This window comes from Gelidibacter pelagius (genome assembly GCF_017581925.1).
GTDB lineage: Bacteria > Bacteroidota > Bacteroidia > Flavobacteriales > Flavobacteriaceae > Gelidibacter > Gelidibacter pelagius.
In genome coordinates, this window is sequence record NZ_JAGEVG010000007.1 from 115344 (window position 1) to 172750 (window position 57407).

Annotated in this window: 61 protein-coding genes and 1 pseudogene (2 of these 62 cut by a window edge); 36 read left to right on the forward strand and 26 right to left on the reverse strand. The window is 37.5% G+C overall.

Translation table 11 applies throughout. The annotated features are described in order from the left end of the window. The 4 genes from hisA to J4051_RS07560 all read left to right on the forward strand — a co-directional run. Positions 1-27, forward strand: the 3' end of a protein-coding gene (gene hisA / locus J4051_RS07545) for a 1-(5-phosphoribosyl)-5-[(5-phosphoribosylamino)methylideneamino]imidazole-4-carboxamide isomerase (protein ID WP_208233259.1). The gene continues 708 nt to the left of window position 1, outside the view; 27 of the gene's 735 nt are visible here — the last part of the coding sequence; its start codon lies off the left edge, out of view; its stop codon occupies positions 25-27. Between the two features lie 252 nt (positions 28-279). Continuing rightward, positions 280-1035 carry an imidazole glycerol phosphate synthase subunit HisF gene (gene hisF / locus J4051_RS07550; protein WP_208233260.1) on the forward strand — a complete coding sequence of 252 codons (756 nt, stop codon included), beginning with the start codon at positions 280-282 and terminating at the stop codon, positions 1033-1035. A 96-nt stretch (positions 1036-1131) separates the two neighbouring features. Further along, entirely contained in the window at positions 1132-1731 is a 600-nt protein-coding gene (gene hisIE / locus J4051_RS07555) for a bifunctional phosphoribosyl-AMP cyclohydrolase/phosphoribosyl-ATP diphosphatase HisIE (RefSeq protein WP_317192704.1), read from the forward strand. Between the two features lie 132 nt (positions 1732-1863). After that, positions 1864-2646 (forward strand): tRNA pseudouridine synthase A, encoded by a 783-nt coding sequence (locus tag J4051_RS07560; protein WP_208233262.1) that lies wholly within the window; start codon positions 1864-1866, stop codon positions 2644-2646. Positions 2647-2773: 127 nt separating this feature from the next. Here the strand turns inward: J4051_RS07560 and J4051_RS07565 are convergent, their stop codons facing one another. Together J4051_RS07565 and J4051_RS07570 are read right to left on the reverse strand one after the other, a co-directional pair. Beyond that, positions 2774-3193 (reverse strand): hypothetical protein, encoded by a 420-nt coding sequence (locus tag J4051_RS07565; RefSeq protein ID WP_208233263.1) that lies wholly within the window; start codon positions 3191-3193, stop codon positions 2774-2776. A gap of 88 nt (positions 3194-3281) precedes the next feature. After that, entirely contained in the window at positions 3282-3509 is a 228-nt protein-coding gene (locus J4051_RS07570) for a hypothetical protein (protein ID WP_208233264.1), read from the reverse strand. Between the two features lie 204 nt (positions 3510-3713). On the opposite strand from J4051_RS07570, the gene corA reads away from it, so the two are divergent. The 3 genes from corA to J4051_RS07585 all read left to right on the forward strand — a co-directional run bounded on the left by corA (position 3714) and on the right by J4051_RS07585 (position 6482). Continuing rightward, positions 3714-4784: a magnesium/cobalt transporter CorA gene (corA, locus tag J4051_RS07575; RefSeq protein ID WP_208233265.1), complete on the forward strand. Its 1071-nt coding sequence runs from the start codon at positions 3714-3716 to the stop codon at positions 4782-4784. 38 nt (positions 4785-4822) lie between these two features. Further along, a complete protein-coding gene (locus tag J4051_RS07580) occupies positions 4823-5716 on the forward strand; it encodes a mechanosensitive ion channel family protein (protein ID WP_208233266.1) in 894 nt (297 codons plus the stop codon). Positions 5717-5798: 82 nt separating this feature from the next. After that, positions 5799-6482, forward strand: coding sequence for a DUF2461 domain-containing protein (locus tag J4051_RS07585; protein ID WP_208233267.1), 684 nt, complete (start codon positions 5799-5801; stop codon positions 6480-6482). Here the strand turns inward: J4051_RS07585 and J4051_RS07590 are convergent. Both J4051_RS07590 and J4051_RS07595 read right to left on the reverse strand, forming a co-directional pair. After that, the gene (locus J4051_RS07590; RefSeq protein ID WP_208233268.1) at positions 6475-6918 is read right to left on the reverse strand and encodes a transcription elongation factor; all 444 of its coding nucleotides are present in this window, start codon (positions 6916-6918) and stop codon (positions 6475-6477) included. The two genes, J4051_RS07585 and J4051_RS07590, sit on opposite strands and share 8 nt — an antisense overlap. Beyond that, positions 6915-7328 (reverse strand): glyoxalase, encoded by a 414-nt coding sequence (locus J4051_RS07595; RefSeq protein WP_208233269.1) that lies wholly within the window; start codon positions 7326-7328, stop codon positions 6915-6917. Before J4051_RS07595 ends, J4051_RS07590 begins: the two co-directional genes overlap by 4 nt. A gap of 188 nt (positions 7329-7516) precedes the next feature. On the opposite strand from J4051_RS07595, the gene J4051_RS07600 reads away from it, so the two are divergent. The 4 genes from J4051_RS07600 (at position 7517) to J4051_RS07615 (ending at position 10145) form a co-directional block, all read left to right on the forward strand. Beyond that, a complete protein-coding gene (locus tag J4051_RS07600) occupies positions 7517-8404 on the forward strand; it encodes a DUF72 domain-containing protein (RefSeq protein WP_208233270.1) in 888 nt (295 codons plus the stop codon). Positions 8405-8469: 65 nt separating this feature from the next. Continuing rightward, a complete protein-coding gene (locus J4051_RS07605; RefSeq protein WP_208233271.1) occupies positions 8470-8856 on the forward strand; it encodes an acyl-CoA thioesterase in 387 nt (128 codons plus the stop codon). 103 nt (positions 8857-8959) lie between these two features. Beyond that, positions 8960-9442, forward strand: a complete 483-nt coding sequence (locus tag J4051_RS07610; protein ID WP_208233272.1) for a lipocalin family protein — start codon at positions 8960-8962, stop codon at positions 9440-9442. Between the two features lie 10 nt (positions 9443-9452). Continuing rightward, positions 9453-10145 (forward strand): OmpA family protein, encoded by a 693-nt coding sequence (locus J4051_RS07615; RefSeq protein ID WP_208233273.1) that lies wholly within the window; start codon positions 9453-9455, stop codon positions 10143-10145. Between the two features lie 65 nt (positions 10146-10210). Here J4051_RS07615 and J4051_RS07620 read toward each other — a convergent pair whose 3' ends face one another. From J4051_RS07620 to J4051_RS07650, 7 genes are all read right to left on the reverse strand, one after another. Further along, complete coding sequence (locus tag J4051_RS07620) at positions 10211-11461, reverse strand: mechanosensitive ion channel family protein (protein ID WP_208233274.1); 1251 nt, start codon at positions 11459-11461, stop codon at positions 10211-10213. Then, the gene (locus J4051_RS07625) at positions 11461-11748 is read right to left on the reverse strand and encodes a DUF3817 domain-containing protein (RefSeq protein WP_208233325.1); all 288 of its coding nucleotides are present in this window, start codon (positions 11746-11748) and stop codon (positions 11461-11463) included. Before J4051_RS07625 ends, J4051_RS07620 begins: the two co-directional genes overlap by 1 nt. Before the next feature lie 124 nt (positions 11749-11872). Continuing rightward, positions 11873-12322, reverse strand: a complete 450-nt coding sequence (locus tag J4051_RS07630; protein ID WP_208233275.1) for a GNAT family N-acetyltransferase — start codon at positions 12320-12322, stop codon at positions 11873-11875. A 6-nt stretch (positions 12323-12328) separates the two neighbouring features. Then, positions 12329-13624 (reverse strand): phosphoribosylamine--glycine ligase, encoded by a 1296-nt coding sequence (locus tag J4051_RS07635; RefSeq protein ID WP_208233276.1) that lies wholly within the window; start codon positions 13622-13624, stop codon positions 12329-12331. Positions 13625-13749: 125 nt separating this feature from the next. Beyond that, entirely contained in the window at positions 13750-14583 is an 834-nt protein-coding gene (locus tag J4051_RS07640) for an OmpA/MotB family protein (protein ID WP_208233277.1), read from the reverse strand. Positions 14584-14832: 249 nt separating this feature from the next. Next, complete coding sequence (locus J4051_RS07645) at positions 14833-15738, reverse strand: mechanosensitive ion channel family protein (protein ID WP_208233278.1); 906 nt, start codon at positions 15736-15738, stop codon at positions 14833-14835. A gap of 57 nt (positions 15739-15795) precedes the next feature. Beyond that, on the reverse strand, positions 15796-16098 hold the full coding sequence (locus J4051_RS07650; RefSeq protein ID WP_208233279.1) for a hypothetical protein: 303 nt from the start codon (positions 16096-16098) through the stop codon (positions 15796-15798). A 349-nt stretch (positions 16099-16447) separates the two neighbouring features. Between J4051_RS07650 and J4051_RS07655 the strand changes: the two genes are divergently transcribed. From J4051_RS07655 to J4051_RS07685, 7 genes are all read left to right on the forward strand, one after another. Beyond that, the gene (locus J4051_RS07655) at positions 16448-17566 is read left to right on the forward strand and encodes an alkene reductase (protein ID WP_208233280.1); all 1119 of its coding nucleotides are present in this window, start codon (positions 16448-16450) and stop codon (positions 17564-17566) included. A gap of 4 nt (positions 17567-17570) precedes the next feature. Further along, positions 17571-18971, forward strand: coding sequence for an NAD-dependent succinate-semialdehyde dehydrogenase (locus J4051_RS07660; protein WP_208233281.1), 1401 nt, complete (start codon positions 17571-17573; stop codon positions 18969-18971). A 91-nt stretch (positions 18972-19062) separates the two neighbouring features. Beyond that, positions 19063-19482 carry an OsmC family protein gene (locus tag J4051_RS07665; protein WP_208233282.1) on the forward strand — a complete coding sequence of 140 codons (420 nt, stop codon included), beginning with the start codon at positions 19063-19065 and terminating at the stop codon, positions 19480-19482. Between the two features lie 198 nt (positions 19483-19680). Continuing rightward, positions 19681-20733, forward strand: coding sequence for an NAD(P)-dependent alcohol dehydrogenase (locus J4051_RS07670; protein WP_208233283.1), 1053 nt, complete (start codon positions 19681-19683; stop codon positions 20731-20733). Positions 20734-20833: 100 nt separating this feature from the next. After that, positions 20834-21751 (forward strand): EamA family transporter, encoded by a 918-nt coding sequence (locus J4051_RS07675; protein ID WP_208233284.1) that lies wholly within the window; start codon positions 20834-20836, stop codon positions 21749-21751. A gap of 30 nt (positions 21752-21781) precedes the next feature. Next, entirely contained in the window at positions 21782-22720 is a 939-nt protein-coding gene (locus J4051_RS07680; protein WP_208233285.1) for a pyridoxal-phosphate dependent enzyme, read from the forward strand. A 141-nt stretch (positions 22721-22861) separates the two neighbouring features. Then, positions 22862-23485 (forward strand): peptidase associated/transthyretin-like domain-containing protein, encoded by a 624-nt coding sequence (locus J4051_RS07685; protein WP_208233286.1) that lies wholly within the window; start codon positions 22862-22864, stop codon positions 23483-23485. A 73-nt stretch (positions 23486-23558) separates the two neighbouring features. Here the strand turns inward: J4051_RS07685 and J4051_RS07690 are convergent, their stop codons facing one another. Continuing rightward, positions 23559-23816, reverse strand: a complete 258-nt coding sequence (locus J4051_RS07690) for a YtxH domain-containing protein (protein WP_208233287.1) — start codon at positions 23814-23816, stop codon at positions 23559-23561. A 315-nt stretch (positions 23817-24131) separates the two neighbouring features. Here J4051_RS07690 and J4051_RS07695 point away from each other — a divergent pair, with 315 nt between their 5' ends. Then, positions 24132-24491, forward strand: a complete 360-nt coding sequence (locus tag J4051_RS07695; protein ID WP_208233288.1) for a hypothetical protein — start codon at positions 24132-24134, stop codon at positions 24489-24491. A gap of 47 nt (positions 24492-24538) precedes the next feature. Here J4051_RS07695 and J4051_RS07700 read toward each other — a convergent pair whose 3' ends face one another. From J4051_RS07700 to J4051_RS07710, 3 genes are all read right to left on the reverse strand, one after another. Then, a complete protein-coding gene (locus J4051_RS07700; RefSeq protein WP_208233289.1) occupies positions 24539-25405 on the reverse strand; it encodes an SdiA-regulated domain-containing protein in 867 nt (288 codons plus the stop codon). A gap of 92 nt (positions 25406-25497) precedes the next feature. Then, complete coding sequence (gene porY, locus J4051_RS07705; protein ID WP_208233290.1) at positions 25498-26766, reverse strand: PorY family sensor histidine kinase; 1269 nt, start codon at positions 26764-26766, stop codon at positions 25498-25500. Beyond that, positions 26766-27437, reverse strand: a complete 672-nt coding sequence (locus J4051_RS07710; protein WP_208233291.1) for a response regulator transcription factor — start codon at positions 27435-27437, stop codon at positions 26766-26768. The genes porY and J4051_RS07710 overlap by 1 nt, the downstream gene beginning before the upstream one ends. 191 nt (positions 27438-27628) lie before the next feature. On the opposite strand from J4051_RS07710, the gene J4051_RS07715 reads away from it, so the two are divergent. Together J4051_RS07715 and J4051_RS07720 are read left to right on the forward strand one after the other, a co-directional pair. Next, on the forward strand, positions 27629-28072 hold the full coding sequence (locus J4051_RS07715; protein ID WP_208233292.1) for a PepSY-like domain-containing protein: 444 nt from the start codon (positions 27629-27631) through the stop codon (positions 28070-28072). 124 nt (positions 28073-28196) lie between these two features. Beyond that, entirely contained in the window at positions 28197-28844 is a 648-nt protein-coding gene (locus J4051_RS07720; protein ID WP_208233293.1) for a DUF2490 domain-containing protein, read from the forward strand. 136 nt (positions 28845-28980) lie between these two features. Here J4051_RS07720 and J4051_RS07725 read toward each other — a convergent pair whose 3' ends face one another. After that, the gene (locus tag J4051_RS07725; protein ID WP_208233294.1) at positions 28981-29130 is read right to left on the reverse strand and encodes a hypothetical protein; all 150 of its coding nucleotides are present in this window, start codon (positions 29128-29130) and stop codon (positions 28981-28983) included. Positions 29131-29330: 200 nt separating this feature from the next. Here J4051_RS07725 and J4051_RS07730 point away from each other — a divergent pair, with 200 nt between their 5' ends. Beyond that, positions 29331-29714, forward strand: coding sequence for a hypothetical protein (locus J4051_RS07730; protein ID WP_208233295.1), 384 nt, complete (start codon positions 29331-29333; stop codon positions 29712-29714). Between the two features lie 12 nt (positions 29715-29726). Here the strand turns inward: J4051_RS07730 and J4051_RS07735 are convergent, their stop codons facing one another. The 3 genes from J4051_RS07735 to J4051_RS07745 are packed head-to-tail and all read right to left on the reverse strand — an operon-like array spanning position 29727 to position 33010. Beyond that, complete coding sequence (locus tag J4051_RS07735; RefSeq protein WP_208233296.1) at positions 29727-31370, reverse strand: alpha-amylase family glycosyl hydrolase; 1644 nt, start codon at positions 31368-31370, stop codon at positions 29727-29729. Further along, the gene (locus tag J4051_RS07740; protein ID WP_208233297.1) at positions 31367-32203 is read right to left on the reverse strand and encodes a sugar phosphate isomerase/epimerase; all 837 of its coding nucleotides are present in this window, start codon (positions 32201-32203) and stop codon (positions 31367-31369) included. Before J4051_RS07740 ends, J4051_RS07735 begins: the two co-directional genes overlap by 4 nt. Continuing rightward, positions 32204-33010, reverse strand: coding sequence for a phytanoyl-CoA dioxygenase family protein (locus tag J4051_RS07745; RefSeq protein WP_208233298.1), 807 nt, complete (start codon positions 33008-33010; stop codon positions 32204-32206). Positions 33011-33140: 130 nt separating this feature from the next. Between J4051_RS07745 and J4051_RS07750 the strand changes: the two genes are divergently transcribed. Continuing rightward, positions 33141-34001 carry an AraC family transcriptional regulator gene (locus J4051_RS07750; RefSeq protein ID WP_208233299.1) on the forward strand — a complete coding sequence of 287 codons (861 nt, stop codon included), beginning with the start codon at positions 33141-33143 and terminating at the stop codon, positions 33999-34001. A gap of 125 nt (positions 34002-34126) precedes the next feature. Here J4051_RS07750 and J4051_RS07755 read toward each other — a convergent pair whose 3' ends face one another. Beyond that, a complete protein-coding gene (locus J4051_RS07755; protein ID WP_129016243.1) occupies positions 34127-34354 on the reverse strand; it encodes a CDGSH iron-sulfur domain-containing protein in 228 nt (75 codons plus the stop codon). A 303-nt stretch (positions 34355-34657) separates the two neighbouring features. On the opposite strand from J4051_RS07755, the gene J4051_RS07760 reads away from it, so the two are divergent. From J4051_RS07760 to J4051_RS07775, 4 genes and pseudogenes are all read left to right on the forward strand, one after another. Then, positions 34658-35677, forward strand: a complete 1020-nt coding sequence (locus J4051_RS07760; RefSeq protein WP_208233300.1) for an LLM class flavin-dependent oxidoreductase — start codon at positions 34658-34660, stop codon at positions 35675-35677. A gap of 39 nt (positions 35678-35716) precedes the next feature. Next, positions 35717-36217: pseudogene (locus J4051_RS07765) on the forward strand (CIA30 family protein). A gap of 216 nt (positions 36218-36433) precedes the next feature. Then, positions 36434-37777: a DEAD/DEAH box helicase gene (locus tag J4051_RS07770; RefSeq protein WP_208233301.1), complete on the forward strand. Its 1344-nt coding sequence runs from the start codon at positions 36434-36436 to the stop codon at positions 37775-37777. A 2-nt stretch (positions 37778-37779) separates the two neighbouring features. Then, complete coding sequence (locus tag J4051_RS07775) at positions 37780-39093, forward strand: DEAD/DEAH box helicase (protein WP_208233302.1); 1314 nt, start codon at positions 37780-37782, stop codon at positions 39091-39093. Between the two features lie 217 nt (positions 39094-39310). Here J4051_RS07775 and J4051_RS07780 read toward each other — a convergent pair whose 3' ends face one another. Beyond that, a complete protein-coding gene (locus J4051_RS07780; protein ID WP_208233303.1) occupies positions 39311-40051 on the reverse strand; it encodes an acyl-CoA desaturase in 741 nt (246 codons plus the stop codon). 66 nt (positions 40052-40117) lie between these two features. Then, positions 40118-40687, reverse strand: a complete 570-nt coding sequence (locus tag J4051_RS07785) for a Crp/Fnr family transcriptional regulator (RefSeq protein ID WP_182206759.1) — start codon at positions 40685-40687, stop codon at positions 40118-40120. A gap of 591 nt (positions 40688-41278) precedes the next feature. Between J4051_RS07785 and J4051_RS07790 the strand changes: the two genes are divergently transcribed. From J4051_RS07790 to J4051_RS07810, 5 genes are all read left to right on the forward strand, one after another. Continuing rightward, on the forward strand, positions 41279-43729 hold the full coding sequence (locus J4051_RS07790; RefSeq protein WP_208233304.1) for a DUF2339 domain-containing protein: 2451 nt from the start codon (positions 41279-41281) through the stop codon (positions 43727-43729). Beyond that, positions 43713-44957, forward strand: coding sequence for a DUF3999 family protein (locus J4051_RS07795; RefSeq protein WP_208233305.1), 1245 nt, complete (start codon positions 43713-43715; stop codon positions 44955-44957). Before J4051_RS07790 ends, J4051_RS07795 begins: the two co-directional genes overlap by 17 nt. A 338-nt stretch (positions 44958-45295) precedes the next feature. Beyond that, on the forward strand, positions 45296-46198 hold the full coding sequence (locus J4051_RS07800; RefSeq protein ID WP_208233306.1) for a hypothetical protein: 903 nt from the start codon (positions 45296-45298) through the stop codon (positions 46196-46198). 58 nt (positions 46199-46256) lie between these two features. Beyond that, positions 46257-47363, forward strand: coding sequence for a hypothetical protein (locus tag J4051_RS07805; protein ID WP_208233307.1), 1107 nt, complete (start codon positions 46257-46259; stop codon positions 47361-47363). Between the two features lie 399 nt (positions 47364-47762). Next, complete coding sequence (locus J4051_RS07810) at positions 47763-47930, forward strand: hypothetical protein (protein WP_208233308.1); 168 nt, start codon at positions 47763-47765, stop codon at positions 47928-47930. Positions 47931-48104: 174 nt separating this feature from the next. Here the strand turns inward: J4051_RS07810 and J4051_RS07815 are convergent, their stop codons facing one another. The 4 genes from J4051_RS07815 to J4051_RS07830 all read right to left on the reverse strand — a co-directional run bounded on the left by J4051_RS07815 (position 48105) and on the right by J4051_RS07830 (position 51975). After that, entirely contained in the window at positions 48105-48911 is an 807-nt protein-coding gene (locus J4051_RS07815; RefSeq protein WP_208233309.1) for a type 1 glutamine amidotransferase domain-containing protein, read from the reverse strand. Positions 48912-48918: 7 nt separating this feature from the next. Beyond that, positions 48919-50079: an iron-containing alcohol dehydrogenase gene (locus J4051_RS07820; protein WP_208233310.1), complete on the reverse strand. Its 1161-nt coding sequence runs from the start codon at positions 50077-50079 to the stop codon at positions 48919-48921. Positions 50080-50100: 21 nt separating this feature from the next. Further along, positions 50101-51099 carry an NADP-dependent oxidoreductase gene (locus tag J4051_RS07825; protein WP_208233311.1) on the reverse strand — a complete coding sequence of 333 codons (999 nt, stop codon included), beginning with the start codon at positions 51097-51099 and terminating at the stop codon, positions 50101-50103. 297 nt (positions 51100-51396) lie between these two features. Then, complete coding sequence (locus J4051_RS07830) at positions 51397-51975, reverse strand: TetR/AcrR family transcriptional regulator (protein ID WP_208233312.1); 579 nt, start codon at positions 51973-51975, stop codon at positions 51397-51399. A 1066-nt stretch (positions 51976-53041) separates the two neighbouring features. On the opposite strand from J4051_RS07830, the gene J4051_RS07835 reads away from it, so the two are divergent. The 4 genes from J4051_RS07835 to J4051_RS07850 form a co-directional block, all read left to right on the forward strand. Continuing rightward, positions 53042-54550, forward strand: coding sequence for a sodium/pantothenate symporter (locus tag J4051_RS07835; protein ID WP_208233313.1), 1509 nt, complete (start codon positions 53042-53044; stop codon positions 54548-54550). Further along, positions 54525-56030, forward strand: coding sequence for a class I adenylate-forming enzyme family protein (locus J4051_RS07840; protein WP_208233314.1), 1506 nt, complete (start codon positions 54525-54527; stop codon positions 56028-56030). The genes J4051_RS07835 and J4051_RS07840 overlap by 26 nt, the downstream gene beginning before the upstream one ends. Next, on the forward strand, positions 56027-56971 hold the full coding sequence (locus J4051_RS07845) for an alpha/beta fold hydrolase (protein ID WP_208233315.1): 945 nt from the start codon (positions 56027-56029) through the stop codon (positions 56969-56971). The genes J4051_RS07840 and J4051_RS07845 overlap by 4 nt, the downstream gene beginning before the upstream one ends. A gap of 215 nt (positions 56972-57186) precedes the next feature. Further along, positions 57187-57407 carry the start of a hypothetical protein gene (locus J4051_RS07850; protein WP_208233316.1) on the forward strand. It continues 1195 nt past the right edge of the window, so only the first 221 of its 1416 coding nucleotides appear in the window; its start codon is at positions 57187-57189; the stop codon falls past the right edge of the window.

The following is a 57407-nucleotide window of genomic DNA, read 5'->3' on the forward strand; positions in this document are numbered from 1 at the left end:
TTACAGGAATTGGAGCAATTCTATTAGTGAAACCCTATTTTGAAGAAATTGCGAAGCAGTTTTTTCAAAACAGATGGTTGAACTAATCCCGCTCCCGATAATTATCGGTATGGCGGGAACTCAAGAAGATACATATTTGTCATTTAGCTACAACCAAGTCTTTGTTCTTTCCCGATATCTATCGGGACTATAAGCGCAGCGGTCTTGATTTTATATCAGACAACTATGATTCAGTATATTAATTAAACCCATTTAAATCCTGCTTCCGCAGAAAATATTATGCTTGCAAAACGAATAATTCCTTGTTTGGATATTAAAAATGGACGTACCGTCAAAGGTGTAAATTTCATCAACCTCATTGATGCAGGAGATCCCGTTGTATTGGCAAAGCAATATGCCGAAAAAGGAGCGGATGAGCTGGTGTTTCTTGATATTTCAGCAACCTTGGAGGGACGGAAAACCACATTGGAAATGGTTCTAAAAGTAGCTGAACAAGTCAATATTCCGTTTACTGTAGGTGGCGGAATTTCATCTGTTGAAGACGTCGATTTACTGTTAAAATCGGGAGCTGATAAAGTCTCGATCAATTCATCCGCAATAAAACGTCCAGAACTGATTAATGAACTCTCTGATAAGTTTGGGAGTCAGTGCGTGGTTGTCGCCATTGACGCCAAGCAAATTGATGGTCAATGGAAAGTACATCTGGCAGGAGGAAGCATCCCTACAGAATTGGATCTTTTTGAATGGGCAAAAGAAGTTGAGACACGTGGAGCCGGTGAGATATTATTCACCTCTATGGATCATGATGGTACAAAAGATGGGTTTGCCAACGAGGCTCTGTTGCAGTTATCAACAACATTAAACATTCCAATTATTGCCTCTGGAGGTGCTGGAACGATTCAACATTTTGTGGACACCTTTCAAAAAGGAAAATCGGATGCCGCGCTTGCAGCCAGCGTATTTCATTTTGGTAAAATCGAGATTAAAGATTTGAAAGAAGCACTAAAGAAAAATAACATAGAAGTAAGAATTTAAAAAATGACCACAAATCGTGCTTCCGACAGAAAGATGGGGTAATGTGTTTCTTAGCAAGATCCACTCAAAAGTTATAATTGTGGCAAAAACAATACAATAATGAACTTGAAATTTAATTCAGAAGGCTTAATTCCTGCCGTTATACAAGATGCTATCACCAAAAACGTCTTGATGTTAGGGTATATGAATGAAGAAGCCTTTAAGGAAACCCAAGAGACCAAAAAAGTAACGTTTTATAGCAGAAGCAAACAACGCTTATGGACCAAAGGTGAAGAAAGCGGTAATTTCCTGAATTTAGTAGATATTAAAGTAGACTGTGACAATGATACGCTATTGATTCAGGCGCATCCAGTAGGTCCAACATGCCATAAAGGATCGGATACCTGTTGGGGCGAGGAAAATTCATCCAACTTCGGCTTTATTTCTAAATTGGAACAGACGATTCTGGAGCGTCGTACCAACTCCAAACCAGAGGACTCCTATGTAGCCTCGCTTTTCGCAAAAGGCATCAACAAGCTGGCTCAAAAAGTAGGCGAGGAGGCGGTTGAAGTGGTCATTGAAGCCAAAGATGATAACGATGAGCTGTTTTTAAATGAAAGTGCCGATTTATTGTTTCATTATTTGATGTTGCTCCAGGCCAAAGGATTTAAGTTGGAGGATATTGAAATGATTCTTAAAAATCGGGAGAAAAAATAATCTTCTACCTTGAATCGCATCTTATTTTTCCGTGAAAGTTGAGTGATATAAAAGAACCAATTGGCATAAAGAAAATAAGAGATGTTTTCCAACTAATTCTTAAAATGGACTAATTGTCAATAACTTTGAGACATGGATCAAAACTATTTTTATCTAATAACTATTCAATATTTAGGCTTTCGTTATCATGGATGGCAAAAACAGCCCAATCTAAAAACGGTGCATCTCGTAATAGATAAAACTTTGAATTATGTTTTTGACGGCAATAGAAAATTTAAAAGCTTAGCCGTAGGTAGAACAGATGCTATGGTCTCTGCCAATGAGACGGCGTTTGAATTGTTTATGGAAGATCCTATTTCAGATTTTGATGCGTTTCTTGAACAATTCAATTATTATTTGCCACAAGATGTCAGGGCTTTATCGATGAAAGAAGTCGACAGAAACTTTAATGTCATTCAAAACGCAAAACTTAAAGAATATGTTTATCTGTTTGCACACGGACAAAAATCACATCCGTTTTGTGCCTCAATAATGACCACTTTTAGAGATGTCTTGGATATTGAACTGATGAAGAAAGGTGCCAAGCTCTATGAAGGCACACATAATTTCAGGGCATTCTGCTCACGGGTCTCAGAAAACGGGCTCTATAACAGAACAGTGATGTCATGTGGTTTAATTGAGAATAATATGTTTGCGGCCAGTTTTTTCCCTGAAGAATCCTATCTCTTCAAAGTTAAGGGCGAAGGTTTTGGGTATAATCAAATTAGAGGCATGATGGGCACCCTTGTCAAACTTGGCAAAAACGAATTAACATTAGACGATATTGCAAAAAGCCTACTGCCAGATAGTACAGAGGTTATGGAGTATATTGCGCCAGCTTCCGGATTGATCCTGAATTCTGTTGAATTTGATTAATGCAATTGCAATAGCAGTTCTTTGCAGCCTATATCATATACCGACGTATCCGATTTGGTGATTAATCATAGAATTCAAGTTAGCATCTCCTAAAATTCTTTGAAATAAAAATTGGCACGGCAATATTTTATTTTAACCATGTTCTTACAATCGCACGTTTTGAAAACCAAACGAGAAAAACAGCGATGACTATACTTGTTAAGGGCAGAAATATATCTCTTGGATTAATTTCTGTTAACACATAAAACTGTCGGATCCCAACGGCGACAAAAGAAATTATAAATAGGGTATAGGCCCATCGTTTACGGAGGAGCCAGAAAATTGCAGCAAACAATCCAGCAAAAACAGCAATTGCAAATACGGAAACATACCATATTGGAAGATCGTCGTACAAATTGTGTTGTGCTTGTGAAAGTTGTGTGCGTTGTTCTGTGGTCAAAAATGCCTGCATAATATAGCTATAAACGCCAAAGGCATTCCAAAGCAAGGCAATAATACCCACAACCCAAAAGTAAACAGGTGGATTTTTTGAAGAAGTAAAATTCATAAATTGTTGGTTTTGATATTTAAAGACACAACAATTTATGAATTTTTTATTTATAAACAGTAATGTAAAGTGACTTTGGCAGAAAGATTTAGTTGTCCTCTACCACATGAAGTACAGGCGTCTTATTGACCCATTTCCCATTCTTTGATTCGCCCAAGATGTATACTTCTTTTGATTGTTCATATTCTTTAATCGTACGAAGCATGTGTTCTTTAGTATCTCTATGGATCTTGATTCCCGTAGCTTTACCTTTATTTCTTATTTCTATATAGAAGCCGTCTCTAAATTTGATCGGTCTTGTAGGTGGTCTTCCCATTTATTTAAAATATTTGAAGGATTTAACTCGCATATTAAACAAAATAATGCCAAAAAGCAAACCCTTAATTAAACTTTTCAAAAATAGATTGCTTTTACTTGATATACCCCATTACTTGATAGTAATTTTATATTCTTTAATTGAGCCATACTATACGAAAAAGTTTTTTACTTTTAAAGCATTGAAGTTGACAAGAAGCCCAGAATGAAACCTAAAAAGAAAAGAAAATCCTATAAAACAGTCAACCGTTCTCCTGGTACGGTTTATTATAAAGGTAAAAAGCAATCTACAGTTACTGATGTTGAAATTATCAATTACACCAAGGAGGACTATCATAAAATTGAAACCCAAAACGTAGAAGAGGCATTTCATTTTAAAGGTAATAACCAAGTCACTTGGATTAATGTCAATGGATTGAACAATACCATAGAAATTGAAAAATTGGGCATTCATTATGGCTTGCATCCTTTGACTTTAGAGGATATTGTGAATACTACCCACAGACCAAAACTGGATGAATTTGATAATTATTTATTCGTTATTTTAAAAATGCTTTACTTTAAGAATGAAACTGAACTGGTCTATGAACAGGTCAGTATGGTTGTAGGGGAGGATTATGTGTTGACTTTTCAAGAAGCAGATGGTGATGTTTTTGATGATTTAAGAGAACGAATTTCTTCTGGAAAAGGTCGTGTGCGCAGTTTGGGTTCTGATTATTTAATGTACGCCATTATTGATGCCGTAGTTGATCATTATTTAACTGTAATTGAGGTTTTTGGAGATAAAATAGAAGATATTGAAGACCGAGTTTTTGAAGCTGATTCTGATAGTAATGAAACCGCTACCACCATTCAAGGTCTAAAGCGTGAGATCCTGAAAATCAGAAGATCAGTGCTTCCAGTGCGAGAGGTCATAAATCGACTCGATAAAATTGAGAACCCCATAATTGAAGAAAAAACCCATAACTATTTAAGAGATTTATATGATCATATCGTTCAGGTCAATGAAAGTATTGAGGTCTATCGGGAAATGGTCTGGAGTTTATTGGATATGTATATGACCATCATCAGCAATAAGATGAATGAAGTCATGAAAGTACTGACCATTATTGCGACTATTTTCATTCCGTTGACTTTTATTGCAGGAATTTATGGGATGAATTTTGATAACATGCCAGAACTGCATTATAAATACAGTTATTTCATACTTATAGGCGTCATGATTTTTATATTTTTGATGATGTTAATTTATTTTAGAAAAAAGAAATGGCTTTAGAGTATTGTAATTAACAAATCTTAAATCACGATGACTATATGAAAGACGAACTGAACAAATCATTTGACCTCCTTATTAACAAATTATTGGGCTGGATGAACTCCATAATCGAGAACCTCCCTAATTTGATCTTGGCGCTTCTCGTGTTATTGATTGCTTATTTCTTGGCTAAATATCTCAGCAAGCTTACTCTAAGACTTATTGGTAATCGCGTCAAACAGAAGTCAGTGAGCAGTATTATAGCACGATTGACCACTGTTGTCATTGTTATGGGTGGTTTGTTTTTAGCTTTGGGAATTTTAAATCTTTCGCAGACACTCACCTCATTGATTACAGGTGCTGGAGTTCTTGGGTTGGTAATTGGTTTGGCTTTACAAGGGACTTTGTCAAATATCATTTCAGGTATCGTCATTTCGTTTAGGGAGAAAATTCAAATAGGCAATTGGATAGAAACTAACGGGTTTACCGGTGAAATCATAGATATCAATCTAAAAAACCTGACCTTGAAAGAATCGGATAATAATGTGGTTATGATTCCCAATAAACTCATCTTGGACAACCCAATGAAAAACTATTCCCTGACCTCATATATCCGTGTAGATTTATCCTGTGGTGTTGGTTATGAGTCGGATTTAGAATTTGTCGAAAAATTGACTAAGGAAACTTTAGAGAAAACATTTGAAAAAATAGATGACAGCAAACCTGTAGAGTTTTTTTTCACGGAATTTGGAGACAGCTCTATAAATTTTAGATGTCGTTTCTGGATTGCAGGCACAAAAAGTGTCCACACACTTAATGCCACTAATAAAGCGATTATTGCCATTAAAAAAGCGTTTGACGCAGAAGGTATCAATATCCCATTTCCAATCAGGACCTTGCAGTTTGACAATAAATTGGGCTTGGAAAATAATACTTTCGAAAAAGGAGCGTAAAAATTGAGTTTTAGAGTGTGTTATGAAACTGGATTTCTCACGACTTTTACGTATTTTTAAAAAAATAAAACGAACATCATAAATGGCTTCACCTATTGCATTCTCTAACGATTTGTTGGAGTTTCTCAAACTTTTAAAAGAAAACAACGATAGAGATTGGTTCAATGAACACAAAAAAGAATTCAAAAAACTCGAGGTTGATGCCAAAGGCAACTTCAATGTTTTATTTGAAGCTTTGAAAGTACATGATGATTTAGACCGGCTCAAGAACTTTCGAATTTATAGAGATGTCCGTTTTTCAAAAAACAAAGCGCCCTACAAAACCCATTTTAGTGGCTCTTTTTACAGAAGAAAACCCGCGCTAAGAGGAAGTTATTATCTCCATATTCAACCTAATAATGAATCGTTTATTGCGGTTGGCTTTTGGGATCCTTCGAAGGAAGATTTAATGCGGATAAGAAAAGAATTTGAAATCGATGATGAAGACATCCGAGCCATCATTAATAATAAAAAATTCAAGGAAATTTGGGGTGATCTCTTGGGTGAAGAACTAAAAACTGCGCCGAGAGGTTTTGATAAGGAACATAGTGCCATAGACCTCATCCGTAAAAAACAATTTCTTTTTACGAAAAAATATACCGATGTGCAAGTTGTCTCTCCAGGTTTTATAGAGGATGTCAATACATCATTTAAAGCGGTCAGGCCTTATCTCGACTATATGAGCAGCGTATTGACAACCAATATTAACGGAGAACCACTTATATAACTTCAATAATAGTGAAGGTGTTTCCATTAAACTCTACTTGGTCTCCCTTAACTTTGTTTATTAAAAGCATACCAATTGGCGAGCCTGATGAAATGGCAAAGACACTCATAGTCTCGGTATCAATTTTCCCAGCACTAATGGAGATAAAAAAGTTGTTAGTGGTTGTTTTGACCAAACTTCCCAGAATCACTTTATCAGAAACCATTTTCGGACTGATGGCTTTTAAGCTATCAAGCATTTTTTGGGCATCTGTAAGATATTGAGAGTTTTTTTCAAGATCATTAAAGAGTTTGCCGTTTCCCGAATCATCTTCATCACCACTTTTATCATTGCTGTCAATGGACTCTTTGATGGTTTCAATTTCATTTTTGTAATTGGCAATTCGCTTGTTGGCATAATCAAAACAAGCTTGCAAAACATCACTTTTTATTTTCATATAACTTTCGCCATCTGAGGCTCAAATAGTTGGATATGACTAATAAAACGCTCTTTTACAAGATTCATCATGCGCTTGTTTAATGCTGATGAATTTTGGATATAAATAGCATACTCTTCAACTGTGAATTGACCTATGATCATTCCTTTAATTGAGTTTCTGAATTTCATATCCTTGTGGATGGCGTTTTCGATATAGTCTAATTGTTTCGGCAAAGATAGCTCATAAAATACATTTTTGTGCTTGGCTATATAATTTTTAAAAACTTCAATTAAAAGCTCATTCTGAAGCATGAGCAAAGGTCTCAAAGTAGCGTTCTGAAAGCGCTCTTCACTGCTCATGGAATCATATATTAAAGCAGTGGGAATGTTGGGTCTCATCTGGATTAATTCGTCGGATCTATTTGTCATAACTTTAAGTTTCCTTAAACTTATGCATAATGATTAGCATAAAAAACCTGCCCGTGAGATGTTGTTAACTGGGTTATCAACAAATACACTCCTTGAAGTGATTTTTTAAACGGTTTTTATTCTTTTACGAACGATTTTAGTAATGATTGAAGTATCTTTGAGTATACAAATGCCCAAAACTGAATCCCATGCAATTTGGTAGCGTTGACCATCCTCAACATATAGATTTTTCATTGCCCGCCGATCATTTGGACACTTCAGCAGTGCTTTTTAAACAAACCAATAAAGAGGATCCCAAAATCTTTGTAGGATGTTCGCAGTGGAGCCAAGCCAAATTAAAGGGATTTTATCCTACTGGAACCAAGGATGCACTTACATATTACGCTACGCAATTCAATTCGGTCGAGCTCAATGCAACATTCTATCGGATTTTTTCTCCAGAAACCTTTACTGCTTGGTATCAAAAAACACCTGAAGGATTTAAATTTTTTCCAAAGCTATATCAGGATATCAGCCATTGGAAACGCTTGAATGGTGTAGATAAAGTAGTGGACGATTATTTGTACAGTGCTACAAATCTCAAGGAAAAATTGGGAGCTATTTTTTTACAAATGCACACAAATTTTACGCCTAAGGATTTTGATAGAGTGGAAGCCTTTGTCAAATCATGGCCGATAGAAATTCCCCTTGCTATCGAATTTAGACATACAGATTGGTATAATGATGTTTCGATTGCTAGTCGTTTATATAATTTATTGGAAACTTATAACATTTCAAATATCATTGTGGACACTCCTGGAAGACGTGATTTGATGCACATGCGATTGACAAATGGCACTGCTTTTATCAGATTTGTAGGTGCGAACCACGACAGTGACTATTTGAGGTTGGATGGCTGGGTGAAACGTCTTAAGGATTGGAAACTACAAGGCATAAATGAGATTGATTTTTTTGTGCATCAAAATATTGAAATAGAATCGCCATTACTTGCGGCATATTTTATTAAAAAGTTAAATGCCGAGTTGGGAATGGATTTACAAATTCCAAACAAAAACCAGAATCTGGAATTATTTTAAAATCAATAACTCATTAGCAAGCCTCGGGGTATTAAAATCCACTGGTGGGAATAAAACATATAGACATGAGATTTCAAACACAAAAATGGGTAAAGCCCCAAGATCTGAATCCCAACGGCACCTTATTTGGAGGTCTTCTTTTAGCGTGGATAGATGAAGAAGCGGCCTTATATACTGCCATCCAATTGGACAACACAAAGGTTGTTACAAAATTTATCTCTGAGATTAACTTTATGAGTTCTGCCAAGCAAGGCGACATTATTGAGATAGGGATGCAAATTGTTAGATTAGGAAATTCTTCCTTGACTTTAAAATGTGAAGCGCGGAACATGATGACCAAGACTAAGATCCTGACTGTTGATAATATTGTTATGATCAATTTGAACGAATCCGGCAAGCCTGTACCCCATGGTAAAACAAAGCTTGAGTTTGTAGATGATCGACTAATTTAGAAATCCGACTTTGTGTTTAATTAACAAATAATGGGAAATCGTTAACAACCTATGTGTAGTAATAATCGTATATTTATTAGAAACCAATTTAACACTTATCACCATGAAAAAAATAGGAATTACACTGTTTATGGCGACGCTCCTAGTGTCCTGTTCACTATCAAAGGTCGAGAAATCGGCCAGAAAAACTATTGATGGCAATTGGGTTCTCAATTCTGTCACTTATGATGAACAGGGAGTCTTCAATACGACTTTGTTTGATGATACCACAACTTCTTGTTTTAAGGATAGCCAGTGGTTCTTCAGATCCAATAACAGTACCGGAACTTATAATATTATCAATGCCGATTGTTCAACTGGAGTCAGGTACTTTAGATGGGCAGCCAATGAAATAGGTAAGGATACCGGCGATTTTGATTTCACTTTAAAATTTACTGATGAAAAGAAAAAAGATCTTCAGGGTAAAACAGGATATAGAATGAAGATGAAATACTTGGACGATAACTCCATGCAAATCACTCAAACTATTCAATTTGAGGGAAAACCATTTAATATTAATTTAAACTATACACGAACAACTTTATAAAATTTAAAATATGAAAAATACGATAAAAACACTTGCATTATTATTTATGATCACAGCCTTAGTAAGTTGTGATGCAACCAGAAATGCAAACAACAAACAAAAAGGAACTGTCATTGGTGCCGGTAGTGGTGCTGTAATTGGTGGTGTAATTGGCAATAATGTTGGTAGCAAAAACAATTCTGCCTTAGGAGCTATTATAGGTGCCGTTGTAGGTGGTGTTGCGGGTAATTATATTGGCGACCGCATGGATAGACAAGCTGAACGGATTGAGGAAGAAATCCCAGGAGCTCAAGTGGAGCGTGTTGGGGAAGGAATTAATGTTGTTTTTGATGAAAGCAGTGGGGTTTATTTTGATACTAACAAGCACAATATTAATGCTGCGTCCTCAGCAACACTTAGTAAATTGGCAGGTATCTTTAAAGAATACCCAGATACCAATATTCTAGTTGAAGGCCATACGGACAGTACTGGCCCGGATGCTTTTAATATGACACTTTCTAAGCAACGTGCACAATCAGTAACGTCTTACTTATCAAGTCAAGGCATTTCATCTGGTCGTTTTACAACCAATTGGTACGGTCCTAATCAACCTAAGTATGATAATTCAACCGTTGAGGGGAGAGCTAAAAATAGACGTGTGGAGTTAGCAATTATTGCTAATGAGCAAATGAAAAAAGAAGCACGGGAAAATGCGGGAAATTAATAATCTCACTTTTTCAATGTAAATTCAGCAGTCTTATTTAATTTAATAAGACTGCTTTTTTTTGTCTAATTTTTAGGAGCCTCAAAAATTGTTGGCGTCAGTTCAAATAATTCCAAATCAAAGTAATTTATGGAAGAAAATATATGATCGAAGATATCAGACATAATAGATTCATAATTCACCCAACGTATGTCATTGCTGAATGCATATATTTCTAATGGGATCCCTTGAGAAGTTGGCTGTAGTTGTCTCACCATTAAGCTCATGTCTTTATGGATGCCTGGGTGACGCTCTATATAAGTTTGTAGATATATCCTAAAAACACCCAAGTTGGTCAGGTTACGACCGTTTACCAAATTCGATTGATCTATATTATTTACGCGATTGTATTCTGCGAGTTCTTCTTGTTTATCCTCCAGATATTGGGTAATAAGCTGGATTTTTTTTAGGTTTTCAATCTCTTCATCTGTTATAAAATGTATGCTTTTTGATTTGATCAAAATAGACCTTTTAATACGTCGTCCTCCAGATGACTGCATTCCCCTCCAATTTTTAAAGGACTCAGAAATAATGGCATAGGTTGGAATAGTGGTAATGGTCTTGTCAAAATTTTGGACCTGTACCGTGGAAAGGTTGATTTCAATGACATCGCCATCGGCTCCATATTTATCCATGGTAATCCAATCTCCAATTCTCAAAGTATCATTGATGGCTACTTGAATACTTGCCACAAAACCCAAAATGGTATCTTTAAAAATCAATAGAAGGATTGCTGATGCCGCACCTATTGTAGTAAAGAATTTTAAAAATGACAAATCGATAAGCACGGCAAGAATTGACGCCACTCCAATAACCCATACAAATAGCATCACTACTTGTATATAACTATCAATAGGTTTGTCCCTTAAACGTGGTAAAGTCTTGAAGTAGGATTCTAAGGTTCGCAATACACTTCTCAAAATCCAAATGGTCAGCAAAATACCGTAGACTTTCAGTAAAACAACCAAGAACGCCTCTATTCTGGGGTAATCTGTAAACACCAAAGGAAACACCTTGATAGTAATGAATAACGGCACCAAATGTGCGATATTCCGCGGTGCTTTATGGCTTACCAATAAATCGTCAAACTCAGTTTCTGTCTTTGACGCAAATTTTGTAAAGCTTTTCACCAAGACTATTCTTGCTACAACATCTGTAATATAGATGACGAAAATCAGAATAGCCAATAATGTGAGCATGTTAAGGAACTTTGCCCAGTCATCGGTAAAACCAAATCTATCGAAAAAATCGTAAAAATAATGGTGGTTTAAAAACATTACACTGCAGTTTTTAAATATCTTTTCTCAATATAAAAGGTTGCAAAAGGAAGTAATGATGCCAACAGGACAATGCCCAATGTTTTAAAGGACCACTTTAATTTTGAACCCACCAATAGGGCCAAGAGCACATAGGCTATAAATAATAGACCATGGGTCATTCCAATGGGGTAGAGCAGCGTTTGATAGATTTCAGAATAAAAAGGTTTAACAAGTAACATGTTGGCAAACAAGACCAAATATGAGATGCCTTCTAAAATGGCAACAAGTTTGAAGCTTTTAATCAGTGTAAACATGGATTCTTAAATTTTATGCAAAAATACCCATGATATCCTGTATAAGCTACTTTTTAACCAGATTTTTTATGAGAACAACCGCATTGAAATCATTGAGTCATTAATTGAACTCATTTTATGTGTGATAAAGCCATTCCAAATGGTCTTCATTATGGAGGGATCGACTGCAGACAAATCCGTTCTTCAAATAAAAATGATGAAGATGCTCTTCTTCCGTAAGCAAGAAGTAGCGTTGCTGGGGATTTTCCGATTTTAATTGGTTTAGCCAAAAACTACCTAAGCTTTTATTGCGATATGGCTCCGAAATCCAAATAAATCCAAGATACCCATAGCCCTTATCAAACCAGGCTTTGGCATCGGTTTCAAAATATTCAAAATTTGGCGGCGATTTATAAAAAACAATACCTCCTCCGACAATGCCGGTGTCATCTTCAATGATATAAATTTTGGAATCGGTTTTATAAGTGTCCCAAAATGGAACAATCTCATCCTGCCAATCCTCGGGAAGAATCTGGAAGAATTGCTGCGGATCGTTTTTTAATTCCCTAAACTTAAAACCTTCCATTGCTACTTATAATAATCCCCAAGACCATAATCTGTCTGAATCTTCAAACCATCTATCGCCAATATCTGTTCTATAGTAGCCATTGTTGACAATTACGGAATGAATTCTGTTGTTCATCATTTTTTGGGCATCGCGCATCGTAATTCCAGTGCCTGTTACCAAAAGCGCAATTCCGGTATTGCCGGTAATCAACCATTCTTCATTGACCTTTTTAAGGTGCATGGGATGGATACCGTCTTTCATATCCTTTCTAAACACGACAACGGCATCTTTTGAAAACAATTCAAAGGTCTTTTTATCGTCATAAGGGAAAGGAGGTACAACAATGAATGCACCAACCTGGAACCCTTTTTTTGTGGCTATTTTAAAATTCTGCCCAGAGGCTACTTTATATAGCATTTCGCCAATAGGTTCCGTGATCCCTGCACGTTGGATGAATATTTGAGGATAGCCAAAACGGGAGGTAAATTCTAACGGATAAATCCCATTGCCATTAACGATGCAATTGATATCAATATGACCTATAAACTTATGCTTCAATAAAGTAGGTTCAAATTTTTTCAAGGTGGCATCAAAAATAGGGGACTGGTTGACCCAAAACATACTTGAGCCCATTTCACCCGTTGATACCCCCAATTCTTTAGGGAAAAGCTTCTTATGCTCAAAAGTAATATTGAACGGTCTTAAAAACTCTTTCCCATTAAAAAATGCAGAAACGGAAATCTCTACACCTTTTACTTTTTTCTGCAATTGAAAATTCCCGAAGTCGTCTCCCCACGATTTATCATAGGCCTTTAATACCCGAATTACATCTAATCCTTCATCATCACTACCAACAAACAACAACTGTTTTAGCTCTTGGGTTTCGCCGGAAGGTTTAATAACATAGGCATCAGGATGTCTTTCAACATAAGCAATAGCATCCTGAAAGCTTAGAAACTCTTCAAAAGGCAAGGTTTTTATTTTGTGCTTTTGCAGTTCCTTTTGACCGAAACTCCGATCTAATTCGAGAAGGTCAGTATATTCGCTTCCACCAAAAACAATTTTTCCTGCGGCTCGTAATTCGGCACATTCCTTTCCAAAACCGGTATAGTCAAATATGAGAATATCAGCCCAGTCAATATGCTTTTTCCAATCCTTAACTTTTTTTACAAATCCGGTTCCAATCTCTCGGGATGGCTTGTCTTCAATATATAATTTAACGGTATTACCTTCATTTTGGGTAGCGTAGGCTATATCTAAAATCTCTCCCCAGCGGGAAATAAATAGAAAGTTTTTTGGTAAGCTATTCTGCTTTTTCAAGATGTTCTTTTGAGAAGTTTGATGATGCGAAATTAGTTGTTTTTTTGATTCAAAATTAAATTGGAATAAAAAAAGACCGTTATTTCTAACAGTCTTTTTTCGGATTAATTAATCAACTTGAAATGTTATTCATTCGAGCCCATTAATGCAAAGAATTTATCTAAGTTTGGAAGGATCACAATACGTGTTCTTCTGTTTTTTGCTCTATTATCATTAGTGTCATTTTCTGCAAGAGGTTTGAAAGAACTTCTTCCTGAAGCAATCAATTTCTCAGGAGCAACACCATAATCATCTACTAGTTTTCTAACTACTGAAGTGGCACGTAAAACACTTAAATCCCAGTTGTCGGCAATTTTACTTGTTCTAATACTTCTAGAATCAGTATGACCTTCAACCATGACTTCAACACTTGGTTCAGAGTTAATGACATTTGCTAATTTTTGCAAAATATCATTTGCCTTGTTGCTCACTCTATAGCTTGCAGTGTTGAATAACATCTTGTCTGAAATTGAGATCATGACTACTGTTTCATTAATATCAATAGAAATATCTTCATCTTCATCAAGATTACTGCTATCCATAGACTTATTTAGGTTATAAGACAATGCAAGATTCATGGAATCTTTTAAAGTCTTAGCACCCGCAAGTTTGGAAGCATCTACGTTTTGCAATGTTTTGCGCATTGCCTTTTTTGTATCGTTGGAAATTACTGCAACATTGTCAACATTTACAAGCATGGCATCATTTTGTTCTGTAAGAGAATTGATTTTTTTATTGTAGTTATCAACTCTTGCTTGAATGGCTGCAAATTTGTTTTCAAGATCCTCTTTTTCTACTCGAGTTTTAGTGAGTTCGCTCTTAATTTGACCGTTTTCGACTTCTAAAGCGACGTATTTCTTTTTAGAAACACATGACGTGATCATGACAGCAAGGATTAATGCAATTGAAATTTTTTTCATAATATTAATTTAATGGTTTAGTATATGTACGAGTATTCATTGGTTATAGACGTTAGCTACTCGAACATTTTGGATTATTTTAACTTTAATTGATGTCTATAACCACATTAGGTGGGTGTTATATAATCTCCTATATAAAATTGAATATGGTTTTTGTGAAAAAATAGTACAGTGGCCACACCAATCTTATTTAGAAAAGTCCATAAAACACTATACGAAACAGAGACTGTTTTCATGAAAATATTAATTTTATTTCTTGTTCTCAGAAGGATCATCTTTTTCTAACCGGATCGGAAACCCCTTTTCTCCGCCATACAGTTTTATTTCCTGAATATCTGCCGGTAAGTAATAACCGTCTTTTTCTAAAGCTTCCTTTACGTTCCTTATGACATTACCTTTTGTAATCAAGGCCATTCTTCTGAAATCTGTGGTATCTACCCAAAAAAATACTTTTAAGTTCACGGTACTTGTAGCCAATTGGTCTTCAATTACAAAATTCTCATGTTCTTCATCTTCTATTACTTTGGGCTCTTTTCGCAAAGTGTCCAGTATTGTCTTCTTCGCACCTTGTATATCGTCTTCGTAAGCAATCCCGATAATAAAATTCCATCTAAAAAAACCGTCCTCGGTGTAGTTGGTTACCGGTTTTCTCAGCACATCACTATTGGGTATATAAACGTCCTTTCCATCAAAGGTCTTTAGCTTGGTGTATCTAAATTCCAAGTTTTTAACCTTACCAAAGTCTTGGCCAATTTCAACTGTGTCATTTACATCAAAAGGCCTGTTAAAAGCCAAAATAACTCCAGCTATGAAATTTTCGCCAATATCTTTAAAAGCAAATCCAAAAACTATGGCGCTTGCTCCTGCAGCGGTCAAGATAGCGGTTGCAATACCGCCCATTCCGGCAGCTCTTAAAGCAATCATTATCACAAAAATAACCAGGACATACCTTATGGATTGTCCCAAAAATTTACTCATGAGCGGGTCATGAGTTTTGGCATTTATCCGTGTTCTTGCAAACTGACCAACCCATTTGGCGATTAAAAAACCTAAGGCAACAATAAGAATTCCTATACCGATACCTGGTAATTGATCAATCAGACCATTATAAAAATTGGTGAAAGATTCAGTAATAGTTATTGTATTGTCTTGCATAGTGGGTTGGTCAAAAAAATATTTAATATGGTGACATAAACAAAAGGTGTCAATGTATTACTGTTCGCTTCCATTCTCCTCCAGGGCATCATTATCTGGACCGCCTTGACTGTAGAGTTGGTTCTCTTCATCTTTCAATTCCCTTTTTGAGCGGTCTTCTGGGAGGGTGCGTCCCGGAATGTCCAAATCCTCACCTTCAAAATCAACCGGATGTGTCCGATGATTTTCATCTAATTCTAAATCATCACCACCATCGGTTCTTAAGTTTTTCTGCTTTTCTCCCAACAAATCCTTATCGTGTTCTGAAACATTGGAGTCGTACTTCTGATCTTTTTTCTCTTCTTTTTTATTTGATGCCATTGTTCACTTTTTTTAAATTCAACTTGAACTTTAAATGTACATCGAATAAAATCCTGTGTTTAACGGATTCGAAACTAATATTGATGCAAATAGAAACAGTTTCATGCATATGAAGAACAGGCTTTGCAGATGGGTTCACATTAAATTGTGTAGGAGCAAAGATTACCTATAGATTGATGTACTTTTGAAAAAGTAGATGAACTAGAGTACAATAGTCCAGTCTAACCCAGATGCTGTGGTGCAGTCAAATAGTTGATTTCCACTGGTTCTTGATACCCCGAGGTTATTGATTTCATCTCTTCTATATAGTATGTTTTATACTTAAACTTTATTCAATTTATATCATACAATGTCAAAACAACCTTTACTGAGTACATATACAATGGGCGACTTAGAATTGCCCAATAGAATGGTCATGGCACCAATGACCCGCAGTCGTGCCGCAAACAAGGGCAACGTTGCAACAGAAGATCTGCACGTGATTTATTATACCCAAAGAGCCACGGCTGGATTGATTATCTCCGAAGGCTCACAAGTTTCAAAGGACGCTGTTGGCTATATCCATACCCCAGGAATCCATTCACAAGAGCAGGTCGAAGGCTGGAAAAACGTAACCAAATCTGTACATGATGCTGGTGGACGCATTTTTATCCAATTATGGCATGTTGGACGAATGTCGCATCCAGACTTCCATGATGGGAGTCTGCCGTTGGCTCCTTCAGCCATCAATCCTCATTCAAAGTCTTTTACACCGGAGGGTTTTAAAGATACGGTTACCCCAAAGGAAATGACCTTGGAAGATATCAAAATCACTATTGGTGATTTCCAGAACGCCGCCAAGAATGCTGTAGAGGCTGGATTTGATGGCGTTGAAATCCATTCGTCCAATGGCTATCTATTCCATCAGTTTTTTAATGGAACAAGTAATCACCGTAAAGACCAATATGGTGGAAGTATTGAAAATAAGGCACGTTTTTTCTTTGAAACATTAGATGCCATTCAGCAAGTCATTCCGCAAAACAGAATAGGTGTACGTTTTAATCCATCACTTCATAATATATTCGGAATGACGATGGATAAAGATACGATTCCGACTTTTGATTATATTATTGACAGATTGGATAAGGATTATGATTTGGCGTATATCCATTTATCAGAACCCTTCAATGACGTCTCTGAGGTTGCCTTTGCGGAACCCCATATTGCAAAGCGTTACCGTCCAAAATACAAAGGAACTTTAATGATCAGCACAGGGTTTGATCAAGAATCTGGCAATAAAGTCATTGAGGACGGTGATGCCGATTTAGTGTCTTTTGCTAAACTTTATATCTCCAATCCTGATTTGGTGGGACGATTCAGGGAGAACTTAGCAACGACACCATGGGATACAGCCACTTTTTATACTCGAGGAAAAGAGGGCTATACCACATACGAAACAAAATCTCGAGACTTAATTCCAAATTCATAAAATAATGAGCACTACAGATAAACAAAAAAACTTTACAACAATAAATCCAACTTCTGAGAAAGAAATAAAGACCTATACCTATATGACAGATGAGGAGGCCGAAAATGCCGTCAAAAAATGTCATGAGGCTTATTTAAAATGGCGACATACGCCAATTAAAGACCGGGCAAAAATCATTAAAGCCATTGGTCAGGAATTAATATCTCAAAAAGATAAATTCGCCACATTGATGACTGATGAAATGGGCAAGCTCCTTAGACAAAGTCATCAAGAAATTGAATTATGTGCAGGAATCTGTGATTTTACAGCCACTGAAGGCTTGAACGTATTGAAAGATGAAGAACGTGAATTGTCCGATGGAGGCAAAGGGATCATTACCTATTCCCCCATAGGCGTTATTTACGGCATTCAACCGTGGAATTTCCCCGCCTATCAAGTCATTCGCTATTCCATTGCCAATCTAATGGCAGGAAATGGGATTTTACTCAAACATGCGAAAAACGTTACGGGTTCAGCACTTTTATTAAAAGAAATTTACGAAACGGCTGGCCTTCCGAAAGATTTATTTACAGTGTTGATTATTGATCATGACCAATCTGATACAATCATCGAAAACGAATTGGTACGCGGCGTCACATTAACCGGAAGTTCTGAAGCTGGTAAAATTATCGCCAAGAAAGCGGGTGGCGTTTTAAAGAAAACCGTCTTGGAATTGGGAAGTAATGATGCGTATTTGGTTTTAGAAGACGCTGATATAGCTTTGGCAGCGAAAACCTGCGTTCAAGGACGTGTTTATAATAATGGTGAAACTTGTGTTTCAGCCAAACGTTTTATAGTGACGGAAAAAGTTTACGACGAATTCAAAGCCGCTTTTGTAGAAGGCATGAAAACCATTGTGACGGGAGATCCAAAAGAAAAATCGTCAAAAATGGGCCCTTTGGCGCGTAAAGATCTACGTGAAACGCTTCATGATCAAGTGGAGAAAAGCGTCCAGAAGGGCGCGAAAATTATTTTAGGAGGAAAAATACCGAATGAGAAAGGTTATTTCTATCCTGCCACAATCTTGGACAACGTACAACCTGGGCAACCGGCTTATGATGATGAACTCTTCGGTCCTGTAGCGTCTTTAATTAAAGCAAAAGACGATGAAGATGCTATGCGAATTGCAAATGACAGTAGATTTGGACTGGGTGGTGGTATTTTCTCCAAAGACCAGAAAAAAGCCATCGCATTGGCACAAAACCATTTTGACACCGGAATGGTCAATATTAATTCCTTCGGATTGGCGCGGCCAAATATGCCATTTGGAGGGATCAAGAATTCAGGATACGGAAGAGAACATGGCGGTTTTGGACTTTGCGAATTTGTAAATGCAAAATCAATTTTTATTCCAAAGAAAAAATAAATAAAACATATGGAATGCGCTAAGGTGAAGCTATTTCAAAACAGACACAAGCGCAGATCCACTTTAAGATTTAACTTTAAAAACAAAAATCATGAAATTTAACAGAACAGCAAAAGCCCACTGGGAAGGTGGCGGAAAAGATGGAAAAGGATCTTTAACTACGGAGAGTGGCGTTTTAAAAGCATCTCCTTATGCCTTCAAAACGCGTTTTGAAGATGCGGTTGGAACCAATCCTGAAGAGTTGATTGGCGCAGCGCATGCGGGATGCTTTACAATGCAATTGAGTTTCTTTTTGGTGGAAGAAGGGTTTACTGCAGAACGTTTGGATACCAATGCAAGAGTCTTTTTTGAAGATGGGAGCATCCCGAAAATAGAATTGGAACTCAATGGCAAAGTACCGGGCATGGAAGAAAGTAAATTTAAAGAAATTGCCAACAAAGCAAAAGAAAATTGTCCAGTATCAAAATTATTGAAGGCTGATATCACCTTAAAGACATCTTTTGAAAGTTAAGTAATTGTTTCTCCGTGTTGGAAATTAGAACTGGCAGGATTGATTGGATGCTTTTCTCTTTTAAAGCTCAGAATGATATGATCGTTTAAGGATTATGTTAGGATGGCTAACAATCTTGCCACTATGATACTATCAAGTGTTTGTTCATGGAGCATTCATCAAATCTTCAATATCTAATAACAATAAAAAATAATACTAATGAACACAACCATAAAAGCTTACGGTGCAGATGATGCCAAGGCAGATTTAAAACAAATGGACATACAACGCAGAGGCTGTGGCGATGATGATGTTAAAATAGACATTAACTTTTGTGGCGTTTGTCATAGTGACATCCACACCGTTAGAAATGATTGGAAAAATTCAAGGTATCCGGTAGTTCCAGGGCATGAAATCGTTGGTAGGGTAGTTGAAATCGGCAAAAATGTAAGCAAGTTTAAAAAGGGTGATCTGGTAGGGGTTGGCTGTATGGTCGATTCGTGTCAGGAGTGTTCAGCCTGCAAGGACGATTTGGAACAGTTTTGTGAAAAAGGCATGGTGGGTACTTACAATGGGAAAGACAAACACTTAGGCGGACATACCTTTGGAGGCTATTCTACATCGATAACGGTAGATAAGGAATTTGTATTAACCATTCCTGAGAATATCGACCCAAAGGGTGCAGCACCTTTATTATGTGCAGGAATTACTACTTGGTCGCCATTACGCACTTGGAATGTTAAAAAGGGTGATAAAGTAGGTGTAATTGGATTGGGTGGCCTTGGCCACATGGGTGTTAAATTTGCCAATGCTTTGGGGGCACATGTTGTGATGATTACAACCTCACCCGACAAAGCCAAAGACGCCAAGGTTCTTGGAGCTCATGAAGTCCTTATTTCAAAAGATCAGGACGACATGAAAAAGCACGCGAACAGTTTTGATTTTATACTGAATACTATTCCAGTAGGACATGAGATGGATCCTTACATCGCCCTCCTAAAACGCGATGCGACTATGGTTCTTGTGGGTGCCGTGGAGCCTTTAAAACCATTTCATGGCGGCGGACTTATTGGTGGACGAAAGCGCATTGCCGGCTCTTTAATCGGTGGTATCAAAGAAACTCAAGAAATGTTGGATTTCTGTGGAGAACATAATATTGTGTCAGATATAGAACTTATTGATATGAAAGATATTAACAAGGCTTATGAACGCGTGATTGATTCCGATGTGAAATACCGATTTGTTATTGATATGGCATCTTTAAAGGATTAAACTGATCAAAAGAAATATCAAGATTAAAAGAGACGTTCGAGCGTCTCTTTTCTTATTTTTGCAAATCCTTTTTCATTAAAAGTCCAACACAAAACAACCAATGAGCAGTTCAAGAAACACCCTCTTTATCATACTTGCATTTTTCTCAATCTATGTTATTTGGGGTTCTACCTATCTATTGAATAAAATTGCGGTAACTGAACTGCCACCTTTCATGTTGGCCTCTATCCGATTTATGACCGCAGGTCTCCTCATTTTTATCATCGCAAAATTGATGGGGAAATCTTTAGCCATCACTAAAAAACAGCTTATTAATGTATTTATCGCCGGGTTCTTGTTTCTGACCATCGGTAACGGGATAGTGGTGTGGGCTTTGAAATATGTAGATAGTGGATTTGCAGCTTTAGAAATATCAGCACAACCTTTAGTCGTTTTAATTTTAATGCGCATTTTTCAAGGAAAAAAAATTAAGGCCATGTCGGTTTTAGGGGTAGTCTTAGGAATTATAGGCATTTATTTATTGGTCAGTCAAAATGAAGTGGTCAGTAAAGAAGGGTCAATTACTGGAATGATCATGATTTTCTTTTGTATGGTGAGTTGGGCTGCGGGAAGTCTATTTGTTGGAAACGCCGATTTACCGAGCAACTATTTCGTGAATACTGGTTATCAAATGGTCGCAGGAGGTTTTATGCTGGTTATAGCAAGTTTAATCTTTGGGGAAACATGGAGTTTGCCAAATGCATGGAGTGAAGAGGTGCAGTGGTCTATGGTATTACTGATTGTTTTTGGCAGTATTGTAGCCTTTACTTCTTTTAATTTTCTTCTGAAAAAAGTCTCACCAGATAAAGTGGCAACTTCAACCTATGTCAATCCAATTATCGCTTTGTTGTTAGGTTGGTATTTTTTGAATGAAGTCATCACCACACAATCGATTGTGGCTGCAATAGTTTTATTAACAGGTGTATATTTCATCAATACCAAAAAGAAGTTGGTCATTTTTGCGAGGTTTCGTAAGTAGATTTTAAATATCTTTAGGTTTTAATTTGATATGAATAAACAAACGCTTTTAGAAACAAGACAGCGCATTTCGGCGTATGTTCACAACACTCCAATTTGCACTTCACACTTATTAGATGATATTTCAGGTGGAAAGTTATTTTTCAAATGTGAAAACTTTCAGAAAATGGGCGCATTTAAGATGCGCGGTGCCACCAATGCCATTATGCAACTCACCAAAGCACAGCAGGAGCGAGGCGTGGTGACCCATTCTTCAGGGAATTTTGCTCAGGCCTTATCTCTTGCCGCAAAAAATTTGGGCGTAACCGCATACATCGTCATGCCCAAAAACGCACCTAAAGTCAAAAGAGATGCTGTTTTGGGCTATGGCGGAATAATAACCGATTGCGAATCAAACATTAAGGCAAGAGAGGAAGCAGCAGCACAAATTGTTGCTGAAAAAGGTGCTACTTTTATCCATCCATCCAATGATTTGAACGTGATATTAGGAAATGCCACTGCAGCCATGGAACTACTTGAAGTGCATCCTGATTTGAACTGCATCATAAGTCCCGTTGGCGGTGGCGGATTGATTGCAGGTACAGCTTTAGCAGCACATTACTTCGGAACACAATGCAAAACCATCGGAGGAGAACCAATGGTTACGGACGATGCTTTCAGATCTTTGCAAACTGGCCAAATTGAAACGAATATTACAACCAATACCATTGCCGACGGATTGCGCACACAATTGGGCGATATCAATTTTCCAATCCTACAGCAGCACGTGGACCATATTATTAGAGTGGAAGAAGAAGAGATTGTGAAAGCCATGAGACTACTTTGGGAACGCTTAAAGATTGTGGTTGAGCCTTCAAGTGCTGTCGCATTTGCCGCAGTGTTAAAAAACAAGGCCTATTTTAAGGGTAAAAAGGTGGGAATTATACTTTCTGGTGGCAATGTGGACTTGGACACTTTGAGATTTTCCTGAATCAGCGTACCATTTAACGTCAAAATTTGACGTTCGTATAAGCGACTTACCTTTTATCGTTTATATTGAGCGTTTGCATATTTTTTTTCACTTCAGGGATACAATCGTTTAGTTTTGAATGAATTAATAATTGTTCGTCCCATGAGAAAATTAGTCTACCTACTGTCTGTTTCATTTTTTTTAGGCAGTTTTTGTGCCGTAAATGCTCAAGGATCTTTGGAAGAACTTCCTAATGATTACCAAACACGCCATGCTATTTTTGATTATTCAGAAAATGAATTGACCAATACTGATTCCATTCCTGATTTCGCATCAAAATCGGATCCTTTAAAAATTACAGGTACCGTCTTTTTAAGTGACGGCATTACTCCGGCCAAGGATGTTATTTTATATATCAATCAAGCCGATGAACAAGGTAATTATGAATTGAAAAAACAGAATGACAAGCGCTACGTATATCACAGGGGGTGGGTTAAAACCGACGCTGACGGAAAATACACTTTTTACACCTTCGTTCCTGGCAAAGAAAGGAGAAGCAATGACTTTAAGAAAATTCACTTGGTGATCAAAGAACCGAATAATGTTGAAATTAATGGATTTGATTTTATATTTGATAACGATCCACTCTTATCCAAATCTTGTCGTAGAAAAATCGCTAAAAATGGTATGGATAACATCCTCAAACCAGAAAAGAAAGAATCCATTTCAGTGGCTACAAAAAACATTGTTTTAAAGGAACAAAGAATTGAGTACGCAAAAAAATAATATATAAGACCAATAATAACCAACAAAAAAATCCCGCAATTTGCGGGATTTTTTGATATAGTTTTCTAATGTTCTAATTTTTCATCTCATTGACTTCCTTTTGGATGTCAGCGACTTCTTTTTTGGCACCAGTTTTCAATTCATCAAATTTATTCTTGACGGTTGATTCTACGTCGTTATATGTCTCTTTGACTCTTTGACCGACTTCATTAACCTTGCCATGTAATTCTTCCTTTTTTTCTGGAGATAAATTTTTATATTTCCACCAGGCGAATACACCTGCTCCTATTCCTAATAAGGCCAACAGGCCTTTTCCTTGTTGTTTTTTCATATTGTTTGATTTGTATTAAAGGTAAGAAATTTCAAAACCAATCAGGATGTTTTACCGCCTATTGTGATAACTTTAATACGGTATTATGATAATATTAATATTTCGAAAGGATCCAATAGGATGTTGGTTATTCCAATTTCAAAACTGATCAGAACCCAAATTTATTCAATGTCCCATTTATCTGACTTTTGAGATTAAAAACTACGACAATTTGAAACCATATCCTTTCGTTTATGACTCTATTAGGTAAGTTAAAGTATCATAAAATCCTTGACATCATATTCTAAAAATCTTAAATTAAGAGAAAACAATATTATGAAAACTCTCATAACATTTCTTTTTGTCTTGACCACTACCTCAATTTTTGCTCAGTTTCCTCAAGCTAGTGTCACCGATATTAATGTGAAATTACGTGCGGATAAAATAACAGCTGAATACAATAAGCATTTGGGGTTAAATGGAATTCAGATACCATTGTTTAAGAACAAGGTAGCTCATTACTTAGTCTTGGCCGATGAAATCAAAAGAAACAATGAAGGGAGGGCAGAGTTGGATGCCTTAGTTGAAATGCAGGCCAATGAATCCTTGGCAATGAACGATATTTTAACCTTGTATCAATACCGACTCTACAAGAAATTGAAACCTAAAATCCAGCCATTGAAAATGGTAGAGTAACGCAATATTAGGGCAGATGTTACTTTTTTACAATTGAGAATCCTTTATTATAGCATTTTAAAATCAACTAAATGAATTGTTGCCGCACCAATTACCGCCTCATTGGAGATATAAAGATCGCCATCGGCACTAAAGGTCATGCCTTCCGGTTGCGGGAAATTGATTTCATCCAACTTGTAAACGTTTTTTAAATTACCATGTTCGTCCAAAATCAATAACTTGGGGTTTTTGCCTTCCAAAACATAAATGTCGTTGGTTTTAGGGTGCACGGCAATTTCTGAAGGATTGAAAGTTTTGCGTAACTTCTTGTCTCTATAGTTCTTTAAGGCCTCTGCATTCATTTCAATTTTGTAGGTAGGGGAATTTACATCAACTCTTTTGGAAGTCATGGAAATCTTGTAAATACCTTTAAATTCATCGTTGGCATCTTTATCTTTTGGAGCTGTCAACAATGAACTATCTTTTGCGGAATAGGTCAAGGACTCCATATTATTGGCAGCTTTAAAACCGGTTTGATAGGAACTGATGGTTCTGTTAGTTTCTCTCCAATCTTTTATTTCATATAACAACCCATCACTTTGCATCACGTATAAATCGGTTTTGTGTAGTGCAATGCCTTCATAATCACCATTTCCGGAAAAGGGAATTTCCTCTCTAATGGATTTTTCATCAAGGTCATATAAATATATGATGCCATTTTCATCCTGAACACAGGCCAGGGTGTGGTCATCAATCCAAACAATGCCGCTGATCTCATCTAATTCATCGGGTAATTCCCAGGTTTCAGAAATGGTATAATTGTCACTTCCTTCCGTAATTTTAGCATTGGCTTGACTGACCTTAGAAAAACCTATGATCGCAATTCCAATTAAAACGGCAATAAAAAGACCTATAAAAAGACTGGATTTTTTCATAATAAATATTTTCTATACCAAAGTTCTGTCTTAATTCTGAAAACAATTGGGAATAGGAACGCTAAAACTTTTATTTAATACTGTTTTAACGTCTATTTATGAAAATGCAAGCTAAATACGTGCTGTTCTGTATAAGCATAGTCCAAGTGAATTCCATATTTTTCTGAAATAGCCTTGGCGATGGCCAAACCAAGTCCTGTCGATCTTTTATCATGACTTAGTTTTTTAAATCGTGAAAATATAGTATCGCTATCCAATGCTTCTGCAACACCAAAATTGCTTACGGAAATTAAATTTTCATGAATTATTATTGTTACGGTGTTGTTCTGTTGTCCGTGAACAATGGCATTTTTAATGAGATTGGTCAAAAGAATAACCGCAAGATCCCTGTTCATTTGAAATGTCAATTTTGAAACCGATTTCAAATACAAGACATTGTTTTTATGCGACGCCAGATCATCAAAATCGTCAATCACTTCAGCAGTCAGCTTATTAAAATCGATAATTTCCTCATCGACAAATTGCCTGTTTTCAATTTTAGACAGTAGAAGTAGGGACTTATTTAATCGTGTCAATCGGCCAAGATTGTCCAGAATTGAAGCCATGGTCTTAACATCAGCTTCAGGTAAATTGGTTTTTTCAAGGAACAATTCCAGTTTATTGATGCTTATGGCCAATGGTGTCTGTAATTCGTGCGCTGCATTTTCGATAAAATGCTGCTGTTCCAAGTACCGTGCTCTGCTTTGGTCAATCAGTGCTGTTATCGAGGTATTGAGAAGTTTGAACTCTTCAATGGTGGTATCCATAGTTTGTATTTGATGATTTTTTTCTATTCTGAAATCCCGCAATTGCCGCATCAAGCTGTGAAAGGGGCGCCAGATTTTTTTGAGCATCAAATTATTTAAAATGACAATTGTAATCATAAGTGACACGTAAAGGATGATCAAATACATGACCAAATCCTGTATCAGATCGTCCTCTTCAACCATTGAGGTAATGAACTTTACCTTATAATACTGGTCATTATAGGCCAGTTTGGTTTCATAGACACGAACGGGTTCAAAATCCTTTTCATTGAGCATGTACATTAAAGTATCTGAATACCGATCTTCAAACCTTTCGTAGTAATTTTTAGATATGGGTGTGATATCGTGATTCCAAAGATCAAGATCATTATGCTCAAGAATCTCTGGGTTTGTAGGCAATTTTCCCAATAGCAATATCTTTTGGTTTTCAAGACCATCGTCCAAGCTGTCATAAATTTCATCGAGCATGGCATAATAGAAAATAAACGCCCAAATGGTAATAAGCGGTACCAAAAGAATGGCCAGGTATTTTGAAGTATGGTTGAGTAGTTTCATTAGATGGACTCAAGTTTGTAGCCTACACCATAAACGGCTTCAATGCTGATTGTGGCGTGTTCCAATTTTTTGCGCAGGTTCTTGATTTGCGAATAAATGAAATCAAAACTGTCGGATTGGTCAATATGATCACCCCAGACGTGTTCTGCCAAAGCTGACTTAGTCACTAATCGCGTTTTATTTGTGATGAGATACATTAATATATCGTATTCCTTCCTGTTGAGGACAATCTCATTGTCATCAATGGTCACTTGCCTGCTTTCAGGTTGGATGGAGACATTGCCAATATGTATATGTTGATTCCCTTCAAAATGACGCCGTCTTAAAACAGCTTTGACACGGGCATGTAATTCTGCCATGTGGAAGGGTTTTGGTAAATAATCGTCGGCACCCAAATTGAGACCTTCCAATCGGTCGTCCAAAGAATCTTTGGCAGATACGATAATGATGCCTTCATTCTTTCCTCTTAATTTTAATTCTTTTAAAAGTTCAAGCCCATTGCCGTCCGGTAGTGAAATATCCAATAAAATACAATCGTAATCGTAAACCGCAATTTTATGGAGTGCCGATTTGTAATCAGAGGCCGTTTCTACGATATAATGTTCACGCTCCAAGGTTTGCGCCATATTTTCCAACATCTCAGGTTCATCTTCTATAATCAGCAGTTTCATCTTATGGTATTTTAAGCAATTGTAATACTGAAATCTATAATCATTTGGGAATCCTTCCAAAATAAAGAAAAAGAACACTAACCATTGAATCCATAAGCATTAATTTTTGCAAAACCTTAACAATTTAAATTTTGAAATTCCTAATTCATTACAGTTTTGAGGGCTTTCTTTGCTTCAAATAAAAAACTATAATGATGAAAAACTTAAAAATAGCCGCACTATTATTGTTTGCAACTGCAACGATAAGTGCACAGGATTTAAAAACAAATGAAGTGCCAACAAATTTACAAACCATTTTCAATACATCGTATTCTAATGTTACAGATGTGGAATGGGAAATGAAAGGTGACCATTATAAGGTTGAATTTGAAATCAACAAAATGGATCATGACATTTGGTACGATGCTCAAGGAAACGTGATCAAATCAAAAATTGAGATTACAGAAAGTGAATTGCCATCCGCTGTTGTTTCAGCAGTGAAGGCTAAATATGCTGATTATAAAATTGATTCTGTAGAAGTACATGAAGAAGGCGGTAAGAAAACCTATGAAGTAGAAATTGAAAAGGGCTGGACTAAAGAACGAAAGCTGATTATTGATGCTTCAGGTGCCATATTGAGTGATATAGAAGATTAATTTTTCTAATAGTGACGTTGATTAATGGTAAAAGGACTGGAACTTGTTTTCGGTCCTTTTTTTATAAATCTTAAAAAAAAGTATGGTAAGACCGCAAGCTTGTAGTTTCATTTTAACGCTATTAATGGCAGTTTTTCTTACAGTTCAATCTCAAGCCCAAGAGAGATTTGCCGCCTATTTCGAACCCTCGATTGATCTGTCCTATCACGTATCGCCAAAATACACCCATAGTTTTGGAGTTGAAAATAGAAATATCGTTTATAGACAGGGTGAGATGGACTATCATGTCAAACAAATTGATCTGTCGCATATGTCAGAATATCAGGTTAATTCCCAATACGCCTTCGGTATAGGTTTACAGTACCGTTTGGAGCAGGCGTTTGATGGCGATGAAGAAAATGAATTTAGGCTACAGGAAAAATTTATTTACATTTCACAAAACTCGAACTATAAGACCAAACATCGTTTTAAACTGGAGCAACGAATTTACGCCTCAGAAACCAAACACCGACTTAGATATGGATTTGGTGTTACTTTTCCAATATCTGATGAAAATGGAACTCAGCCTTATTTAAAAGTTGATACTGAAAGTCTTATGGAATTGGCAAAATCCCAAAAACCAGAATTTGAGCAAAGACTGGGATTAGGTATTGGGTGGTCGTTAAATTCCAAAACAAAAGTTGAATTTAGCGGGGAATTTCAATTGGAAGATTATACGCAAGACTTAATCCATGAGCTCTTTTTATTGGTAAATTTAGGGATCACGCTTTAGCACAAACCAATAAACACTTGGGTTCTTGTTTTAGAAATTTTAACGGAAAAGTTTAATGGCACCTTTATCTATCCAAGATAAAATGGAGGTCAAATGATGCCTTTAACAATGGCAATTCAAATACAGAAAAATGAGCTTATTCAGTAGTTTCTGAATCCTCTTTTTTCTTACCACTCATCATAAAGTTGATGAGAATGCCTACTAATACAACACAAACTATGGCGAAAATGACGATCATAAAGACACCATTGTTCCAGTTGGCATCTAAAAGTAAAGGTTGATACATGTTTATTACGTTTTGATTTTTGGTAAAACTATAGCATAAAGGTATCAAAAAACATGATTATTATCAGTAATACGTGGGGTTTTTAATTCTTGTTGGGATATTTGTCTTAAAACTTTGAGTATCACTTGAAAATAGATTGCAAATCACTTTATAAGAAATGTAAATTGTATAATTTTGCAGGTTGATAAATATCACCTAAAATGAAAGCATATATTGTATTGATCTTGTTGTTCTTTTCAATAAGTTCAGTCGCACAAATAGATTATAAAAGACAATTGGACAGTTTGACTATTGTTCACAAAGTATGCATTATAGAAAACAGCATCAGGAACCAACGAGTCAAGTTGGACCATCTGAGAAAGCAAAAGCAAAGTCTCAATTCGCAACTTGCAGAGATTCAAAGCTTCAAACTGGGTCGTACTGACGTTGAAAAAGAAACTCAATTAACTGAAATCAATCTCTTGATAGAAACTAATGCCACTGCACTTACTGCTGCAGGCGTGCAATTGACCACGCTCATCAATGAGCTTGTTTTAGCGAATGAAGATGTTAAGGCATTACAGAACCAAAACACGATTGACTAAAGACATCAAAGGTCATTTCTTTAAAATGGCATAGCCATAAGGTGGAAGGGTTAATTCTCCTTCAGCATTGACATGTAATTCCCCGTACACGGGATCAGTCTGCCATTGCTTTAAATTGAAATCTGCAACAGTGATTTCAGCATTGGAAACATTCGCCACTACCGCAAAAGTTTCGTCTTCATAAGCGCGCTTAAAAGCCAGTACATCTAAGTGATCATTTAGGATGGGTTCGTAAGTACCTCGTCTGAAGGCTGCGTTGTCTTTTCTGAGGGCAATCACCTTCCGATAGTGGTTCCAAAGTGATGTTTCATCTTTTTGCTGAACGGATAGCGCCAATTTTTTAGGTGTATCGGTATTCCAAAATGAAATGTCCCACCATTCACCGGAATCTTTATAAAACACCGCAGTGCCCTCGTCGTTATAGTCAGGTGTCCATGGGAAAGCTTCCCTTAACGGCAAATGATTAACGTCTGAACCCCATTCGTGGATTTTACCGGTCACTCCTAATTCCTGACCATAATAGATGGATGGCACACCCGGTAATAATAAGTTCAACACCCCACCAAGGCGCATTTGATCCTCGTTTCCAGATAAGGTGGCAAAACGTGCAACATCATGGTTTTCCAAAAAAGTAATGGCATAGGTATGGTCTTTAAAACGTTTCAGATTTTCATTCACGGCGCGATGTATTGCCTGAGGATCCATGTGTACGCCCAGTGTTTCCGTACTTTTATACATGTCATTTGCTTTGGCTTCACTGGTCAAGGCGAATTTAAGCGAAAAATTAAATGCCGCATCAGCACCACTTTCTTTGACCATAACATCGCCATAATCGCCCCAGTCCGACTGTTCTCCCAAAATGAAAATATCAGGATTAACCTCTTTACAGGCCTCGAAGATCGGTTTCCAAAGGTCTTTATATAAATTCGTCAAGATGCCCTTATGATCCAAATCGTCCATAATATGATCAATTCTAAACCCATCCACCCCGTCTTCAAAACTTCCGTCTTGGTTGGGATCTACCCAAAACTTATAAAAGTTGATCATCCAATCCTTGACCCGCTGATTTTGTAAATCTAAAATCACGATATGATGGGATTCTGTATTCGGCCAGGTTTTAAAATCGAAAAGCTCCGATTTTGCCGGCATAAAGATTTGTTCGGGATATTTATTCAAAGAATCCGTATAGTAGATGAAATCTGAATATTCCGAATCTGGATTTTTATAGGAATCTGCAAACCATCTGTGTTCGCCTTGCGCATACTGTGTTTCCATATCCATTAAGAACTTCAATCCTTTGCTATGTACTGCTTTTATGAATCGGATATACTCTTCCATGGTTCCATATTCCGGATCAATCTTTTCGTAATCGGTAGGGAAGTAGTTGTGGTAAAAACCCGATTCATAGAGTGGTGTAAACAAAATGGTGGTCACCCCAAGCTCTTTTAAATAATCCAATTTTTCTACAAAACCATTTAAATCGCCATGACGGTCGCCATTGGAATCGTAAAAACTTCGGGGCATCACATGGTAAATGATTTCGTCGTTCCAGTTGATGAGATGTTCTTTTTCCGAGTTATTTGCAAGTTGTTGAGTGTTCTGTTTACAACTGATGACAATGAGCGCGAGACAAGTTAACGAGACGATGTTTTTCATGGATGGAGTTTTAAGTGTTCTTGCAAATAGATTTTCATTTCAAAATTCAGGACTTTTTGTTGTGCCAAGGGCTTTTGATCAAATGGTGATTGCGGCATATACGGAAATGGCCCAAATTCAGGAGTGATGCTGATGTTGTTTTTTTTCTTGTGATGATCCACAATCTGCTGCCACCATCCCAAGAAGATCTTCAGTTTTGGCTCCCATTCTGGCGCAAACGGATGGTTGACCTGTGGTGCTTGCTCAAACCCAACACGGGCGTGGATGTGATGAATGTGCGGAATGACTTCTTTTATTATAGAGGCTTGGTCTTCGAGCATGCTTTCTGAAACGACGCACCAATGCGACAAATCTCCCACTAATTTTAATTGGGGAAACTGCTCCAAATATGTTAAAGTTGTAGCCGAGTGAAATGTGAATCGTCCTCGATGGATCTCATGATACACTTTCACCTTGTTTTTTAAAGAAAACGCTTCAATGGCTTCAATAATTCTGCAATTATCAGAAAAAGAGTAGTGATCTTTTCCGGTGTGCGAATTAATGAAATTAGGTTCAAATCGTTTTAATTCTTCCAAACGCTTTAGGACTCCAACAAGATAATCCTCCGGAGCTTCCAATTTTACGCCGGTCACTTGTTGCGGTACCACTATAAAATCTGGAACGGTTTTTTTGATGTTCTCAATTTTATTATAAAGCGCGTTTTCAAAATTAATAGCATTCGGAATGTGAATTTCAATACCATTAAAACCTTGATCTATAATATTTTCAATGAAATCATCTATAGTATCGGTTTCGCTTCCCCAGAAAGGGTATAAATAATTGATGTGTTGCATTTAGTATAATACAGGATTTATCGGACTATTGATGATCTCGCCAATTTCAACACCTGGACACCACTTGTGCCAATCGGCCAATTGTCCGTCATTGACAGGTTTCTTTAGGCGCATATTACTGTCCATATAAATAATGGTCATCACTTTTCTCATCTCATCTGTGGTATTTGCACCAGCACGATGAAAAACCCATCCGGAATGAAAGCTGATCTCTCCAACATCAAATGGTTCTATAATATGTTTGAAATCGGTGACTTTTAATCGTTTTTGGATGGCAGCTTCACTCTCATCACTTATGGAAAGATCACGTCCTTCAACAATTTCATGGCTTCCAGCACTGAATTCCAAAGGGCCCATTTCTAAAGGTGTGGCCTGTAACGGAATCCAAGCGGTAATAGTTTTATCGGTTTCTAAAGGCCAATAGTATTGATCGGCGTGCCAAGGCGTGATGCCACCGCCAGCTTCCTTAAATAATGCTTGATCATGATAGAGACGTACACTTTCAACTTGCATTAATTTTGCGGCTATTTGCGCCAGACGCTTGCTAAATACCAAGGATTTAATAGTCTCATCCTCTAAGTATAAATTGAAGAGTTGTAAAAATGCCTTTCCATAGGTGGAACGCGCTTCCAACGGCACATCTTCCTGTTTCATTTCGTCAACTTTTTTAGAGATGACCGCGTTGAAATGGTTTAGGGTGGCTGCGTCGAAAACGTTTTTGAGCTTGATATATTTATTCTTCTGGAAGAAGTCAATATGTTCTTGAGTAAGGTTGAAAGATGCACTCAATAAGGGTAGTGTGGCCATATAACTTATCATTTAGTCATACAAAGTTATCAATAGCACACCCTTAAAACATGTTCTATTTTAACCAATACTATGCATATTTAAACATTTTGTTGAATTAATTGCTATTTTTGAGTTTAATATACATGTCATGAAGCCTTCCTTAGAAGTTCTTAAGTTTGCCACTTCACAAAAATCCTATAACTTTTTTAAAGTCGATGTGCCCTGTTTTGTTCCCTATTGGCACTATCATCCCGAACTGGAATTAACGCTCATTACAAAAGGTCAAGGCACCCGTTTTGTTGGGAACAGCATTTTGCCTTTTTATGATTATGATTTGGTATTGGTAGGAGAAAATGTACCCCACCACTGGGTGTCCTTAAAACGGGAGGATGATGTCATGCAACAAGCTTATGTGTTTCAGTTTCCAAAAGATATTTTTGGCAATATCATTGAGTGTGCTGCATTTGGAGCTTTGTTTCAGGAGGCGCAACGCGGCATTCATTTTAGAAGTCCAAGTACAGCCGTCATTGAGAAGATAATAGGTTTTGATGCACTTCATCCTGTACAACAAGTGAGTGCGCTTATGGGTTTGCTAAGCAAGCTTTTAGCTGATGATAATCGTGTGGGATTGTCGTCAAAAATCTATAAGTTGAACGCGGTAAATAGTTTACAGAATTTTAAAGTGAAGGAGACCATTTCTTATATCCTTGAGAATCTGGACAAAAAACTTACGGTAAATATGTTGGCAGAACGGACACATATGGTGCCACAATCTTTTTGCAGATGGTTTAAATCATCGGTTGGCAATTCGTTTGTTACTTTTTTGAATGCTGCACGGATTGAAAGGGCATGTCAGCTTTTAACGACTACCGAAACGCCTATCAAACAAATTGCTTACCAAAGTGGATTTGAAAGCTTAAGTCACTTTAATCGGACGTTCAAACATCTTAAAGGTGAAAGTCCAAGAGATTTAAGGTCTAATTTTATGCCCACCAGTGGGTTTTATTAACCTGAGGTTGCATAGATCGAAAAAGGAATTTCCTCTTCAAATCTTGTGGACTTGCCCGCCTGTGCTGGTCGGACTCTGAGGTTCTTGATGGTGACTTAAGCTGTATTGGTTTTATAAAAATCTATCTACGAACCTGGTTTTGGAGGTAGAGCGAACGCTACGGCGTCATGTTCAAAATGGTTTCGGTGTGAGCCATCACAAAAAGGTTTATTTGCTGATAATCCACATCTACAAAGCGAGATGACATCACGACCACCAAGGTCATAAGCATTGCCATCTTTATCGACGATTTGAAAATCGCCTTCTATTCTTAGCGAACCGTTGTTGTTTACTTTTAAGGTTGTTTTACTCATAGGGGTTGTTATTTATTATTGGTTATTATTAATTTTATTCATTATTGGAACATTAAGTTCTTGTTTTCAAGGTTAATGAAATGCATACGGCGTTTTATTGGAACCACAAAACAAACTAAAACAATTTCCACAATGTGCTAAACTACACTAAGTTTTTGAATAAAGGAATTCGAATTGAAGCCGGAACTTTAGAATTCCATTCCAAGGATTAACATTGTCCTAACAGCAGAACTGAAATTAATGCTGTAATTTCGTCATTCTGACCTTTTATGAGGTTATATTCTTACAAATACTAAACAAAATATGAATTCTCTACATACTAAATATTCCATTTTAGAACTTGCCTTGGTTTCTGAAGGTCATAGTCTCAAACAAACTTTTAATAATTCACTCAAGTTGGCCCAAAAGGCCGAAGAATTTGGATACACGCGCTTCTGGTTGGCTGAACATCATAATGCGGTCAATATAGGCAGTAGCGCCACCTCCGTACTTATCGGATATGTTGCCGAAGGCACTAAAACTATTCGTGTAGGTTCGGGCGGAATTATGCTACCTAACCATTCCCCATTGATTGTTGCTGAACAATTCGGTACTTTAGGATCCTTATATCCCAATCGTATTGATTTAGGCTTGGGGAGAGCCCCGGGAACGGATAGAGAAACAGCGCAAGCCATTCGCTCTGATTTCATGCAGGCCGCACATTCGTTTCCGAAGGATATAGAAGACATCCAGCAATATTTTTCCGTAGATAATGCACGTTCTAAAATAAGAGCCACGGTAGCTGAAGGGATAGAAGTACCCATTTATATTTTAGGATCCAGTACGGACAGTGCCCATTTATCGGCGGAAAAAGGTCTGCCTTATGCATTTGCTAGCCACTTTGCCACCATTCATTTGGAAGCAGCTACAGCAATTTATCGAGAGAAGTTCCAACCTTCAGATACTTTAAAAGCACCTTATGTGATGGCAGGTGTCAATATCATCATCGCAGATACCGATGAGGAAGCTGAAAGTTACGCGACCTCATTGATCCGAATGTTTCTGGGTATTTTTACTGGTAAAAGAGAATATATGCAACCACCAACGGCGATGACCCAGGAGTTTAGGGAAATTATGGAGCATCCACAAGTGCATCAAATGTTGAAATATTCTTTTGTGGGCAGCAAAGCCACCGTAAAAGCCCAAGTAAAGAACTTCTTAGAGAAAACCAAAGCCGACGAATTAATTGCAGTGACCAATATTTATGATATCAACCATCGGATCCGATCTTACGAATTGTTTGCGGAGATCATGGACGAATTGAATACGGAATCGAAGGGATAACCTTTTATAGTATAGCTCAACCACATAGTATTAATGACGATGAATAGACAAGATGAATCACTAGTTTTCGATTTTAAAACCCAACAAAGCACTACTAATTGGCTGGTGGTCAATGATGGGGTTATGGGCGGACTTTCCAAAGGCAACATGTCAATGAGTGACGCCGGGAATGGCCTTTTTTCGGGTTCTGTTACAACCGAGAATAACGGTGGTTTTTCTTCGGTCAAATATGCGTTTTCGAAAAGAGACGTATCGGATTTTAAATCTTTTAAAATAAGGCTCAAAGGGGATAGTAAACCCTACCAATTCCGAGTTAAATCAGACCAAACAAAGGAGTATTCGTTTGTTAATGAATTTTAAACAACAGGGCATTGGGAAACCATAACCCTACCATTTACTGATTTTTATGCGAGTTTTAGAGGCAACAAGCTTGGTATTCCCAATTATAACGGAAAACTCATGGAAGAAGTACGGTTTCTAATAGGCAATAAAAGGAATGAAGATTTTGCATTGGAGATTGAACGCATTTGGTTGGAATAATGGTTGTACTTTAAACAAGATTATAGGAGTAGTAAAACCCAAGGGTGAGCATGAAATTAAATCATTTTAGAGCCTTACAATAGTGAGAATGTTTTCACTTATAATAGTTCTTTTATAGTGCTTTCTAATTTACCCATGGCTATACCTATCGCATTAATCATCCAAATGGTGTTATTCACTGCAAAACTGTGGTTATCTTTGCGCAAAATATAGTTTATGTCACATCAGTTTTCAGATTTAGGGATTAATGAGCACCTACAAAAAAGTTTAGCCAATTTACAGATGGCTGTTCCTACAGACATTCAAGTAAAGACCATTCCAGTCATCCTCAACCAAAAAGAAGATGTTGTGGTGTTGGCAAAGACCGGAACCGGGAAAACTGCGGCCTTTGGCTTGCCATTGCTGCAATTAATTGATGTTGCAAATTCCAATGTACAAACGCTGATATTGGCGCCTACAAGAGAATTAGGACAACAGATCTATAATAACTTGGTTGCTTATGCTGCAGATAGTCCAGAAGTTTCCATCGCCTCAGTATGTGGTGGAATCCCCATAAAACCTCAAATAGAACGCTTAAAAACGCCAACTCACATTGTGGTGGCAACGCCAGGACGTTTGGTCGATTTAATGACCCGTGGTGCTATCGATGTAAAAAGTGTTCAATATTTGGTATTGGACGAAGCTGATGAAATGGTTAGCGCCTTAAAAGACGAAGTGGATGTCATTATCAAAGCGATTCCGAAAACGAGACGTACCTTACTGTTTACGGCAACCATGCCCGGTACCATAAAACAATTGGTTCAAAATTACATGTCCAAGCATGTGGTGCATATTGAAGCTGATATGGGCACGGTAGGGCACCAAGGCATTGATCATCAATATGTCGTAGTAGAGCCTATTGAGAAATTAGAGGTGCTACTTCATTTTTTAAATTCCAAGGAAGGAGAGCGCGGGATTATATTTTGTAAAACTAAGGCTGCGGTCAATAAGTTGGCAAAAAATTTGGCCATCAACAAATTCTCTTCTGGTGCACTTCATGGCAGTTTGACCCAAGGCATTCGTGATCGGATTATGGAACAATTCAGAGAAGGGTATATTGATATTTTAGTCGCTACAGATTTGGCAGCGCGTGGTATTGACGTCAAAGAGATCTCTTATGTGGTCAATTATCATTTGCCAGATACTTATGAAGCCTATGTCCATAGAAGCGGACGTACTGCAAGGGCAGGAGCGAAGGGCTTATCTTTGACCATTCTGCAAAAAGAAGAAGTTGAAGATATTGCCGATTTCGAAAATGAATTGGGCATTGTCTTTAAACAATTCAAAAAAGCCGATGCCCAGAGTATTGAAGAAAACAACGGTCTTTTATGGGCCAGAAAAATATTTAAGACGAAACCAAATCGGGAGGTTTCAGAAGCTTACAAAGCCAGGATTAAGACCATTTTCCATCATCTGACAAAAGAAGAATTGGTAGATAAAATATTCGCCAATTACTTGGCACAAAACCATACGGAAGCGCCAAAAACGGAAGTCTCCAAAAAACAGAAAAAGAACAAATAAGCATGGCAAATAGCATCAAAGACCAACAGGATATTTTAGATAAATTAAATATTCAAAGCTTGCATCGCATGCAAAAAGAAGCTATTGCGGTGATTGCAGAAACGACCAACACGATTTTGCTATCTCCAACGGGAACCGGTAAAACTTTAGCATTTTTATTGCCGCTATTGGATGTTTTAGATCCTACCAATAGCGAGGTGCAGGCACTTATCATCGTTCCGTCCCGGGAACTGGCCATTCAAATAGAACAAGTGGCGCGAGATATGGGCTCTGGATTTAAGGTGAATGCGGTGTATGGTGGCCGACCTATGTCAAAAGACAAAATTGAGATCAAGCATACCCCAGCTATTTTAATAGGAACGCCAGGTCGTATCCTAGATCATTTTGATGCCAATCGTTTTTCAAAAGCAAGTATTAAAACGCTTATTTTGGACGAGTTTGACAAATCGTTGGAAGATGGTTTTGAAGAAGAAATGAAAGGGATTATTGGGCAATTGCCCAGTATTAATAAGCGGATTTTGACTTCGGCTACAAAACTTGATAAAATTCCTGGATTTGTTCGGTTGGATAAACCTGTAACCGTTGATTATCTAAGTGAAAAACGAAAATCGACCTTGGTCATCAAAACCGTGGTTTCGCAAAAACCTAATAAACTGCCTTCATTATTGGAGTTGTTGCAACATATCGGCAATCACCAGGGTATTATTTTCTGTAATTTCAGAGAGAGTATTGATAGGGTCAGTCACTTTTTAAAGCGAAATAATATTAGTCACGCCACTTTTTCAGGAGGAATGGAACAACAGGACAGAGAGCGCTCCCTCATTACCTTTAGAAATGGTACGAGTCAAATTCTTTTGGCGACCGATTTAGCGTCAAGAGGCATCGATATCCCAGAACTCGGTTTTATCATTCATTACGAGTTGCCCAAGCATCACGAAGAGTTTATCCATAGAAATGGTCGAACTGCACGAGTCAACGCCAAAGGAACGGCCTATGTTTTAAAAGGCAGCGATGAGCAATTACCCGACTTCATCAAGGAATCCAGACCTCACAAAACCTCCACCAAAGCACCAACTTCAGCACCTCAATGGGAGACACTATTCATTTCTGGAGGACGTAAGGATAAAATATCCAAAGGTGATATTGTCGGTCTTTTCATGAAACAAGGTGGTCTCACTCAAGAACAATTGGGTACCATCGAACTTAAACAAGACTGCGCTTTCGTTGCCGTCCCGATTAAGGAAGCCAAACGCATCGTTAAGATTTTGGACAACACACGCTTAAAGAAGAAAAAAGTACGGATTAGGGTGCTTTAGATATAGCAAAGAATTAAGAAGATTTTAGACATAGATTACACTAATTACATTGATGGCGTTGGCGTTAATTACATTTTCGCGCTAGATATATTCTGTTTCACAAATTCTACGGTTTTCTAGTCTATTCAATTGGGGAAATGAATCGGTAATAATAACGCAACTATCCGTGGAAATCCGTGAAATCTGTGTCTAAAAAAACTTAACTTAAAACGTGATTTTATTTCTTAACCGGAACCACTTTCAACTGAATCACCCCCAAAGCATTCAAAACGCGGATGATCTGATAAGTCATGTCAACTTCATACCATTTCACTCCAAAATTTGCTCTACTCGCAAATTTATGATGGTTATTGTGATAGCCTTCGCCCATCATCAAAAAATCAAAACGAAAGAGGTTTTTGCTCGTATTTTTCATTTGGTAATTGACATACCCATAAATATGGCCAAACCAGTTAATAATGACGCCGTGAATAGGGGCCATCATAAAGGTAATCGGTAATAATAACCATTGCCACCAAGCGGTTACAAAGTAAACAAAGAACAATACATAAAGCGCCATCCATAAGATTCGTGAAACTCGGGAACTCGCAAACTTATCGAAGGCCTCCCATTGAGGAACGTTCTTGGTAAAGCGTTGATCTACTTCAATACGTTGTTTATTGATATCCTGATAGATGTTTTTTGTTTTCCACATCATTGCAAACATATTGTCATCATAAGACGGTGAATGTGGGTCTTGTTCCGTATCTGTATAAGCGTGGTGCATGCGGTGCATCACCCCATACCCATATGCACTTAAATAACTCGAACCTTGAAAAATCCAAGTGAGTACAAAGGTAATCCGCTCCATGGTTTTAGACATGGTAAACACCTGATGTGCTGCATAGCGATGTAAAAAGAAAGATTGAAAGAATAAGCCCCCATACCAGAGCACAATAACAAAAAGGACAATGATCATAGTTTTTTTTTACAAAGATAGTGGGATATATACTGCCAAACAATGAACCTAGATCAAGTAATACAGTTACAATCGCCTTCTAATTCTGCTCAAAGCTTGCGCAGTTACTCCAATATAAGAGCTGATATACTTGAGTGGGATGATTTTTATAAGTTCAGGACGTTCCTTAAAGAGTTTTAAATAACGTTCCTCAGCAGACAGATTTAATAAGTGTTGCTCACGTTTGGATTTGATCAGAAATAAGCGTTCTGCCGCTAATCTTCCAATGAGGTTTCCTATTTCCGTTGTTTTGTAAACAGCTTGCAAATCGTCATAAGTGATGCTTAACAGTGTCGTTTCTGTTAAGGCTTCCAACTCATAGGCCGAAGGTTGTTGTGTCAAAAACGAATCATAAGCACTTATAAATTGGTCCTTAAAGCTAAAGCCAAAGGTGATTTCCTTCTCTGAATTTTCTTTGGGAATATATAAGCGAACTACACCAGATTCAATAAATGATATGTGATTTTCAATCTCGTTCAGTTTAAGGAAAACCGACTTTTTAGGAATGACTCGACGCTGTAATTTAGAAGTAAAAAAATCCCAATCCGATTGAGAGATGGTAGCTATTTGATCTAAGTAAGCTTTTATTTGTTGCAAATCCTGTAACCCTAATAATTGAGCCTGTAAAGATATTGCTCTTTTGCCTTAAAATCAAATCTATTGCACAGAGATACCTATTGCGCTGAGATGCTCGGAGAATTATGGAACACAGACCTGCCCGTCCGTTCAGGAGGGTGAGGCTGATTTTAGCAGATATTCCATTGATTATTTTACCTCAAAACTTATTGATAATACGAACAACTTAATTGGCATTTGCCTGCCTGTCGGCAGCCTGGGGGCTTTTATTTTTTGTGACTTCATTCTTTGAGTGAAATATTGAACTGAGATACACAGAGGTTACAGAGATACACGGAAAATTATGGAACATTGAATAGACAGTCCGTTTAAGCGAAGACACTGATTTTTTTCTCACATAAATTGAGTAGGAACAATCTAATTTGTGTTTTTATTTTTTGAATTTCATCTTTTGAGTCTCCACGTCTTTACGTGAAAAACAGAACCTTGACAAGATTGAACCTATCAGATATTACCTAATTTTTGATATTTCCAGTTTAAGTTTGAGCCCTACATTCAAAATAAACGCTAAATTGGTCTTTGCATTGCCTAAATGCCATCCAAAACTAACCTATGGAATATGTCCTCCTAATTGTCATTATTATTTTATTGATTGTCCAGAATTCCAAGTATCGTAAGGAAAGTCAGAATTTAAATAATAAACTCCACACCTTAAACGACAAGCTGAATAGACTCTTATCTCATTATAGAGATGGGGCAAAACCTGTTGAGAAAAAGGATACTGTTGTTGAACCAGAAATTGTACAACCGCCAGAAGTCATAATTGAAGAACCAATCCCTGTAGAACGGCCAACAATTCCGTTGGTGGTTGAAGAAGAGGAAACAGCTGCATCTATCGAAGTTGCCGAATCTGCTCAATCTGCATACACATCTGCACCGGTTATAGAAGAGGAAAAAGAAGTTATCCCCCCAAGACCTGGAATATGGGCACGCTTCAAAGAAAGAAACCCCGACCTTGAAAAGTTTATCGGTGAAAACCTGATCAACAAAATTGGGATTCTTATTTTGGTTTTGGGCATCAGTTATTTTGTAAAATATGCCATCGATAAAGATTGGATCAATGAACCTGCCCGTGTAGGGATTGGAATACTAGCAGGAAGTCTGGTTTTATTTATCGCACATCGGCTACGCCAAAAATACGCTCCATTCAGTTCTGTTTTGGTAGCTGGCGCTATCGCTATTTTTTATTTCACCATTGCCATTGCGTTTCATGAATACCAATTGTTTGGGCAACAGGTGGCGTTTGCAATTATGGTTCTCATCACAGCGTTCAGTTGCTTGATTTCTTTATCCTACAATCGTATGGAACTTGCCATCTTGTCTTTAATTGGTGGCTTTTTGGTTCCATTTATGATCAGTACCGACAGCGGAAACTATATTGTATTGTTCACCTATATCGCCATTTTAGACATTGGGATCTTGGCCTTGGCCTATTTTAAAAGATGGCATGTGGTGCAAGTGCTCGCTTTTGTATTCACGATGTTATTATTTGGAAGTTGGGTTGTGAATGAAATGAACGTGCCTGAGCCTCATTATCTTGGTGCTTTGATTTTCGCATTTGTTTTTTACCTGATTTTCATTGTTATCACCATCATAAACAATTTGCGTAATAAGGGCAGCTTTACCAAGATCCAATTGGTTATGCTCACGCTCAATAACTTTGTTTTTTATGGGATTGGCATCTTGGTGCTGTCCGAGTATAAACCTGAGTTTAAGGGTCTGTTCACAGCACTTTTAGCCGTGCTGAACTTGGGTTATGCCTTGCTGTTGTACAAAAAGTTTGGTTTGGACAAAACAGCTATTTACCTCTTGATTGGCTTGACCTTGACCTTTATCACCTTGGCAATTCCGGTGCAATTTTCAGGCAATAATATTACCATATTTTGGGCTGCCGAAGCGGTGTTATTGTTGTGGCTGTCTCAAAAATCACAAATTAAAAGTTATCGTTTTGCGGCCGTTGTTGTGCAATTTTTAATGCTCGGCAGTTTGTTGATGGATTGGCCTAGATATATGGATAGCAATGATCAGCTATCGCTCGTACTAAATCCTGTTTTTATTGGAGGTTTATTTGTTGTGGCTTCATTTGTAGCTGTTGGTTATTTATTGCGTCATGAAACAGAAAAACTATCAAAGTTTGGCTTGACCTTCAATCCGCAGTCCTATCGAAAATTTGCTAATATTCTTGCTATCATAACTGGGTATTTTGTAGGCATGTTTGAAGTCGGGCACCAATCCTATTCGCGTTATGTTTTCAATGATTTCTTGGCCATCATTTTGCTTTATCATCTACTATTTGTATCGGTATTCTGTTTTATATTAGAGAGAACCAAAAATGCAGTCAGTAAAAAATTGGTCAATATCCTGGTGATTGTGAACATCGTCCTGTTTGCATTCCTATTCATGAGAATTCCTTTTTTAGAAATTCAAGATAATATCAGATATAGTAGCGCATCTTATTTGGTCTATTATCTGCACTTGGTGTCCCTGATCTTAATCGTATATTTATGGTATTTACTCCTCAAGAGCAATAAAGGTAAAAAAGGGTTTTCAGTATTTAATAGGACATGGACTTTATGGGCAGCGATTTTTGTAATTGTAGTCACAGCAAGCACAGAAGTGATCATTCAAGGACTTCATTTTATGGATGCTTCCATAGATAATACCCGGTTTGATTACGATGCAAAAACTGAAATGATTTCGGCTGCCAAATACAAAATAATCAAAACAGGACTTCCTGTTTTATGGGGCGTTATGGCCTTTATATTGTTGATTATTGGAATTAAAAAACAGATCAAGCATTTACGAATTATTGCGCTCACTCTATTGGGCATCACAATTGTTAAACTATTCGTTTATGATATCAGCAACGTGTCCGAAACCGGAAAAATCATTGCCTTTATCCTGTTGGGCGTACTCATTTTAATTATTTCATTTGTCTATCAAAAACTTAAATTTTTGGTCGTTGACGAACATAATACCCCAGAGAATGATAAAATCGATTAAGCTTTTTATAATGCTTCTTGGAAGCATGGCTTTTGCACAAACCGCCCAAGTGAGTGGTAGGATAGAGCCCATAAAAGAAGATGGTTTGTACCGCATCCGCATTCCGAATAGTGTACGTGCGTATGCTACGCAGGACTTGCGCGATTTACGAGTCTGGGACGCCAAGGGCAACCAAGTACCGTATTTTGTGCAACCTGCTTCCGACTATAAACTGACTAAAGCTAGTGATTTCGCGGAATTTGAGATTGTTTCCAATACGAGAATCGCCGATTCCAATGCCACCTATATCTTTAAAAATCCTTATGAAACCATTGAAAAAGCAGTGCTTTTAATTGCGAACTATCAAGGCAGTAAAAATTATAGCTTAGAAGGCAGTAATGATCAAACAGAATGGTTTGGATTGGTCAACAACGGACAATTGAACCAATTGAATCATCCTAGGGAAACGAGTGTGTATCGGGAAATCTATTTTCCTGTGATCAACTATCCATACCTGAAGCTTGTTTTTGATGATCGCCATTCGCTGCCCATCAACCTTTTGGGGATTGGGATGGCCAACACTGAAACGATCAACATCGTGCCTATAACGATGGAAGAAATTCCAGTGAAAAGCATTGACTTTTTAGAACAGGAGAAGAAGACCCAAATCCATATTCGTTTTGACCGACCGGAAGTGATCGATCAAATTCGGATGACCATCACATCCCCCGATCTTTACAGAAGAAACGCTTTATTGTACACCCTGAAAGAGCGGGAGGTAAAGCGCAGTGTGGAATCCTACCGACAGCATTTAGCGGCATTTTCCATCCGATCTGATAAAGACTTGATTTTTAATATTCCGACGAGTATTGAACAGGATCTGTATTTGGAAATTGACAATAAGGACAATCCTAAATTGGAAATCAGCAAACTCCAGTTTTTGCAAGAACCTGTGTATTTGGTTGCGTCCCTAAAAGCCAATGATAGTTACAAAGTCACCGCGGGCGACGACCAATTGGAGTTCCCTGATTACGATATTATTGAGGTCACCAACACCACAAAAACGGCATTGCCCATTGCCGAAATTGGCGCAGTTGTTTATGGACAACCAGAAAAGACCATTGAAAAGACCAAGTCTTTTTGGCAACAACCATGGTTTATGTGGAGCTGTATTGGGATCGCAGCACTAATGATTGTGTATTTCGCTTTTAATATGTTGCGGGATATGAATGCGAGTAAAAGTGGATAGAACTTGCTGGATAATAAGTGATTTGAGTTGTAGAGAGATACTTAATATGACATCGAACTGTACTATAAAAAATAATGTAAATAATCAAGAACCTCGGGGTGAAAGCCCAGGAGGTATGAATAAGGAATTGTCTTTTCGATCGAGGCAAGCCTCGGGGAAATAAAACCCACTGGTGGGAATTAAATATATTATAGAAATGAAAAATGAATTAAAAGTTGCGGAATTTAATAAAAAACAAAATCTTTTGGATTACGTGAATCAAAACTCACATAAATTAAATATTGTATCGATCAGTTCTACTCAGGAGGCGATATCATATAAACACTTTTTATGGTATTATGATAAATAACCCCAATAATAGAAATGCAGTTTTACCCAACTCGATACTACCTATGATTTTGCTCCATAAAACCTTTTTACTACTAGCATTCGTATTTCCTCTCTTCGGTTTTTCTCAAAATGAATTCTTGGATTATGGTATTGATCATAAAAATGATACCACTTACGGCACTGTTAGAAATACCATTACTAAAAACGGTCTTCTCATTGAAAAAAATCCAAAGTCTACGAAAAACAGAATTATGTTTCGTACTCATAAATTGAGAGAATACAAAACCATAAGATTTAATGATGACATTTATTGGTATGAAAAACCTTCCGTTGAAGATGGTATTTACACCAAGTCCATGCCTCGAATAATTCCAGAAGACAGTATTGCCAAACGCTTTGGGAGTTTTGTCAACATCCAGAAAAGACTTCCTGATTTTTTGGTCACAAAGACCAATGATACCATTTATGGTAAATTTCGAGATCCTATATTTTGGAAATTCCACTTTTTAGATACCAATAATTTAAAAGTCAAAATCGAAAAAGATCATATAAATTCTTACCGATTTAATAATGATATTTACATCCATAAGGAAAAACGAAAAGCTGTTATTTTTGACAAGGATGGTGCTTATATAAAATTAGTATTGGACGGAAGAGTTAAATTATATGAATACGAACATATCTATAAAACTGTTGACCTAACGACCAATCTTCCGACGTATAAAAAAGCAACCTATTTATACATAGAAAAAGGGGATGAGGTCTTACTTCTCGATGGTTTTCTTAACAAGAAACGATGGGCCGAATTGTTCGAGGACAATCAACCGTTGGTATCAAAAATTTTAAACGAAGAATATAATATTGAAAATATGTATCTGATTGTTAAATATTACAATACTATGAATCAGTAATTACATCAAAAACAACCTACTTAAAAAGAATCTTAACCTCTAAAAACACCCTATCGACATGAAAATTCAAAACCTATTTATTTTATTTCTTTGCCTCACTCTCATCAACTGTGCAACTGACGACAATAATTTCGAACCTACTGAGAATATTTTTGATGGCGATATCATTCTTAATTCTCAGGAGGATGTTGATGCTCTTGGTAAGAATAAGTACACGAAAATCACAGGCTATTTGAGAATTGAAACGTTATCAAATCTAACCTGGATTCACAATTTGTCTATTTTTAGTGATTTAACTGAAATCTGTGGCGATTTAATTTTAGAAAACAATTCTGCACTGGTAAGTACGGAAAGTTTTTCAGAACTCAAGAAAATTGGTGGAAGTTTAATTCTGTTTGACAATGGCATTAAAAATCTGAATGGATTTCTAAATTTAAAAAGTATTGATGGCAATCTCTCCATAAAGTATAATGCATTGGGGAATATGGAGGGTCTTGAAAACTTAAACAGCATTGGAGGTGATTTTTTTATCAACCAAAATCAAATCAGTAGTTTAGATATGTTCAGAAATGTAACTTCTACTCTTAGGGGTTTTATTTGGTTGGAAATGGAAAGGCTTGAAAGTTTAAATGGACTACCTAAGATTGGATCAACTACAGCTTCGATAAAAATCGCACAAACAAAAATTGAAAATTTAGAAGCTTTTTCCGATGTACAACACATTGAAGGTTCATTGGAATTAAATAATAACGATCATCTCATAAGCTTGGAAGGGTTTGACAATATAAAATCAATACGAGACAGATTAAGTATCCGGGGCAACGATGTCTTGCAGAATTTAGATCAATTAAATAATCTCAATCTTTTGAAAGGGGATCTGGATATTTTTGGAAACATCGGCTTAAATAATATCGACGGACTATCTAAATTAGTGGGCATAGGTGGATACGTCTCTATTGGTTATAATGATGTTTTAACCAACTTAGATGGATTAGTAAATGTGGAGACTACTGGAGGTCGATTGGAAATCGAGGGCAACGTAAATCTTAGCGATTTTTGCGGATTAAGTACTTTAATTGCCAATGGAGGAACTTTTTTAGATATAAAATTGAATTCCTACAACCCAACGAAACAAAATTTCCAAGATGGTCATTGTAGCAGATAAGGATAAATAATTTTTCTAAGAGCCTAGATTATTTTGATTAAATTAGTTGCTTGAAATCGTAGTCTATATTATTCGGATTAGTTCCGAAACTCAATAATTATGTGAAAATTACCATTCAAACTACTTAGCGTAAAGAAATAAAATGGAGACAGCATGAATTCACCCAACAAACTAAAAAAATGAAAAAAATCACTTTTATTATCCTCGTCTTCGTTTGGATTTCGTCTTTGGTTATTTTAATAATCGCTCTGACAAACTTATATCCGAATACTATTTTTAAGGAATATCGCAGTAGTGTTGGAATTGCATTTATCACAATAACTGGATTGTTAAAGCTAATTTATAACTCTATAAAGAATAAGAGCAATACGAATACTTCAAACCACAAAAATTAAACTTATGAATAGAAATCAAATCATCGGCATTGGCATTTTTAGTATTGGAATAGCAATTTACTTTATCAGTGAAAACCAAATCATCGGAACGGTTTCAGGCGTCGTATGCGCTATCGGTTTGGCATTTATTTTAAGGATAATGCCGTTTACTAAACGGAATATCACCAAATAATTCGAAATGATTCCCATACATAGACTTTCTTACTCCTCAGACAAGAGATTGAATCAGCTCTGAATGAGACGATTGGAGATTTAAACAATTAAGTCAAGATATTTAATCAAAGGGTGTTAAACAAAAAAGGCTGTCCTTATCAGACAACCTTTTCTTTTTACTATATAAAATTTATTATTTCAAACTCTTCAACAATTTCTCAGCCACCAACTCTGATGATGCTGGATTTTGACCTGTAATTAAGTTCCCGTCTTGCAGGACATACGGTGCCCAATCGTCTTTTTTGGAATATACAGCCCCGTTCTTTTTCAACATATCTTCCACTAAAAATGGAACGACGTCTGTCAATTGCACCGCAGCTTCTTCGGTATTTGTAAATCCTGTGACCTTCTTGCCTTTTACCAGCGGATTTCCTTGAACATCCTTAACATCTTTCAATGCAGCAGGAGCGTGGCATACAAAAGCAATCGGTTTGTCTTGAGTATTGAACTTCTCGATTAAAGCAATAGAGGTAGTATCATTTGCTAAATCCCACAACGGCCCGTGTCCGCCTGGATAGAATACAGCGTCAAAATCGTCAGGATTCATATCCGATAAAACCTTAGTGTTGGCAATTTTCTCCTTGGCTTCTGCATCATCATCGAAACGTTTGGTAGCATCGGTAGCAGCATCTGGTGTATCACTGCTTGGGTCTATGGGTGCTGCGCCTCCTTTTGGTGTGGCAATGGTTATCTGCGCACCTTTATCCAATAAAGCATAATATGGGCTGGCAAATTCTTCCACCCAAAAGCCTGTTTTTTTTCCTGTATCTCCTAATGTATCATGAGATGTCAATACAAATAATATCTTCATTTCTTTTTCTTTTTTAATGTCTGATTTTTCTTCTGAAACGGTTTCAGAGGAGTTTTGATGTTTCGCATCTTTACAACTTGATGCCATCATCATGGTAAGCATAAATGCAATTGCTTTTAATGGTTTCATTTTATAATCAATACGCCATTTTCACAATTTCTTCAACCATATCTGGTGACAAGGATTTATGCTCGCCCAAGCCTAACCATTCGCGCTCTGTAAAGCGTTTTGAAATGATTTCAGCCGTACCTTCATAATCTTTGGTATACTCCGATAACTTGGTGTCGATACCCAAGCCGTGAAAGAATGCCACTGTTTTATCTATGGCCGCATGCGCTTTATCATCGGTGTTGCCTTCTGTAATATTCCATACACGTTCGGCATATTGTGCGAGTTTATCTTTTTTCGTTTCAAAGTTGAATTTGTAGTGACTTGGTGCAATCACTGCTAAGGTTCGGGCATGATCAATACCAAACAAAGCCGTCAATTCATGCCCGATGGCATGCACAGCCCAGTCGCCCGGAACTCCTTTTTGAATGAGTCCATTAAGGGCCATCGTACAACTCCACATAAAATCGGAAGCGGCCTTATAATCTGTCGGGTCTTTCAACACCTTTGGTGCCACTTCAATTAAAGTCTGTAGAATACTTTCAGCAAAGCGGTCCTGTAATTTAGCATCTATGGGATAGGTCATATATTGCTCCAAAACGTGTGTAAATGCGTCTGTTAAGCCATTGGCCAATTGACGTTCTGGAATGGAAGTAATCACCTGAGGATCCAAGATGGAGAACTCTGGAAATAAACCAGGCCCGCCCATGGACAATTTTTCTTTAGTCTCTGCTCTTGTGATCACCGCGCCCGAGTTCATTTCAGAACCCGTTGCAGGCAAAGTCAACACCGTTCCAAATGGCATGCCCTTTTCAGTCTTCATGTTCTTGGCTAAAATATCCCAAGGGCTATTCCCTTCAAAAAGCGCGGCAGCCGATAGAAACTTAGTGCCATCAATGACAGAACCACCACCAACGGCTAACAAATACGTGATGTTTTGGTCCTTAATAATTTTTAAAGCCTCCATTAAAACAGCGTATTCTGGATTGGCTGGAATGCCGCCAAACTCTACGACCTCCACATCGGCCAAAGCGGATTTTACTTGATCGTAAATTCCATTTTTCTTAATACTCCCACCGCCATAAAGCATGAGGACTTTAGCGTCTTTAGGAATTTCATTTGATAATTTCTCTATACTGTCCTTGCCAAAGATAATTTTGGTTGGATTTTTAAATTCAAAGTTGTTCATCTGTTTGTTTTAGTTGCTGATTTATATTTTAACGACCATTTTCCCTGTGTTTTTTCCTTCGAATAGATCCATAAACGCTTTTGGGATATTTTCAAAACCTTCTACCACAGTTTCGGTGTAGGTGAGTTTGCCCGCTGCCAACCATTCGGCCAACTGCTGCATGGCTTCTGGAAATTTTTCTTCATAATTCGAAACAATAAAGCCTTGCATTAAAGCACTGTTTTTAACCAGGAAAGGTTGTACGCTGATACTTTTAGGAAGTTCTATATTGTTATAAACTGAGATGGCTCCACAATTGACAATGCGCGCAAATTGATTGATATTAAATAATACCGCATCGGAGATCGGACCGCCCACATTATCAAAATAAATATCGATACCGTTTGGTGCTGCCTTGGCAATGTCTGCGCTCATATCTTTACTGGTGTTATAATTGATTCCAGCATCAAAGCCAAACTTGCTTTTTAGCAGTTCTACTTTTTCATCCGTACCTGCAATGCCAATGACTGTAAGGCCAAGGTTCTTCGCTATTTGCCCTACCACAGATCCGACTGCACCTGCAGCTCCTGAAACGATGAGCGTTTCACCTGCTTTAGGTTTCCCAATCTGGGTGAGCCCTAAATAGGCCGTCAATCCCGTCATGCCCAAAATACCTAAATAGGCACTTAAAGGTGCTTTCTCGCCATCGACTTTCATAAGGTCTTTGCCTGAGGATATTTGCTGAGTTTTCCAATCCAACATCCCCATAACAAACTCACCTTCTTTAAAGTGGTCGCTTTTGGAAGCGGTCACTTTGGCAACCACACCAGAATATATTGGTTTGTTGAGCTCAAAAGGCGCCGCATACGATTTAGCATCGCTCATACGACCTCTTAAATAAGGGTCTACAGAAACGTAGATGGTTTCTAAAAGTATTTCACCATCCTTAGGCGTTAGATTTTTTTCTTCTTTTACAAATTCAAAGTCTGAAAGCGTAGGAGTTCCTTTTGGTCTGTTTTTTAATAAAATGGTCTGTATCATTTTTTGTGTATTTTATATTAATTATTATTTATTGTTATTGTAATTACCGCTTTAATTAACGATAGTTAATTGTTTGTGAAACAGCAAATTGAAATTTATATTTCACAATCTTGACTTAAAATTCAATCTGTCTTGAATCCTGATTCTTGGTTCTCAATTCTACTTTACTAACACCCAAGCCGTCTATAGTCTTTCTTCTTTACTCTTTCATCTTTATTCTTGACTTTTGACACTTAATTCCTGATTCTAAAAGAGAAGCGGTCTTAATACTTAATTCTTAATACTAATTACTCAGTACTATTTCTTAATACTGCTCCAAGCCGCTTCATAAGCTTCCTCTATCTGTTTTTCATCCAATTTAAATGTCCCGCGTTTCTGGGCAGTCATCAAAAATGACAGGGGATTAATCGCATAAGCATATAAGAGGTAATCGGAAATTGGTTTGATGATGCCTTCCGCTTTCCCGCGTTTCCAGAGGTTGAGTAGGGGCTGTAAGTGTTTGATGCCTTCCTGTAAGCTGGGTTCGTCAATAATGGGTGTATTATCACACTGCGACAAGAACATGGCGCTTTCAGAGGCGTTGAGTTTGAAATCGGCAATGCGTTTCCATATATGTTCAAAACCTTCTTCAACGGACATAGTTTCCTTATAATCTTTAAAAGCAAAAGCAGTGTATTGTGCTTTGACGTCGATATAGGTTTTGTTTACTAAGTCCTGCTTGTTTTCAAAATACAGGTAAATGGTCGCTGGAGAAACATTGGCCATTTTTGCAATTTTACTCATTGGAGTGGCATGGAACCCGGCATTGTTGACCAACGTAATGGTAGCATCGATAAGAGCATTACGTTTGTCTATACTTTTTTGAAGTTTGGCCATTATAATTTGATTTGAGTACAAAGATACAAATAAAAGTGAACGTTCATTCTTTTTTAACAGAGCTTTGGGAGTTATGGAGTGGCGGTGTAGAAATAAGCTGTAATGTGGTAGTGGAGAAGGTTTGTTTTCGGGAGAGAGTTTAGACTAAGGGCTTTTTGCTTCTGTTTTCTTTTTTTTAGACACGGATTACACGGATTACACGGATTACACGGATTGTCACTAATTCCTTTTGAACCTGAACTGGCTGAAAATGAGATTTTCTCAATTTCACTAATTTAAAAGGTGTATTAGATACGAATTGCACGGATTTTCACAAATTCCTATTGAACCTGAAGTGGCTATATAAGGGATTCTATCTATTTCACTAAATTAAAAAGCTTATAAGACACTAATTACACGGATTGTCACTAATTCCTTTTGAACCTGAAGTGGCGGAAAATGAGATTTTCTCTATTTCACTAATTTAAAAGGTGTATTAGACACGAATTTTACGGATTTTCACAAATTCCTTTTGAACCTGGAGTGGCTAAAAATGCGATTCTATTTATTTCAAGGATTTAAAAGTTAATAATTAGCACCTCCCGAAAGTATCCTCGGCACTACGGGTTGCCACATAGTCGCACCCATGTTTAATCCATTATACAATGAAACAACTACTAAGTTCTGCCATTAGTGAAAATACGGAATAATTTGATTACTATATATTCCAACGCCAATTCCATCCGTGTAATTTGTGAAACCCACCTGAACCGACGGGCAGGTTCGTGTCTAAGAATTTATAGTTCTTTTGCTTTTTCTAAAATTAAAACAGCCTAATCCTAATAATTGTTGGGATCAAGTTTTGTCATGAATTTCTTTGTCTACATTTAGACAGTAACAAAAATAAAATCATAAGGCAAGACTATAAATATATAATAGCATAGTCATAGTTCCGTGTTTTTTAATCTATGTTTGACCTTGACGAATATTCTTGGTTAATTTACACAAAGTCACACCCTAAGTATCGTGAAATAACAGCAGTATAATAACATAAAGTTTGTTATTTGTTTTCAAACATCTCAAATCAATGATTGCATCAGATACTTTAGTGACCTATATGTGGATTTTATTGGCCGTTTACGCCGCCGTCATCTTATTTTTCGTGGTCAGAGGGGCACGTAAAAACAAGAACATCCAAGATTATGCAGTCGGAAATATTGGCTTTCCGTCCTGGGTAGTCGGGTTGTCCTTAGCGGCTTCCATGACCAGTGCCGCAACATTTATTATAAATCCGGGATTCATTGCACTTTATGGCATTTCTGGAGTTATTTCCTTTGCCTTGGTATTGCCCATTGCCGCATTTATTTCGTTGATTGTTTTTACCAAGGGTTTTGCCAGACAAGGAAAGGCCGTTAAAGCCACCACCATGGCGCAATGGATAGGAAAACGCTATGAAAGTAAAAACTACGCTATTTTCTTTGCCTTTGTCGCCCTTTTATTGATCACCTTTATTGTCTTGATCAATGTCGGACTCACCCAGGTCATTTCCAAATCGCTTAATGCCGATCCGTTTTATGTCTTGATGGGCATAACCGCGTTTGTCTTTGGCTATATGATGTTTGGTGGTGCCAACTCCATGGTCTATACCAATACCATTCAGGCCATCATCATGTGTATTGTCGCCCTCATTTTGATTGGTTCTGGCGCCGAATACTTCACCGATGGGATTGGTGGTTTTTTTGAAAAACTCAACGCTATCGATCCTAACTTGACCAAACCAACCAATCCTTCCAGTTTTTTGTTTCGGGATTATTTTGAGATCATTATCACACAAATTGTTATTGGGGTAGCCATTGTTTGTCAACCACACATCATCACTAAATCCTTACTATTAAAAGATTCAAGTAAAATCAACACCTATTTGTTCAGCGGGATTGCGTTTATGATCATCTTCTTTTTGGTGGTCATTGTCGGATTATATGCCCGTATCAGTTTTCCTGATTTTATGGTGAACGGAACTGCGTTAAAAATGGATGAAATCATACCAACCTATGTGGTGACCAAATTCTCGGTAGGTGTAGGCTTGGTTATTGTAGTTGGACTGATTTCAGCCGGATTATCCACCTTGGAAAGTTTGATACAGTCCTTATCCATTACGATTACTTCGGACATTATCAATCCCTTATTCAAGGATAAATACACTGCAAAAACCATATCCATCAATAAAGTGGTGATCATCGGATTGGCTATCGTGAGCTTTTTATTGAGTTGGAACCAAATTCAAAATCCGGACATCAGCGTGGCTATTTTTGCCCAAAACGGCGTGTATGCCTATTTTGCAGCTGCTTTTGTACCGGTGCTTTTTGGAACATTTTTAAAGAATGTGTCCACACGCTCTGTATTTATTGCCAGTATCACGGCCATTGTTGTGCATTTTGGTATATATTACGGACGGATTACGCCGTATATGCAAGAGCCTGTAAACAATCCTGGGGTTTCTGCGGCTACCGGCATTGTGACATCGCTCCTTGTAGGGTATATATTTTATAAATTAGACGAAAAGAAACAACGTGGACACATTAGATTGGACAGCTAAATGGGCGGATTATACGCCAGATAAGATTGCGATTACTTCGTATGACGCCAATAAGAGTTATACGTATAGTGACCTGCATACCTATGCCAATCGATTGACCGATAAGTTTGTTGAACTCCAGTTGGAAGAGGGCGATCGCATTGCAGTTCTGGCAGAGCACAGTTTGGAGTATATTGCTCTTTTTGTGGCCTGTCAAAGAATGGGCATCATCTTGGTACCATTAAACTATCGCTTGTCTTTAAAAGAAATCAGCAAACTCGTTTTAGATTGCACCCCAAGTTTGCTGGTCTACAATGCCAATCATCAGGATAAAGTGGCGCAACTCTCGCTTCAAAATTTGAAAACTATCTCTTTTGATGTTCTAAAACACTATTACCAAACTACCGATAGCATCGCGGAAAAAACCTTCCAAATCAAGGCGGACAATCCGTTATTTATCTTTTATACTTCCGGAACCACGGGAGCTCCAAAAGGGGTCATTTACACCAACAAAATGCTGTTTTGGAACAGTTTGAATACCTCCATGCAGCTCGGAATTACGTTTCGAGATTCCACCATTAATATCTTGCCACCCTACCACACTTCGGGTTGGAATATTTTTGTGACGCCGCTTTTGCACAAAGGCGCACATATTGGGGTGTTGGAGAAATTTGATGCAGAAAAGACCTTATGCTTATTGGAACTCAATAAAACCACCTTATTTATGGCATTGCCCACCATGCTGTTGATGATGCAGGAAACGCCCATTTTCAAAAATGTGAACCTGAAACGATTACGCTATATCATTTCTGGGGGCGAGAAAGTGCCATCAGAGCTGGTGACCTATTGGAAGAAAGAAAAGAACATCTATATCCGACCAGGTTATGGTTCCACCGAAGCCGGACCAAGCATCACCTCATTGCACCATAAAATGGCGCAGTTAAAACCTAATTCCATTGGGAAACCTAATTTTTATCTGGACATCAAAATCGTCGATAAAAAAGGTGCCAAGGTCAAACCAAATGAGGTCGGGGAGCTGTGCATCAAAGGCGATATTGTCACACCCGGCTATTGGAACAACTCTGTGAAGACCAACAATAAAATCAAGAAAGGCTGGCTGTTTACAGGAGATTTCGCCTATGCCGATGATGAAGGCTTTCTGTATATGAAAGGGCGCAAAAACGACATGTACATCTCGGGTGGTGAAAATATTTACCCTCAGGAAGTCGAAGCGCAACTGGAAGATTTCGAAGACATTACCAAAGCGGTCGTGCTCAGTGTCAAAGACGACAAATGGGGCCAATGCGGCATAGCCTTTGTAACATCGTCCAATAAGGAGCTTTCTGTAGGACAAATTCGCGAGTTTTTAAAAGTAAACCTTGTGGCTTTTAAACATCCTAAGTACATCTTTATTTTAGACGACATTCCAACCACAAGCTTAGGGAAAGTATGTAGAAAACAGCTTTACACTTATTTTAACACCATCAATTCTGAACCATGAAACATTTTAGCTTCGTATTAATTGTCACCTTAATCAATGCGTCTGTTTTTTCACAAACCACTCAAAAACCTATGAAAGAGCTACTTTCAGACTATGAATTTAAAACCTATTCGACCACTTTGGATGGCTTGGACATTAGCTATATTAAGGAAGGAGATGCCGATAAAACTTTGCTTTTTGTCCATGGTTTGAGCAGTAATGCGGACGCTTGGTCCAAAAATATCGCCGTTCTGAAAAACAATTACACCTGCATTGCCTTGGATTTGCCGGGCTACGGAAAATCGTCCATCCCTGATGCTGACTACACACCGTCGTATTTTGCGGAGGTCCTCTTTCAATTTGTTGAGAAATTGGGATTGGACCATGTTATTCTCGTAGGACATTCCATGGGTGGGCAGGCGAGTGTCAAATTTGCCACTGCACATCCTGAAATCGTCGATAGACTTATTTTGGTAGCACCTGCTGGCTTGGAACAATTTTCTGAAGCCAATGCGGCCATGATGAAAAGCTTTTTGACACCAGCCTCAGTCCAAAATACTACCGATGCTCAAATTGAGAACAATTATGCGCTTAATTTTTATGTACAGCCAGAAGAGGTTTCCAAAATGATTTCTGACAGAAAGAACATCAAGGCAGCATCAGATTTTGATGCCCATTGCACCGCCATTGTCAAGAGTGTCTCCGGCATGCTCGATGATCCTGTTTTTGGGGATTTAAAGACCATCTCACAACCAACCTTGGTTATTTTTGGAGATAAGGACATGCTGATTCCAAATCGGTATTTTAATCCGACCTTGACCACGGAAGCCGTTGGCAAGATCGCTTTAGAGAACATCAAACATGCCACCTTGGAATTTATCCCCGATGCCGGACATTTTGTGCAGTTTGAAAAACCTAAGGAAGTGAATGTGCTCATTCAGAAATTTGTAGAGCAGAAGTAATTTATCACTAAACTTATATTATCTTGGCCAATGCACGTTTAGTCATTTTTATTCGTGAAATCCAATTACAAGTTATTTAAGCCTAGGTCTATCAGATAACGAAGAGTCCTTGCAAATCCGTGATTCCGATTGCTATCGGGACCTGTCTAAAACCCATTAAATCTTACAGCCAAATCTATTTCCACCCAGACGAAGTCCCTACTAAATTTGAGCCAATGAAAACAAAGCTTAAAAAATTCACAGAGTTTAGTAAAACCATTCTCCCGAATGAAGCTAAATATCTTGAGACCCAATATCAGTTTGTCGAAGAAGAAAAGCTTCAAATCATTCAGCTGGTCATCAGTAATGCCCTGTCGCAAAACAAACGCAAGGATTTTGACACGGCCATTGACAAGCGGAAATATTCCTATATCAAAGATTGGATTGAAAAGAAATT

Excerpts from the sequence above, each read along its gene's own strand:
- J4051_RS07725 (WP_208233294.1), bottom strand. The coding sequence starts at position 29,130 with ATGTATCAACCTTTACTTTTAGATGCCAACTGGAACAATGGTGTCTTT.
- J4051_RS07780 (WP_208233303.1), bottom strand. The coding sequence starts at position 40,051 with ATGATCATTGTCCTTTTTGTTATTGTGCTCTGGTATGGGGGCTTATTC.
- J4051_RS07825 (WP_208233311.1), bottom strand. The coding sequence starts at position 51,099 with ATGATACAGACCATTTTATTAAAAAACAGACCAAAAGGAACTCCTACG.
- J4051_RS07745 (WP_208233298.1), bottom strand. The coding sequence starts at position 33,010 with ATGGCCACACTACCCTTATTGAGTGCATCTTTCAACCTTACTCAAGAA.
- J4051_RS07610 (WP_208233272.1), top strand. The coding sequence starts at position 8,960 with ATGAAAAAAATAGGAATTACACTGTTTATGGCGACGCTCCTAGTGTCC.
- J4051_RS07810 (WP_208233308.1), top strand. The coding sequence starts at position 47,763 with ATGAATAGAAATCAAATCATCGGCATTGGCATTTTTAGTATTGGAATA.
- corA (WP_208233265.1), top strand. The coding sequence starts at position 3,714 with ATGAAACCTAAAAAGAAAAGAAAATCCTATAAAACAGTCAACCGTTCT.
- J4051_RS07650 (WP_208233279.1), bottom strand. The coding sequence starts at position 16,098 with ATGGCATCAAATAAAAAAGAAGAGAAAAAAGATCAGAAGTACGACTCC.
- J4051_RS07755 (WP_129016243.1), bottom strand. The coding sequence starts at position 34,354 with ATGAGTAAAACAACCTTAAAAGTAAACAACAACGGTTCGCTAAGAATA.
- J4051_RS07630 (WP_208233275.1), bottom strand. The coding sequence starts at position 12,322 with ATGGAAGGTTTTAAGTTTAGGGAATTAAAAAACGATCCGCAGCAATTC.
- J4051_RS07700 (WP_208233289.1), bottom strand. The coding sequence starts at position 25,405 with ATGAAAAAATCCAGTCTTTTTATAGGTCTTTTTATTGCCGTTTTAATT.
- J4051_RS07815 (WP_208233309.1), bottom strand. The coding sequence starts at position 48,911 with ATGAAACCATTAAAAGCAATTGCATTTATGCTTACCATGATGATGGCA.
- J4051_RS07830 (WP_208233312.1), bottom strand. The coding sequence starts at position 51,975 with ATGGCCAAACTTCAAAAAAGTATAGACAAACGTAATGCTCTTATCGAT.
- J4051_RS07680 (WP_208233285.1), top strand. The coding sequence starts at position 21,782 with ATGAATAAACAAACGCTTTTAGAAACAAGACAGCGCATTTCGGCGTAT.
- porY (WP_208233290.1), bottom strand. The coding sequence starts at position 26,766 with ATGAAACTACTCAACCATACTTCAAAATACCTGGCCATTCTTTTGGTA.
- J4051_RS07715 (WP_208233292.1), top strand. The coding sequence starts at position 27,629 with ATGATGAAAAACTTAAAAATAGCCGCACTATTATTGTTTGCAACTGCA.
- J4051_RS07645 (WP_208233278.1), bottom strand. The coding sequence starts at position 15,738 with ATGCAAGACAATACAATAACTATTACTGAATCTTTCACCAATTTTTAT.
- J4051_RS07735 (WP_208233296.1), bottom strand. The coding sequence starts at position 31,370 with ATGAAAAACATCGTCTCGTTAACTTGTCTCGCGCTCATTGTCATCAGT.
- J4051_RS07800 (WP_208233306.1), top strand. The coding sequence starts at position 45,296 with ATGATAAATAACCCCAATAATAGAAATGCAGTTTTACCCAACTCGATA.
- J4051_RS07660 (WP_208233281.1), top strand. The coding sequence starts at position 17,571 with ATGAGCACTACAGATAAACAAAAAAACTTTACAACAATAAATCCAACT.
- J4051_RS07835 (WP_208233313.1), top strand. The coding sequence starts at position 53,042 with ATGATTGCATCAGATACTTTAGTGACCTATATGTGGATTTTATTGGCC.
- J4051_RS07790 (WP_208233304.1), top strand. The coding sequence starts at position 41,279 with ATGGAATATGTCCTCCTAATTGTCATTATTATTTTATTGATTGTCCAG.
- J4051_RS07670 (WP_208233283.1), top strand. The coding sequence starts at position 19,681 with ATGAACACAACCATAAAAGCTTACGGTGCAGATGATGCCAAGGCAGAT.
- J4051_RS07675 (WP_208233284.1), top strand. The coding sequence starts at position 20,834 with ATGAGCAGTTCAAGAAACACCCTCTTTATCATACTTGCATTTTTCTCA.
- J4051_RS07590 (WP_208233268.1), bottom strand. The coding sequence starts at position 6,918 with ATGAAAATAAAAAGTGATGTTTTGCAAGCTTGTTTTGATTATGCCAAC.
- J4051_RS07695 (WP_208233288.1), top strand. The coding sequence starts at position 24,132 with ATGAAAACTCTCATAACATTTCTTTTTGTCTTGACCACTACCTCAATT.
- J4051_RS07585 (WP_208233267.1), top strand. The coding sequence starts at position 5,799 with ATGGCTTCACCTATTGCATTCTCTAACGATTTGTTGGAGTTTCTCAAA.
- J4051_RS07805 (WP_208233307.1), top strand. The coding sequence starts at position 46,257 with ATGAAAATTCAAAACCTATTTATTTTATTTCTTTGCCTCACTCTCATC.
- J4051_RS07760 (WP_208233300.1), top strand. The coding sequence starts at position 34,658 with ATGAATTCTCTACATACTAAATATTCCATTTTAGAACTTGCCTTGGTT.
- J4051_RS07710 (WP_208233291.1), bottom strand. The coding sequence starts at position 27,437 with ATGAAACTGCTGATTATAGAAGATGAACCTGAGATGTTGGAAAATATG.
- J4051_RS07795 (WP_208233305.1), top strand. The coding sequence starts at position 43,713 with ATGATAAAATCGATTAAGCTTTTTATAATGCTTCTTGGAAGCATGGCT.
- J4051_RS07720 (WP_208233293.1), top strand. The coding sequence starts at position 28,197 with ATGGCAGTTTTTCTTACAGTTCAATCTCAAGCCCAAGAGAGATTTGCC.
- J4051_RS07690 (WP_208233287.1), bottom strand. The coding sequence starts at position 23,816 with ATGAAAAAACAACAAGGAAAAGGCCTGTTGGCCTTATTAGGAATAGGA.
- J4051_RS07770 (WP_208233301.1), top strand. The coding sequence starts at position 36,434 with ATGTCACATCAGTTTTCAGATTTAGGGATTAATGAGCACCTACAAAAA.
- J4051_RS07560 (WP_208233262.1), top strand. The coding sequence starts at position 1,864 with ATGGATCAAAACTATTTTTATCTAATAACTATTCAATATTTAGGCTTT.
- J4051_RS07615 (WP_208233273.1), top strand. The coding sequence starts at position 9,453 with ATGAAAAATACGATAAAAACACTTGCATTATTATTTATGATCACAGCC.
- J4051_RS07570 (WP_208233264.1), bottom strand. The coding sequence starts at position 3,509 with ATGGGAAGACCACCTACAAGACCGATCAAATTTAGAGACGGCTTCTAT.
- J4051_RS07640 (WP_208233277.1), bottom strand. The coding sequence starts at position 14,583 with ATGAAAAAAATTTCAATTGCATTAATCCTTGCTGTCATGATCACGTCA.
- J4051_RS07595 (WP_208233269.1), bottom strand. The coding sequence starts at position 7,328 with ATGACAAATAGATCCGACGAATTAATCCAGATGAGACCCAACATTCCC.
- J4051_RS07845 (WP_208233315.1), top strand. The coding sequence starts at position 56,027 with ATGAAACATTTTAGCTTCGTATTAATTGTCACCTTAATCAATGCGTCT.
- J4051_RS07740 (WP_208233297.1), bottom strand. The coding sequence starts at position 32,203 with ATGCAACACATCAATTATTTATACCCTTTCTGGGGAAGCGAAACCGAT.
- J4051_RS07600 (WP_208233270.1), top strand. The coding sequence starts at position 7,517 with ATGCAATTTGGTAGCGTTGACCATCCTCAACATATAGATTTTTCATTG.
- hisF (WP_208233260.1), top strand. The coding sequence starts at position 280 with ATGCTTGCAAAACGAATAATTCCTTGTTTGGATATTAAAAATGGACGT.
- J4051_RS07665 (WP_208233282.1), top strand. The coding sequence starts at position 19,063 with ATGAAATTTAACAGAACAGCAAAAGCCCACTGGGAAGGTGGCGGAAAA.
- J4051_RS07565 (WP_208233263.1), bottom strand. The coding sequence starts at position 3,193 with ATGAATTTTACTTCTTCAAAAAATCCACCTGTTTACTTTTGGGTTGTG.
- J4051_RS07730 (WP_208233295.1), top strand. The coding sequence starts at position 29,331 with ATGAAAGCATATATTGTATTGATCTTGTTGTTCTTTTCAATAAGTTCA.
- J4051_RS07685 (WP_208233286.1), top strand. The coding sequence starts at position 22,862 with ATGAGAAAATTAGTCTACCTACTGTCTGTTTCATTTTTTTTAGGCAGT.
- J4051_RS07775 (WP_208233302.1), top strand. The coding sequence starts at position 37,780 with ATGGCAAATAGCATCAAAGACCAACAGGATATTTTAGATAAATTAAAT.
- J4051_RS07620 (WP_208233274.1), bottom strand. The coding sequence starts at position 11,461 with ATGTTTTTAAACCACCATTATTTTTACGATTTTTTCGATAGATTTGGT.
- J4051_RS07605 (WP_208233271.1), top strand. The coding sequence starts at position 8,470 with ATGAGATTTCAAACACAAAAATGGGTAAAGCCCCAAGATCTGAATCCC.
- J4051_RS07580 (WP_208233266.1), top strand. The coding sequence starts at position 4,823 with ATGAAAGACGAACTGAACAAATCATTTGACCTCCTTATTAACAAATTA.
- J4051_RS07655 (WP_208233280.1), top strand. The coding sequence starts at position 16,448 with ATGTCAAAACAACCTTTACTGAGTACATATACAATGGGCGACTTAGAA.
- J4051_RS07820 (WP_208233310.1), bottom strand. The coding sequence starts at position 50,079 with ATGAACAACTTTGAATTTAAAAATCCAACCAAAATTATCTTTGGCAAG.
- J4051_RS07750 (WP_208233299.1), top strand. The coding sequence starts at position 33,141 with ATGAAGCCTTCCTTAGAAGTTCTTAAGTTTGCCACTTCACAAAAATCC.